The 57,671-nt window shown below is 31.6% G+C and carries 45 protein-coding genes and 1 riboswitch (1 of these 46 running past the window's edge); of the genes, 30 read left to right on the top strand and 15 right to left on the bottom strand.

What is annotated here, in order from left to right:
* A protein-coding gene (locus ACWJKE_RS08200; protein ID WP_216302902.1) for a DUF1538 domain-containing protein crosses the window boundary here: on the bottom strand, positions 1-505 show its 5' end (the start). Its footprint begins 989 nt before the window's first position; the window shows 505 of its 1,494 coding nt (coding positions 1-505); its start codon is at positions 503-505; the stop codon falls past the left edge of the window.
* A 50-nt stretch (positions 506-555) separates the two neighbouring features.
* The gene (locus ACWJKE_RS08195) at positions 556-882 is read right to left on the bottom strand and encodes a helix-turn-helix domain-containing protein (protein WP_165413131.1); all 327 of its coding nucleotides are present in this window, start codon (positions 880-882) and stop codon (positions 556-558) included.
* A gap of 519 nt (positions 883-1,401) precedes the next feature.
* Between ACWJKE_RS08195 and ACWJKE_RS08190 the strand changes: the two genes are divergently transcribed.
* From ACWJKE_RS08190 to ACWJKE_RS08160, 7 genes are all read left to right on the top strand, one after another.
* Positions 1,402-1,563 carry a hypothetical protein gene (locus tag ACWJKE_RS08190; RefSeq protein WP_165413130.1) on the top strand — a complete coding sequence of 54 codons (162 nt, stop codon included), beginning with the start codon at positions 1,402-1,404 and terminating at the stop codon, positions 1,561-1,563.
* Positions 1,564-1,678: 115 nt separating this feature from the next.
* Positions 1,679-4,276 carry an ATP-dependent chaperone ClpB gene (clpB, locus tag ACWJKE_RS08185; protein ID WP_216302901.1) on the top strand — a complete coding sequence of 866 codons (2,598 nt, stop codon included), beginning with the start codon at positions 1,679-1,681 and terminating at the stop codon, positions 4,274-4,276.
* Positions 4,277-4,547: 271 nt separating this feature from the next.
* A complete protein-coding gene (locus ACWJKE_RS08180; RefSeq protein WP_216302900.1) occupies positions 4,548-5,348 on the top strand; it encodes a hypothetical protein in 801 nt (266 codons plus the stop codon).
* Between the two features lie 169 nt (positions 5,349-5,517).
* Positions 5,518-5,853, top strand: coding sequence for a type VII toxin-antitoxin system MntA family adenylyltransferase antitoxin (mntA, locus tag ACWJKE_RS08175; protein WP_326492881.1), 336 nt, complete (start codon positions 5,518-5,520; stop codon positions 5,851-5,853).
* Positions 5,854-6,071: 218 nt separating this feature from the next.
* The gene (locus tag ACWJKE_RS08170; RefSeq protein ID WP_216302898.1) at positions 6,072-6,677 is read left to right on the top strand and encodes a TetR/AcrR family transcriptional regulator; all 606 of its coding nucleotides are present in this window, start codon (positions 6,072-6,074) and stop codon (positions 6,675-6,677) included.
* A 10-nt stretch (positions 6,678-6,687) separates the two neighbouring features.
* Positions 6,688-7,392 (top strand): ABC transporter ATP-binding protein, encoded by a 705-nt coding sequence (locus ACWJKE_RS08165; protein ID WP_216302897.1) that lies wholly within the window; start codon positions 6,688-6,690, stop codon positions 7,390-7,392.
* Between the two features lie 2 nt (positions 7,393-7,394).
* The gene (locus ACWJKE_RS08160; RefSeq protein ID WP_216302896.1) at positions 7,395-9,896 is read left to right on the top strand and encodes an ABC transporter permease; all 2,502 of its coding nucleotides are present in this window, start codon (positions 7,395-7,397) and stop codon (positions 9,894-9,896) included.
* Positions 9,897-10,179: 283 nt separating this feature from the next.
* Here ACWJKE_RS08160 and ACWJKE_RS08155 read toward each other — a convergent pair whose 3' ends face one another.
* The 3 genes from ACWJKE_RS08155 to ACWJKE_RS08145 form a co-directional block, all read right to left on the bottom strand.
* Complete coding sequence (locus ACWJKE_RS08155) at positions 10,180-10,935, bottom strand: MurR/RpiR family transcriptional regulator (RefSeq protein ID WP_216302895.1); 756 nt, start codon at positions 10,933-10,935, stop codon at positions 10,180-10,182.
* Between the two features lie 330 nt (positions 10,936-11,265).
* Positions 11,266-12,591: a 6-phospho-alpha-glucosidase gene (locus ACWJKE_RS08150; RefSeq protein WP_462959323.1), complete on the bottom strand. Its 1,326-nt coding sequence runs from the start codon at positions 12,589-12,591 to the stop codon at positions 11,266-11,268.
* 111 nt (positions 12,592-12,702) lie between these two features.
* Complete coding sequence (locus ACWJKE_RS08145; protein WP_216302893.1) at positions 12,703-14,280, bottom strand: PTS transporter subunit EIIC; 1,578 nt, start codon at positions 14,278-14,280, stop codon at positions 12,703-12,705.
* Between the two features lie 397 nt (positions 14,281-14,677).
* On the opposite strand from ACWJKE_RS08145, the gene ACWJKE_RS08140 reads away from it, so the two are divergent.
* The 6 genes from ACWJKE_RS08140 (at position 14,678) to ACWJKE_RS08115 (ending at position 24,770) form a co-directional block, all read left to right on the top strand.
* Positions 14,678-15,313, top strand: coding sequence for a phosphoribosyltransferase (locus tag ACWJKE_RS08140; protein ID WP_253198162.1), 636 nt, complete (start codon positions 14,678-14,680; stop codon positions 15,311-15,313).
* A gap of 3 nt (positions 15,314-15,316) precedes the next feature.
* Positions 15,317-16,117 (top strand): Cof-type HAD-IIB family hydrolase, encoded by an 801-nt coding sequence (locus ACWJKE_RS08135; protein WP_216302892.1) that lies wholly within the window; start codon positions 15,317-15,319, stop codon positions 16,115-16,117.
* 177 nt (positions 16,118-16,294) lie between these two features.
* A complete protein-coding gene (gene gndA / locus ACWJKE_RS08130) occupies positions 16,295-17,710 on the top strand; it encodes an NADP-dependent phosphogluconate dehydrogenase (protein WP_216302891.1) in 1,416 nt (471 codons plus the stop codon).
* Between the two features lie 361 nt (positions 17,711-18,071).
* Positions 18,072-20,495, top strand: a complete 2,424-nt coding sequence (locus tag ACWJKE_RS08125) for a glycosyl hydrolase family 18 protein (RefSeq protein ID WP_253198161.1) — start codon at positions 18,072-18,074, stop codon at positions 20,493-20,495.
* A 203-nt stretch (positions 20,496-20,698) separates the two neighbouring features.
* Positions 20,699-22,690 carry a glycosyl hydrolase family 18 protein gene (locus ACWJKE_RS08120; protein ID WP_216302890.1) on the top strand — a complete coding sequence of 664 codons (1,992 nt, stop codon included), beginning with the start codon at positions 20,699-20,701 and terminating at the stop codon, positions 22,688-22,690.
* A gap of 169 nt (positions 22,691-22,859) precedes the next feature.
* On the top strand, positions 22,860-24,770 hold the full coding sequence (locus ACWJKE_RS08115; RefSeq protein ID WP_216302889.1) for a family 20 glycosylhydrolase: 1,911 nt from the start codon (positions 22,860-22,862) through the stop codon (positions 24,768-24,770).
* Positions 24,771-24,873: 103 nt separating this feature from the next.
* Here the strand turns inward: ACWJKE_RS08115 and ACWJKE_RS08110 are convergent, their stop codons facing one another.
* The 7 genes from ACWJKE_RS08110 to ACWJKE_RS08080 form a co-directional block, all read right to left on the bottom strand.
* Positions 24,874-25,644, bottom strand: coding sequence for an ABC transporter permease (locus ACWJKE_RS08110; protein WP_216302888.1), 771 nt, complete (start codon positions 25,642-25,644; stop codon positions 24,874-24,876).
* A gap of 2 nt (positions 25,645-25,646) precedes the next feature.
* Complete coding sequence (locus ACWJKE_RS08105; RefSeq protein ID WP_216302887.1) at positions 25,647-26,276, bottom strand: ABC transporter ATP-binding protein; 630 nt, start codon at positions 26,274-26,276, stop codon at positions 25,647-25,649.
* Positions 26,277-26,363: 87 nt separating this feature from the next.
* The gene (locus ACWJKE_RS08100; RefSeq protein WP_216302886.1) at positions 26,364-27,266 is read right to left on the bottom strand and encodes an ATP-binding cassette domain-containing protein; all 903 of its coding nucleotides are present in this window, start codon (positions 27,264-27,266) and stop codon (positions 26,364-26,366) included.
* A gap of 6 nt (positions 27,267-27,272) precedes the next feature.
* Entirely contained in the window at positions 27,273-28,283 is a 1,011-nt protein-coding gene (locus ACWJKE_RS08095) for an ABC transporter ATP-binding protein (RefSeq protein WP_216302885.1), read from the bottom strand.
* Between the two features lie 75 nt (positions 28,284-28,358).
* Positions 28,359-29,918, bottom strand: coding sequence for an ABC transporter substrate-binding protein (locus tag ACWJKE_RS08090; RefSeq protein WP_216302884.1), 1,560 nt, complete (start codon positions 29,916-29,918; stop codon positions 28,359-28,361).
* 75 nt (positions 29,919-29,993) lie between these two features.
* Positions 29,994-30,899 (bottom strand): ABC transporter permease, encoded by a 906-nt coding sequence (locus ACWJKE_RS08085; RefSeq protein WP_216302883.1) that lies wholly within the window; start codon positions 30,897-30,899, stop codon positions 29,994-29,996.
* A complete protein-coding gene (locus ACWJKE_RS08080; RefSeq protein ID WP_462959322.1) occupies positions 30,869-31,876 on the bottom strand; it encodes an ABC transporter permease in 1,008 nt (335 codons plus the stop codon). The genes ACWJKE_RS08085 and ACWJKE_RS08080 overlap by 31 nt, the downstream gene beginning before the upstream one ends.
* Positions 31,877-32,251: 375 nt before the next feature.
* Between ACWJKE_RS08080 and ACWJKE_RS08075 the strand changes: the two genes are divergently transcribed.
* The 11 genes from ACWJKE_RS08075 (at position 32,252) to ACWJKE_RS08025 (ending at position 46,114) form a co-directional block, all read left to right on the top strand.
* Entirely contained in the window at positions 32,252-33,271 is a 1,020-nt protein-coding gene (locus tag ACWJKE_RS08075; RefSeq protein WP_216302881.1) for an ABC transporter substrate-binding protein, read from the top strand.
* 95 nt (positions 33,272-33,366) lie between these two features.
* Positions 33,367-34,476 (top strand): ABC transporter ATP-binding protein, encoded by a 1,110-nt coding sequence (locus ACWJKE_RS08070; protein WP_216302880.1) that lies wholly within the window; start codon positions 33,367-33,369, stop codon positions 34,474-34,476.
* Positions 34,466-36,130: an ABC transporter permease gene (locus ACWJKE_RS08065; protein WP_216302879.1), complete on the top strand. Its 1,665-nt coding sequence runs from the start codon at positions 34,466-34,468 to the stop codon at positions 36,128-36,130. The genes ACWJKE_RS08070 and ACWJKE_RS08065 overlap by 11 nt, the downstream gene beginning before the upstream one ends.
* A 23-nt stretch (positions 36,131-36,153) precedes the next feature.
* Positions 36,154-37,839: a sensor histidine kinase gene (locus tag ACWJKE_RS08060; RefSeq protein ID WP_462956420.1), complete on the top strand. Its 1,686-nt coding sequence runs from the start codon at positions 36,154-36,156 to the stop codon at positions 37,837-37,839.
* A 3-nt stretch (positions 37,840-37,842) separates the two neighbouring features.
* A complete protein-coding gene (locus ACWJKE_RS08055; protein ID WP_216302877.1) occupies positions 37,843-38,661 on the top strand; it encodes a response regulator transcription factor in 819 nt (272 codons plus the stop codon).
* The gene (locus ACWJKE_RS08050; RefSeq protein WP_216302876.1) at positions 38,648-39,466 is read left to right on the top strand and encodes a Cof-type HAD-IIB family hydrolase; all 819 of its coding nucleotides are present in this window, start codon (positions 38,648-38,650) and stop codon (positions 39,464-39,466) included. Before ACWJKE_RS08055 ends, ACWJKE_RS08050 begins: the two co-directional genes overlap by 14 nt.
* A gap of 168 nt (positions 39,467-39,634) precedes the next feature.
* Complete coding sequence (locus ACWJKE_RS08045; protein WP_462959321.1) at positions 39,635-40,741, top strand: alanine racemase; 1,107 nt, start codon at positions 39,635-39,637, stop codon at positions 40,739-40,741.
* An 84-nt stretch (positions 40,742-40,825) separates the two neighbouring features.
* A riboswitch (NiCo riboswitch) is annotated at positions 40,826-40,921 on the top strand.
* An 80-nt stretch (positions 40,922-41,001) separates the two neighbouring features.
* A complete protein-coding gene (locus tag ACWJKE_RS08040; protein WP_165414484.1) occupies positions 41,002-42,165 on the top strand; it encodes an AI-2E family transporter in 1,164 nt (387 codons plus the stop codon).
* A gap of 146 nt (positions 42,166-42,311) precedes the next feature.
* A complete protein-coding gene (locus tag ACWJKE_RS08035) occupies positions 42,312-43,067 on the top strand; it encodes an NYN domain-containing protein (RefSeq protein ID WP_165414485.1) in 756 nt (251 codons plus the stop codon).
* Between the two features lie 376 nt (positions 43,068-43,443).
* A complete protein-coding gene (locus tag ACWJKE_RS08030; protein ID WP_462959320.1) occupies positions 43,444-44,757 on the top strand; it encodes an aspartate kinase in 1,314 nt (437 codons plus the stop codon).
* 67 nt (positions 44,758-44,824) lie between these two features.
* Positions 44,825-46,114, top strand: a complete 1,290-nt coding sequence (locus tag ACWJKE_RS08025) for a homoserine dehydrogenase (protein ID WP_462959319.1) — start codon at positions 44,825-44,827, stop codon at positions 46,112-46,114.
* 350 nt (positions 46,115-46,464) lie between these two features.
* Here the strand turns inward: ACWJKE_RS08025 and ACWJKE_RS08020 are convergent, their stop codons facing one another.
* Positions 46,465-48,846 carry a homocysteine S-methyltransferase family protein gene (locus ACWJKE_RS08020; protein ID WP_462959358.1) on the bottom strand — a complete coding sequence of 794 codons (2,382 nt, stop codon included), beginning with the start codon at positions 48,844-48,846 and terminating at the stop codon, positions 46,465-46,467.
* Positions 48,827-49,498, bottom strand: a complete 672-nt coding sequence (locus tag ACWJKE_RS08015) for a vitamin B12 dependent-methionine synthase activation domain-containing protein (protein ID WP_462959318.1) — start codon at positions 49,496-49,498, stop codon at positions 48,827-48,829. Before ACWJKE_RS08015 ends, ACWJKE_RS08020 begins: the two co-directional genes overlap by 20 nt.
* 237 nt (positions 49,499-49,735) lie before the next feature.
* On the opposite strand from ACWJKE_RS08015, the gene ACWJKE_RS08010 reads away from it, so the two are divergent.
* The 6 genes from ACWJKE_RS08010 to ACWJKE_RS07985 all read left to right on the top strand — a co-directional run bounded on the left by ACWJKE_RS08010 (position 49,736) and on the right by ACWJKE_RS07985 (position 56,724).
* Positions 49,736-50,953 carry a cofactor-independent phosphoglycerate mutase gene (locus tag ACWJKE_RS08010; protein ID WP_462959317.1) on the top strand — a complete coding sequence of 406 codons (1,218 nt, stop codon included), beginning with the start codon at positions 49,736-49,738 and terminating at the stop codon, positions 50,951-50,953.
* Between the two features lie 14 nt (positions 50,954-50,967).
* Positions 50,968-52,458 carry a threonine synthase gene (thrC, locus tag ACWJKE_RS08005; protein WP_462959316.1) on the top strand — a complete coding sequence of 497 codons (1,491 nt, stop codon included), beginning with the start codon at positions 50,968-50,970 and terminating at the stop codon, positions 52,456-52,458.
* A gap of 231 nt (positions 52,459-52,689) precedes the next feature.
* Positions 52,690-54,159 carry an NAD(P)/FAD-dependent oxidoreductase gene (locus ACWJKE_RS08000; RefSeq protein WP_216302870.1) on the top strand — a complete coding sequence of 490 codons (1,470 nt, stop codon included), beginning with the start codon at positions 52,690-52,692 and terminating at the stop codon, positions 54,157-54,159.
* Complete coding sequence (locus ACWJKE_RS07995) at positions 54,150-55,391, top strand: NAD(P)/FAD-dependent oxidoreductase (RefSeq protein WP_462959315.1); 1,242 nt, start codon at positions 54,150-54,152, stop codon at positions 55,389-55,391. Before ACWJKE_RS08000 ends, ACWJKE_RS07995 begins: the two co-directional genes overlap by 10 nt.
* Positions 55,388-55,750 carry a DUF1667 domain-containing protein gene (locus ACWJKE_RS07990; RefSeq protein ID WP_216302869.1) on the top strand — a complete coding sequence of 121 codons (363 nt, stop codon included), beginning with the start codon at positions 55,388-55,390 and terminating at the stop codon, positions 55,748-55,750. The genes ACWJKE_RS07995 and ACWJKE_RS07990 overlap by 4 nt, the downstream gene beginning before the upstream one ends.
* 38 nt (positions 55,751-55,788) lie before the next feature.
* Positions 55,789-56,724: an AEC family transporter gene (locus ACWJKE_RS07985; RefSeq protein WP_165413204.1), complete on the top strand. Its 936-nt coding sequence runs from the start codon at positions 55,789-55,791 to the stop codon at positions 56,722-56,724.
* Between the two features lie 149 nt (positions 56,725-56,873).
* Here the strand turns inward: ACWJKE_RS07985 and ACWJKE_RS07980 are convergent, their stop codons facing one another.
* Positions 56,874-57,518, bottom strand: coding sequence for a helix-turn-helix transcriptional regulator (locus ACWJKE_RS07980; RefSeq protein ID WP_462959314.1), 645 nt, complete (start codon positions 57,516-57,518; stop codon positions 56,874-56,876).
* Positions 57,519-57,671 lie beyond the last annotated feature (153 nt).

Here is a 57,671-nt window from a genome sequence, read left to right as displayed (position 1 = left end):
CTAAAAATTCAGAAGATGTAAATAAAGATAGAACAAAAATAATCAAATATATTGCAGTTAACATTTTCTTTAATGATTTATTATAAATTATTCTTAATAAACCTATAGATAGCATAATTGCAATACCAATAGATACAACAACTAAAATCGAAAGTTTAGTTATTGATCCCGATGTTACAGTACTAACTTGAGAAGCAAGAATTTGCAAATCTGGTTCAGCAATTGTAATAAAAAAACCGAGTATTAATCCCGAAAAAACTAAGACCAATACTTTACTGTTTTTAGCAAGAGAACTTCCCATTAAAGTACCAATAGGGGTAACTCCAGTGTCCACACCAAGTAAAAATATAGACAGTCCAAATATTATGAAAATTGCGCCTATTAAAAATCTAAGTATTAGATGTGTTTCAAGAGGGATGATTGTAAAATTCAATAGTAATACTATTAAAGTAATTGGGAGTACAGAAAATAAAACTTCTTTAAATTTTTTAATAATGATATTCAAATATAAGACACCTCCATTTAAAGTCTAAAAATTAGGATATATATTGTTATTTATTTGCGTTTAATATGTAAAAATTCAATGAAATTGTTCACTTGCTCGAGTTCTTGGTCGGTTAGATCATCAGTGCCAGTAAGGTGTACAGTGGTAATAGGAGAATGGGTGCTATCCATATATCCTGCCGCTTTCATAATATCATCGTAGGGCATCTCAAGAGCTCTTGCTATGCATTTTAATACCAGTGGTGATGGATTCTTTCTTTCTCCATTTTCAAGTCGATGTATCTCCGTATGACTTATGTCTGCAAGTGAAGCTAGCTTACGACTAGATAAATTTCTTGAAGTTCTATGTTCAAAAATAAATTTCCCAATATCGCTCACGATAATACCTCCATTAAAATAATATATTGTAAGTATAACATAATTGTAACCTAAAAGCAACAATATCATGCATTTCGGTTCTCATAGGTTCCGTAATTATTGAAGAATAGAGGGAATAAATGTTGAAATGGAAGGAAATAAATCATGAAGGATGTGGTTAATTATATATCCTTACTAACAAAGCACTGATTTACAATAAATTGGTGCTTTGTTAGTGGTTTTCCAAAAAAAACAGCGATTTGTATACGGATTGCTGTTTTTTTTATATAAAATATGGTATAATATAAAGTGATTGGAAATTAAGCGCGGATGAAAAAACATACGAAAAACTTGTATTTTGTATGTTTCCTGGATGATTAAGAAGGAAGGAAAAGAAAGATGATAATGCTTCAGAAAATATATAATCTTTGTGAATGTTTTGAAAAGCAAGATAGAAAAGCATGTATTGTTAAATTAATAGATAAGGGCTACAGCGAAGGGTCTGCAACAATATATTATAACATTTGGAGGAGGCATTACATGGATTCGAGTAGTAAAGATTTAATGCTTTCAGGTATTTATATAGAAACTCATAGAGTAAGAAAACTTTTAGAAGAGTGTACTTTTATGGAACGTCAAAGGTATCTTGAAGCTTTAAGTAAAGAGCAACTTGTTAGAATAGCACAGGCAGTACTCAAATAAAATTACAAAACAAATTTGTTAAATAAAAGTAATTTATTTAAAGAGTTATGGGTGTTTTTTAGTTATAATTAAATAGTGGGTAATAATTTAAAAAACTAAAGGGAGGGTTATTTACATGGATGTAGAAAAATTAACGGTAAAGGTTCAACAATCCTTAAATGAGGCTCAATTATTAGCTGTAAAAAATAATCATCAACAGGTAGATACTGTGCATTTATTTGCAGCACTTATAGCTCAAGAGGACGGTCTTATTCCTAATATATTTAGTAAAATGGGAGTGAATACAGCAAAGCTTAATGAGGAGATTAACAAAGAAATAAATAGTATGCCAAAAGTTACAGGAAGTGGTGCAGATAGTGGATCAGTTTATGCTACTAGAAGGTTTGAAGAAGTTTTTGCACGGGCCGAAGATGAAGCTAAAAAGTTTAAAGATTCTTTTATAAGTGTAGAACATGTAATGCTTGGACTTATAGATGTGAATTCTAAAGACATTCGAGATATTTTAAAGAAATTTAATATAACTAAAGAAGCTTTTTTAAATGTGTTATCGACCGTTAGGGGAAATCAGAGAGTGGAAAATGCTGATCCAGAGGGCACTTATGAGGCATTAGTGAAATATGGAACAAACCTTGTGGAACAAGCTAAAAAACATAAACTAGATCCAGTGATAGGAAGAGATGAGGAAATAAGGCGGGTTATAAGAATACTTTCTAGAAGAACTAAAAATAATCCAGTGCTTATAGGAGAACCAGGAGTAGGTAAAACTGCTATAGTAGAAGGGCTAGCCCAAAGAATTGTAAAGGGAGACGTACCAGAAGGGCTTAAAAATAAAATAATATTTTCTTTAGATATGGGAGCACTTATTGCGGGGGCCAAATTTAAAGGTGAGTTTGAAGAAAGACTTAAAGCAGTACTTAAAGAAGTAGAAAATAGTGAAGGTAGAATAATTTTATTTATAGATGAAATTCATAATATAGTGGGAGCAGGGAAATCAGAGGGTTCTATGGATGCTGGAAACATGATAAAGCCACTGCTAGCCAGAGGAAGCCTTCATTGCATTGGGGCGACCACTTTTGATGAGTATAGGAAATATTTGGAGAAGGATAAAGCCTTAGAGCGAAGGTTCCAACCAGTAACTGTCGAAGAACCTACAGTTGAAGATTCTGTGTCAATACTTAGAGGTCTTAAAGAAAAATTTGAAATATATCATGGTATAAGGATTCATGATTCAGCCATTATTGCTGCAGCAAAGCTTTCGAATAGATATATAACGGCGCGATTTCTTCCAGATAAGGCAATAGATCTTATAGATGAAGCTTGTGCTATGATAAGGACTGATATAGATAGTATGCCTACAGATATGGACATGGCTAAACGTAAGATATTTCAGTTAGAAATTGAAAAGAAGGCTTTATCTAAAGAAAAGGATGAGGCTTCAAAGAAAAGGCTCATAATACTCGAAAAAGAGCTAAGTAATTTAAAAGATAAAGATAATGAGATGACAGCAAAATATGAGAAAGAAAAGTCTAAGATAGTTGAAATTAGAAATTTGAAAGCAGAGCTCGATGCTTCAAGGGGGGACATAGAAAAATCAGAAAGAGAATATGATTTAAATAAAGTGGCAGAGCTTAAATATGGAGTAATTCCTAAGCTAGAAGCTCAGATAAAAGAAAAAGAAAAAGAAATTCATAAAAATAATGAAACAGCCATGCTTAAAGAAGAAGTAACCGAAAATGAAATTTCACAGATAGTATCAAAGTGGACTGGTATACCTGTAACAAATCTCCAAGAAAGCGAGAGGAAGAAGCTCCTAAGACTTGAAGATGAATTATCTGAGCGGGTAATTGGTCAAAAAGAAGCAGTAACTGCAGTGTCAAATGCAGTAATAAGGGCGAGGGCCGGTATGAAGGATCCAAGAAGACCTATTGGTTCATTTATATTCCTTGGGCCTACTGGTGTCGGAAAAACTGAACTTGCTAAAACTTTAGCTGAAATTTTATTTGAGAGTGGTGAAAACATAATAAGGATAGATATGTCGGAATATATGGAGAAATATTCTGTGTCAAGACTTATAGGGGCACCACCAGGATATGTAGGTTATGAAGAGGGCGGTCAGCTTACAGAAGCTGTTAGGCGGAAACCTTATAGCGTAATATTATTTGATGAAATAGAAAAAGCTCACGAGGATGTGTTTAACATATTTCTTCAAATACTAGACGAGGGACGCCTAACTGATAATCAGGGCAAGATTGTGAATTTCAAAAACTGCATAATAATTATGACTTCAAATATCGGAAGCAACTACCTCTTGGAAAACAAAGAAAGTGGAGGCATAGAACAGCATATCCGTGATAGAGTTATGGGCGAGCTAAAATCCAAATTTAAACCGGAATTTTTAAATAGATTAGATGATATTATATTATTTAAACCATTAGAAACAAAAGAAATAGAAGGAATAGTTGATATATTCCTAGCAGATATTCAAAATAGGCTTAAAGATAAAAACATATCAATGAAAGTAACTACGGATGCTAAAGAACTTATGGCAGAAGAAGGCTACGATCCGATCTACGGTGCACGTCCGTTAAAGAGATATATTGAAAATGTTTTAGAAACATCTATTGCAAAGAAAATTATTAGGGGAGATATAAATGATGGTTCTATCATCGGTGTAGATGCAAAGGATAATCAAATTATAATAGAAAAAATTTAACTTAATAGAGCTATTAAAAGTCACTTTTCATTGAGGTGGATTTTGACAGATAACGGTAAAAGCAAGATAATCTAAAAGATAATAATAAAAGCACTTACTTAGGTAGGTGCTTTTATTATTATTTTTATATAAAATCACTAAATATTAGGTGTCATGGCTAACAAGTGGCGGTGATAACATCTAGCATTGAAAGTTTAGTTAGTGATATAATATAACTAAAGAAGCTGATTTGTATGGTGTAGATTGAGCCAAGATTTGTGAGGGTGATTAAATGAATTTCTTAGTAAACTTAATAATAAAGACATCGGTAGATACATTATATTTGACAGGGATGATAATTCTTGTAGGATTCATCCTTGGCTTTTTAAGGGAGCATTCAATAGAAAATTTGCAAAGGAGTTTTGGGTGGAAGGCAGTTGCTATTATCGCTATTGTAGGTGTTCCCATACATGAAATTTCTCATGCTATTTTTTGTTTTCTCTTTGGGCACAAAATTACAAAAGTGGTACTAATACAAAAGAGAGACGAAAATGGTGTACTTGGGTATGTAAAGCATGCCTATAATCCTAATAGTGTATATCAACAGATAGGTAATTTTTTCATAGGCACTGCACCTATATTTGGAGGAATCGCGTCTATAATAGCTTTAATGTACGTCATAATTCCTAAGACATATAATGAATTTATAACTATATCTATTAATAATTTAAATGTAACTAAATTAAACGGTATAGCTCTGAATGGAATAATGACTTCTTATGTTAATTTAATAAAAATAATCTTTTCAATTAAGAATTTTACTAATCCCTATTTTATATTGTTTTTATTTTTAGCTATATGTATTTCATCTCATATATCGTTAAGCTCTGCGGATATTAAAGGGGCCTCTAAGGGATTATTTATAATATTCCTAATAATATTAGGTCTCAATACCCTTGGCATTTCGAGATTTGTTATGGCTGAAGATATATTGAAATATAACATTGTATTAATAGGATTTCTCATAGTATCATTGATTTTTTCAAGTATAACTTACATTGTAAGTTTACTAATATCATTAATAAAAATATAACGCAATGAAAGCACTGTTTGTTATTTAGCTAGAGCCTAGTATATTAATTAAAAATTTGATACAATAAATATAATTGTTATAAAGGATGTGAAGGTTTTGGAACTAGAGGATAAAGATAAGGATATTATAAAAGAAGTTTTAATAAAAAAAATAAAACCATTTCTTATATATATTTGGATCATATGCAAAAGGAACTTCACGCGCAAATAGTGATATAGACATAGCATTTTTAGGTGATGAAGCTTTTAGTGAATATGAAATATTTATGATTTCACAAGAGATTGCAAGTTTACTTAATAGAGAAATAGATCTTGTAGATTTAAGAAAATCATCTACAGTATTTAAATCACAAGTAGTAGGAACAGGTAAAACGATTTATTGTAATAATGATACGAGAAGAATGTATTTTGAAATGTATACATTTAAGGAATACGCTTTATTAAATGAAGAAAGAGCAGCTATATTGGAAAACATAAAGAAGAGAGGCAATGTGTATGGGGAATGATAGTGTAGGATGTATTTAAATGAAAATATAACCATAAAAATTCAAGAGAAAAAGGTAACAACAATGATTAAATTCATTGTTGTTACCTTTTTTCTTCTTAGTTATTTGTTTATAATTTTTGATTCACTGTATAAGAAAGATGCGACACCTTTGAATAACACAACAGTTGAGTTTTTTTAAAAATAGAGTATACTATAAAAGAGAACGGAGGTTTTCTAATGCAATATTTGAAGGAAGAGGTAAGAAATAATATAGTAGAAGAATCTCTAAAGGAATTTAAACAAAGGGGATACAAAGGCACATCAATAAGGGGGATAGCTAAGAACTCTGAAACATCAGTGGGGAATTTTTATAAATATTTTCATAGTAAAGATGATTTGTATGAAAAATTAATTGGACCTGTATATGATAGACTAATGGATTACATTAATCAGTTTAATGAAGTAGAAATAAACGAAGAAGCAGATGATATTTTTTATAAATTAATGGAAAAGATAATGGAGATATTTAAAGAAAATAGCATAGAAATTACAATATTACTTAATAAAAGCGAAGGATCCAAATATGGAAATTGTAAAAAGACCTTCGTTGAGTTCGTAACTAGAATAGTTTCAGAGAAAATGAAATATGAGCTGTCACTCCAGGGGAAAAGACTTAAAAATAATTTTATTATTTATCTTATATCATATAACCTTGTGGAGAGTATTTCTATCATTTTAAGAGAGAAAGACGACGGAGCTCAGGTGAGAAAACTTATTATTGATATAATAGATATATTTTATAAAAATATTATGAGCAAGTTAGATTGTGAAAATATAAGTTAGGAGATAAAAAATGAAGAATTTTATAGAACTAAAAAATGTGAAAAAAACTTATACCATGGGAGAAGTTATCATCAAAGCAGTAGATGATGTTTCATTTTCTATAGAAAAGGGTGAATTTGTTGTGGTTATTGGTGCTAGTGGTGCAGGTAAAACAACAATACTTAACCTTTTGGGAGGTATGGACCAGGTTACTACTGGAAATATTATTGTGGATGGCAATGATATAAGTGAATACAATAAAAAAATGCTCACAAAATATAGGCGTGACGAAATAGGATTTGTATTTCAGTTCTATAATTTAGTACAAAATTTAAATGCAATTGAGAATGTAGAGCTTGCAGTTGAAATTTGTAAAAACCCAATGAATCCTGAAGAAGTACTTAAAAATGTAGGCCTTGAAAATAGAATGCGGAATTTCCCGTCGCAGCTTTCGGGAGGAGAACAGCAAAGAGTTTCCATAGCGAGGGCCCTTGCAAAAAATCCTAAGTTACTTCTTTGTGATGAGCCTACAGGAGCACTGGATTATAATACTGGTAAGTCGATACTTAAGTTACTATCTGATACTTCAAAAAAGCATGGCATGACTGTCATAGTCATTACACATAATTCCGCTATAACCCCTATTGCTGACAAGATAATAACAGTTAAAAGTGGTAAAGTTGAAAGCGTAATGAAAAATGATAATCCAATGTCTATCGAAAGCTTGGAGTGGTAGAAGTGAAGAAAACATTTTTTAAAAATTTATTTAGAGACATAAAAAAGACACTTTCAAGGTTTTTATCTATAGTAATAATCATTGCAATGGGAGTAGCTTTTTATGCTGGAGTTCGAGCTACTAGTCCAGATATGAAAAAATCAGCGGATTTTTATTTTAATCAAACTGAGTTTATGGATTTTAAACTTATATCTACACTTGGACTTACAAAGGATGACTTAGCTGAGGTCCAAAAACTAAAAGGTGTAAAAAAGGCTGAGGGTTCATTTTCAATAGACGCAGTAGTTGAAAAAGATAAACATTCCCTGGTGATTAATGTTAATTCAATTCCTCCTGAAAGTGGCATAAATAAGGTAAAAATCATCACAGGAAGAATAGCAAAAGCTAACAATGAAGTTGTAGTGGAAGAAGGATTTTTAAAAGAAAATAAACTTAAAATAGGGGATGTTATAGAACTTAAATCAGGAAAAGATGCTTTAATAGATAATGACCTAAAAAATAGCAGATTTAAAATAGTAGGAACAGCGCTGTCACCTTTATACTTATCAGCTCAAAGACAGCTAAGTTCAGTTGGTAATGGAACTGTTCGGGGATTTATTTATATACTACCTGATGTATTTAAAAGCGATGTTTATACAGAAATATATGTAAAAGATGATAGTGAAGAATCAAAAGATAGTCTTATATTAAGTGAAGATTATAAAAAAACTTCTAACAATATGAAGCAAGATCTTAAGGACATTGGAGTTATAAGAAGTAAAGTAAGGTATTCGCAAATATTAAAAGCTACGCAAGGTAAAATAAACATAGCAGAAAATAATGATATTAAAAAACCAGAATGGTATGTTCTTGGAAGAGATGCTAATCTGGGATATGAAACATATAGACAAGATAGTGAAAGAATAGATAACATAGGCAAGGCCTTCCCACTTATATTTTTCTTAGTGGCAGCTTTAGTTAGCCTTACAACTATGACGAGAATGGTTCAAGAAAATAGAATTGAAATAGGAACTTTAAAAGCTTTAGGATATTCAAGAATGGCCATAACTACTCACTATTTAATATATGCACTTTTAGCTAGTATAACAGGTAGCATAGTAGGTGTGTCTTTCGGATTTAGACTTTTTCCTCCACTTATAATGAATGCTTATAGCTCGCTTTATTCTATTCCAAGTTCTTTAACTCCTTTTAACCCTAGTTTAGCGCTTCAATCTTCATTAATCGCTATACTATTTACAACTCTTGCAGCGGGAGCGGCGACACTTGAGGAATTAAGAGAAGCACCAGCATCTTTGATGAGACCAAAACCGCCAAAGGCTGGAAAGACTATATTACTCGAAAAAATAACTTTTATATGGAAAAAGTTGAGTTTTACAAGTAAAGTTACTGCAAGAAATATATTTAGATATAAACAAAGGTTTTTCATGACCGTAATAGGCATCGCGGTGTGTACAGGACTTATGATAACAGGATTTGGACTTAAATCAGGAATAATGGGTGCTGTGGAAAGTCAGTTTACAAATATATATAGATATGATATGCAGTCAACACTTAGGAAAGACATAGACGATAATCAAAAAGATATCACACAAAATAAAATAATGAAAGATGATAACGTAAAATCAGTTTTATTTTCATATACAAAAAATGGAACGGTGGATCTTTATAAATCTGGTAGAGAAGATGCATATTTAGTGGTTACAGAAGATAAGAAGGAACTTAATAAGTATATTAATCTTACAATGAAAGGTACAGATCTAAGCCTTAAAGAAGATGGTGTAATTATTACTGAAAAATTATCGAAACTTATGAATAAAAAAATTGGAGACATATTTGAGATAACCATAAATGATAAAGTGGTAAAAGCTAGAATCTCAGGCATAACAGAGCATTATCTACAACATTATATTTACATAAGCTCTGATTATTATAAAAAAATAACTGGGGAAAATCTTAAATTTAACGGGTTTTATGGACTTTTAAAATCAACATCAGATAGTGCAGAAGATAACACCACAAAGGTACTAACACGGACTCAAAATATAGGATCTATAAATTACAAAAACAAAGCACATTTTGATTTTAATAAAACCACGAAGAGTATAAATTCAGTGGTGCTCGTTCTAATAGTATCCGCAGGAGTCCTTGCTTTTGTTGTAATATATAATCTTACAAATATAAATATAAATGAAAGAAAAAGAGAATTGTCTACAATAAAACTTTTAGGATTTTATGATAGTGAACTTGCACTATATATATACCGTGAAAATATTATATTAACGGTAATAGGAAGCCTAACTGGAATAGCTGTGGGAATACTCCTATGTGGGTTTGTAATTAACACTTCAGAGACTAATGTAATGATGTTTATGAGGAAAATTGACCCTATTTATTTTCTATATTCAGTGTTACTTACAATTTCATTTTCTATAATTGTAAATTTAGTTATGTACAGAGAATTTGGTAATATAGATATGATAGAATCACTTAAAAGTGCAGAATAACACTACTAATTCAAGTAAATGCGTTGTACTTTAGAAATATTGATATTATGAATGACATAGAAAATAATAGCTTTCTTTGTCATGGGAGGATCTGCAAATTATATTATAAAAGCTGTGAAATTAATTTCACAGCTTTTATAGATTTAGACTTCTACTGTATACATTATAGGTTGTGTAATAATAATAGAAAGATAAATACTTCCTAATATACTTCCTTGCCTAAGCGTTAACGAATCTGTACTTATAGTACTTGAAAATGAAACTAAAAGTCTTGGTATTAAGCTCAATTTTCTTGGCTTTTTTCTAAATATATACCTATTAAAAATTCAAATAAAATTAAAATATTAGAATAGAAGGAAGTTGCTAATTTATTACGATCATCCATAGTATTCATATCATATAATTTAAAGTTTATATCTGATATTTTAGCTAATGTATTATCTACATCTCCTGTAAAGGAAACTATTTTTATCCCGTTTTTTTTAGCTGATTCAGAAACTTTTACTAAAAAGTCTGTTTCCCCTGACTTTGAGACACTTATAAATAGCTTTGCTTTAATGGCATTTACATCATAGCTTTCATAAGATTCAGAAAAAATACAATTAAAACCAAGAACTAATAATTTTCTAGTAATATATTTTGCAATAGATTCTGAAAATCCTTGTCCACAGGTATATATGATTTGACCTTTATTTTCCATTAATAAATCTATAAAGTCACTTATTTTTTTAGATTCTATCAATGATAACAATTCTTCTAAGTCCACGCCATAGTATTTATTATTTTTTTGCCCTGAAAAATGCGATTTTTTATCTTTCAATGTAAAATTCAAATTATAATACATATCTAAAAATCCGGAATAACCTATTTTTTTTGCTAGATTCATAATAGTAGTAGTAGATGTATAATTTTCCTTTGCTATACCTCTTACCCCTATTTCTTTAACATTCTCTATATTATTTATAATATAAATTAATATGTTTTCATCTGTACCACTTAACTGATATTTATCCACCATTTTGCTAATATCTAAGTTCATGCGTTTTTCACCTACTATAAATATTATATAATTTGTTTAATAAATGTTGTATTATTTTCACTACTATATTATACCTTATATTCTGGACAATAAATTAAGAAATTTCTACATTTAATTTTATAGATTTTTTTACTTGCATATTTAATAATTAAACAAAGTTAAATATCCCCACAACATGCCAACGGGAGACTTTCTGTAGTAAATGTAGTTGAATTCTAATTATCTCACAAAATAATTAAAAATAAAAAAGAGACTGCCCAAAATAGATCTAAAATCTATTTTTAAGACAGTCCCAACTTTTAAAACACTAAATTATATTCACTTCAACAACTATTTTAATTCAGGCCAATATTCTTTGTTTACTTTAATTAAATCATCTAAAATATTCTTAGCAACACTTGCACTAGGTACAGTTTTAGAAAGTGTAATAGCTTGCCACAATTTTAGATAGGATTTCTCTATCCAAGCTTCAACTACTAATTTTTCTACAGAAACTTGTTGCTGCATTAATCCCTTCTGGAATTGGGGGATTTTTCCTACTACTAATGGTTCTGGTCCATTGCTTCCAACCATACAAGGTATTTCAACCATAGCTGTTGGATCAAAGTTTTCAATGGCACCATTATTCTCTACAATTAATAGCATTCTTTCCTGTGAATTATATGCTATAGCTGTTGCTAGATCAACTATATATGATGCATGATCATCGACATGCAATTCACATCCTTGTGTAGATTGTTGTTCAATAATTTTTCTACACTCACCAAACACAAACTTTTCTCTTCCATCCATTACTTCATTAGATCTTGTATATTCTTTATTTGAATGTTTAACAACATAATCCTGAAATAAATAATATTTTAAATAAGTATTAGGCAACGTATTTGGGTCTAATGCATATACATCTTTTGCTTTTGCAAAGGTATCGTACCAACTTGTCTCAGTTTCTTGAGTACCTCCTTCACCAATTATATAACCATATTTAGCAACATGTTCTTTTATTTTTGGCATTAAGTCATTTCCAGCAGTATCGCGTATGTCTGTCCACCAACCAAAATGATTAAGACCATAATAGCGAACTTTCATATCTTTTCTAGATTTTAGTCCTAAAATTTCAGCCATGCGTACTTCTGTACCTATTGGCATATCACATATGTTTAATATCTTCGAATTAGGCCTTAATTTTCTGGTTGCTTCTGCAACTATTGCTGCGGGGTTGGAGTAGTTTAACATCCATGCATCTGGTGAATATTTCTCCATATAGTCAAGTATTTCAATAACTCCACCAATGGATCTCATTCCATAAGAAATACCTCCTGGACCACAAGTTTCTTGTCCAAGTACATCATACTTCAATGGGATTTTCTCATCTAATTCACGCATTGCATATTTACCTACTCTTATATGGGCCATAACAAAGTCTGTATCTGTAAATGCTTCTTTTGGATCTGTTGTTACAGTAAATTCAATTTCTGGTGCTTTCTCCTTCAAAACAACAGCACATGCTCCAGCCACTATTGCCTGTCTTTCCTTATCGTTGTCATATAATGTTAGTTTTCTTATAGGAAACTTATCTAAGTTGTCTAAAAGCATTAATATTATTCCAGGTGTAAATGTACTTCCACCACCAGCTATTGTTACTGAAAATTTACTCATTTTTATTCCTTCTTTCTAATTTTATATATAATCTATAAATAGGTGAATTATATTCCGTTTATTTACCTATCCACAGTATTTAACTCCATGATTATTTACAGAAAAATTTTTTTAAACACTAAGATATTTATCAATGTCACTTCTTACTCCACTTACTTTAGGTCCATATATAACTTGAATGTTACTACCATGTTTTATTACACCTAAAGCTCCTGTGGATTTCAAAACTACTTCATCAACTTTATCGGCCTCTGTTATTTTTATCCTTAAACGAGAAAAGCAATTATCCACAGTTTCTATATTTTTCTTTCCTCCAAGAGCTCCCACTATTACTGATGATAAATCAGCACCTTGGGTTTTAACTTCTGCTTCATGCAATGAACTAGTACTAACCTTATCTTTATAATCTTTTTTAGTATATAATTTCACTTCACTATCTTCTCTACCTGGAGTTTTTAGATTAAACTTGATAATTAAAAAATTAAATAAAAAGTAAAATGCGATTAGTTCAACTAAACCTACACCTATAGCTATAGGCCATCTAGTCCTACTAATTCCGGCTGGTAAATTATATGTTAAGAAATCTATAATACCACCTGCTGAATAAGTTCTAACTCCGAGTGCTACTACAATAGTTTGAAATATCCCATCAAATACAGAGTAAGCTACCCATAAAGCTGGTGCTATAAATAAAAATGTAAACTCTAAAGGTTCTGTAATACCAACCAAAACTGATGTTGCTACTGCTGGTATTAAAATAGCCTTTAATTTAACCTTATTCTCTGGTTTAGCTGTTTTGTAAAATGCTAAAGCTGCTCCTACTAAACCAAACATTTTAACCATACCATACTGTAAATATTTTGCAGAAGGATCAAAAACTTTTATTGATGGATCTGTTAACTGTGCTAAAAAAATATTATAAGCTCCAAAAACTGTTTTCCCACCGATTTCTAATGTTCCACCAATATTAGAGTAAGAAAATGGAGTCCATATCAAGTGATGTAATCCGGTTGGAATTAACACTCTATTTAAAAATCCATATAAGAATACACCAACATAACCTGATACATTTATAAAACCTGTTAGACCACTGATACCGATTGCAATAACGGGCCAAACATAGCTAAATGCTATCCCAAGGATTAGTAAAATAGGTACTAAAACTAAAAGAACTAATTTTGTGTTTCCATAAAACGCAAATGCACCTGGAAATTCTTTATTACTAAATTTATTATGAGTAAGTGCTACTACTACACCAAGAATTATTCCTAAGAAAACACCCATATCTATTACTTGAAATCCCAAAATTATAGTTTGACCTGTCCCATATAAATCTGAAGCGGTTTTGTAATTTACTAATTTTCCTGTTAAAGTAAGCCACTCATTATTAGCTCCTAAAAATATTAAAAATGAAAGTAATGCCACAAGAGCCGCTTCTGCTTTTTTGTCTTTTGCCATACCCATAGAAATACCAACGCAGAAGAGGATGCATAAATTATTCATAATAGGCCAAAGACCACTTGCAATATATTTTCCAACATTTATTAGAGAACTACCATTTCCAACAATTGTCGGGTTACTTAATATAGAGGACAATGCAATAATTATACCAACAATAGGTAAAAACAATACTGGAACTACTATAGCTCTTGCAAAAACTTGCATTCCACTTACTATTTTTTCTTTCATTTGAAAATTCTCCTTTTCAATTTTATTGAAAGCTTTTGAATGTAATCATTTACTTCTTGTATATGTCGTCTAACTTTTGTAACGATTTGTTATTACTTACATTTTAACAAATTTTTGTATGAATTTAAACAGGCAAGCCCCATTAAAAAACAGGTTAAGTCAATTGATAACCTGTTTTTTATACAAATATAAAAATATGCCCGGGAAATAATTTGTGATTTTCCATGGGCCTTTTTTCTTTGCGTTAAATTATATTTTGAGTTATCTTCAATTTAAAAAAGCTTGATCTGCAGCAGGGATAATTTATCTCAATGTTTGGAAGTATATATAGGAAAACCTAAAAAAAACGGTAGAGACTTATAAATAAAAATTAAGTTAAAAGGTGTGGTGCATTAGAATGATGTTTTTAGACAGAAAAGATGCAGGGGAAAAGCTAACTGATAGTCTTGAAAAATTTAAAGATGAAGATGTAATTGTACTTGCGGTGCCAAGAGGTGGACTCGAAATAGCTTATGATACAGTAAAAAGATTTGGGTTTAAATGGGATTTGATTATTCCAAGAAAAATAGGGGCACCACATAACAAGGAGTTTGCAATAGGTGCAGTGTCTGTGGATGGTAGTTATTTTATAAATAATCATTACGTGAAAATGATTGGTATATCACAAGAGTATATCGAGAAGGAAGTTTTAGAGCAAACAAAAGAAATTAAAAGAAGAATGAAAGAGTACCGTGCAAAGGATACATTTCCTGAGGTTAAAGATAAAACAGTTATAATTATTGATGATGGGATTGCTACGGGATTTACTATCCTGGCTGTAATAAAATCTGTTAAAAAGCAAGGAGCTAAAAAAATCATTCTAGCTATTCCTGTAGGTCCTATGGAAGTTATTGAAGAATTCAAAGAACTTGTAGATGAGGTAATATGCCTATATATACCAGATGAATTTTATGCAGTAGGTTCATATTATAAGGATTTTAAGCAAGTTATAGATGAAGAAGTATTTAAAATCATGAATGAATTGAGGGGATAAATTATGGAGTATAAGCTTGTTGCGGTAGATATGGATGGAACCCTCCTTACTCCACAATTAGAGATATCAAAGAAGACTGTAGAAACTATAAATAGGGTTATAGAAAAAGGTGTTGTATTCACTCTTTCAACAGGACGAATGTATCTTGCAGCTATGCCATTTGCAAATATGCTTAATCTAGATGTTCCTATAATAACTTGTAATGGAGCCCTTATTAAATGTTCTAAAACAGGAAAAGTATACGACGCAAAGATAATTGATAAAGAATATTCATCAAAGATTATAAGTTACTGTGAGGAAGCTGGTTTATCAGTAAGTATTTATAGAGAAGACGATATATATGTTAAGAAAAATAGTGAAAATCTAGATATACACATACAACTAGATCATGCAAAACCACAAATTGTAAACGATTTTGATTCACTTTTAGAGGGTTCAATTATTAAAATAATGTTTAATAGTAGTAATAAATATAATCTAGAACAGCATACACGAAAACTATTTGAATTATATAAGGAAAAATTAAATTTCTACTTTTCATTACCCCATTTTGTTGAGATTGTTAACAAAGAAGCAAATAAGAGTAATGCTCTACAGAATTTAGCACTTAAATTTAATATAAAAAGGGAAGAAACAATTGCTATAGGAGACAACTTTAATGATATGGATATGATAGAATATGCAGGACTTGGAGTTGCAATGGGAAATGCTCCAGATTATTTAAAAGATGCGGCTGATTTTGTAACCCATTCTAATGATGAAGATGGAGTGAGGCATGTTTTAGAAAACTTTATACTAAAATAAATAGATAGCTGTAATTATACCGTGACGTTTAAGGGTAGTCATGACTAGTATAAATAAACGCATTATGCTTCAAAATGTACAATAGCGTTTTTGCTTATGCAATTGAATAATATATAGTATAATATAAACTATATATTATTCAACGAGAGAAACTTTTTTTAAGGGGGAATTTATCTTATGAATAAACAACAATTTGGAGTTATAGGCGTTGGTGTTATGGGTAAAAATTTAGCAATAAACGTTGAAAGCAGGGGAATATCTGTTTCAGTTTATGATCGAAGTAAAATTGCCACAGATAAGTTATTAATAGAGGTGAAAGAAAAAAATATTGTGGGAACATACTCTATAGAAGAGTTTGTGAACTCTATTGAAATTCCGAGAAAAATATTAATTATGATTAAAGCAGGAAAGCCTGTGGATGAAGCAATAGAAGAATTAATACCATATATATCAAAGGGTGACATAATAATTGATGGCGGCAATTCATATTTTATGGATACAATACGTAGAAGTAAGAAACTTGAAGATTTGGGTTTTAAATTTATAGGGGCAGGAGTTTCAGGAGGAGAAAAAGGGGCTTTAAAAGGCCCAGCGATTATGCCAGGAGGCCAGATTGATGCTTATAAAATAGTAGAACCAATTTTAACAGCTATATCTGCAAAAGTAGATGGAGAATCGTGTTGTACTTACATTGGAGCAAATGGGGCAGGACATTATGTAAAGATGGTTCATAATGGTATTGAGTATGCAGACATGCAGCTTATTTGTGAAGCTTATGCACTTTTAAAAGGAGTTCTTGGACTTTCTAATGATAAAATTCATGATGTGTTTGCGCAGTGGAATAAAGGTGAGCTGAATGGTTATTTAATGGAAATAACTAGTGAAATATTTGCACAAAAAGATAATGAGTCCGGAAAGCACATGGTTGATATTATTTTAGATAAAGCAGGCCAAAAGGGAACCGGGAAATGGACGAGTCAAAGCGCTCTAGATTTAGCGCTGCCAATACCTACAATAACAGAGGCTGTTTTTGCACGTTGCATTTCGAAAGTAAAAGATGAACGAGTGTTGGCAAGTGATATACTAAAAGGGCCAGATGAATTATTTGAAGGGGATATAAATGAGTTTATAGAATCAGTAAGAAGAACTCTTTATACAAGTAAAATATGTTCATATGCACAGGGATTCGCGCTTATGAAAGCTGCAGCAGTAGAATATAACTGGGACCTTAAATATGGCGAAATTGCTAAAATATTTAGAGGTGGGTGTATTATTCGCGCTCAGTTCCTTAACAAGATTAACGTTGCCTATGAAAATGATGCTAATATTAAAAATCTAATGTTAGATTCTTATTTCAAAAATATCCTTAGTAGTTATCAAAAGGATTGGCGATTTGTAGTATCCACAGCTGTAAATTTAGGTGTGCCAGTTCCAGGGTTTTCTAGTGCAATAATGTATTATGATAGTTATAGAAGCGCAAATCTCCCAGCAAATTTACTTCAGGCACAGAGAGATTATTTTGGTGCCCATACATTTGAAAGAGTTGATAAAGAAGGGACATTCCATCATGAATGGGTAAGTGAAACTAAATAATAAATATCAAAACCTGTAGTTTATATTTTAGACTGGAGGTTTGTTTTGTTAAAACGATATAATGCCTAGCACTTTATATGTACCGTAAAAATATTATATTAACGGTAATAGGAGGTTTAATTGAAGGACTGCCTTAAAAACAATAGAAAAGGCAGTCCATTTTTCTGTTGTTTTTATGAATATGTTCAAAAACATTCCGCATGCCAGTATATTACATTTTACAAGAAATTTCAACTAAATTCTCAAAGAACTACTTATAAATTGGTAGATATAAGACTTTGGGATAGGAATTTAAAGTAATTATATTGACAAAGCTATCCAAATATGTAAAAATGAATATGGAAGTTTACAAAATAAGCATATGGAGGATAAAAATGTCGAAAAAAGTTTTAAAAACTTTTTAGCAAAATTAGTTATTTTAACTTTTGAGATCATTTTATTTCCAACAATAATAACATTTGCTGCAAATTCTGAAATACCGGGAATTTCAACCTTATCCGCAAATCAAGGGGGCGCAGATGTTGATGGCAAGTATGATATTTTCATAAATTTGTGGTATGGCAATCTTATTATACGAGGGGGATTATTAATGAAAGGAACTAAAATTATTTCATGTATAACTATGGCAGCACTGATGGTCATAGCTGTAGGGATAACAACAAATGTGAAAGCTGAAACGATTAAAGAAATTAAGCCGGTAACAGAAATGGCTCACAAGAATGTAGTTACATATTTCCCTAATTGGGCAATGTACAACTCTGCTCATCAATCAATGGAACCGAAGGATATACCATGGACAAAAGTTAATGTAATTAATCATTCATTTTTCTCAATAAATAAAGATTTTAAAATCACTTCAATAGATACTTATGCGGACTATGAGAAGACAATGGAGCATTCAGGAGGGTGGGATTCTCCACTAAAAGGATGTTTAGGAGAGTATAAGTATTATAAAGGCATATATCCAGATAAGAAGATACTTATTTCTGTTGGTGGTTGGACACGAGGAGAAAATTTTCATGCAATGGCTATGACGGCAGAAACTAGAAAAGTATTTACAGATAGTGTTGTTGAATTTTTAAAGCAGTATCCATTTATAGATGGTATCGATATAGATTGGGAATATCCAGGTGTAGATAGAAAGGCAGAACCAAATGATCAATACGATAAAGGATGTCCAGGTGGGCCAGAGGATAAAGTCAACTATACATTACTATTGAAAGATATAAGGGATGCATACAATGCAAATGGATTATCAGGTAAAATGTTAACTGTAGCAGCTGGAGCAGGCTATGATAAGATGGCATTAGTAGAACCATCTAAATATGAACAATATCTTGATTACATGAATGTTATGACTTATGACATTCATGGTGCATGGGAACTAACTACGAATCATCAGGCAGCATTATATGTTAACCCTGAGGATCCATCAGGTACAACCCAAACAGATTTGAAGAATAAATATAATTCAGATTATGCAATGAAGGCTTATAGAGATATTTATAAAATTTCTCCATCAAAGCTTAATATGGGATCACCATTATATTCAAGAGGTTGGAAAGGTGTTAAACCAGGACCAAACGGAGATGGGTTATATCAAAGTGCAACTGGAGCTTCTGCGGGATCTTTAGATAATGCATCCTCACCAGGTGGACAAGAACCATGGTTTATATTAAAGCAACTAGAAACTACCCCAGGTTGGAATAAATACTATGATACTAAAGCAAATGCAGTATATTTATATAATGCATCAAAGGGTGAATTTTTAACTTATGAAGATGAAAAGACATTAAGTGATAGATGTGATTATGTAAATGCCAATGGCTATGGTGGAGTATTTATTTGGGATGCTTCTGATGATGATTTATCAAAAGGATCTCCAATGACAACCATAGCATGGAATAAAATGAGTACCCCCGTAGTAAATAAACTACAAGCAGCAACTTTAACAGCAGGAGCGGTAAGCAATGGAGCATATAAACTAACAGCAATAGTCCCAGCTAATAATACAGCAACTTCATATACTATAATGGAAGGTGCGAAGACTATAACAAATGGTACATTAGTAGCAGGACAAACTACAACACAAACAATAGTATATGATAGCACAGGTAAGGAACCAGGAACGTATGATTACATAGTAGAACTTTCTGATGGAACAAAAAGCATTACATCAAATCAAGTAACTGTAATAGTGCTACCACCAGTAGTAAATAAACTACAAGCAGCAACTTTAACAGCAGGAGCGGTAAGCAATGGAGCATATAAACTAACAGCAACAGTCCCAATTAATAATACAGCAACTTCATATGCTGTAATGGAAGGTACGAAGCAATTAACAACGGGTAAATTAGTAGTAGGACAAACTACAACACAAGCAATAGTATATGATAGTACAGATAAGGCACCAGGTACTTATGATTATACAGTAGTAGTAACCGATGGAACATCATCACTTATATCAAATAAAGTATCAGTAACCGTTCCAAAAGTAGTGGGCAAATTGCCAGCTAAACCAAGCTTAACTCAAGATAACTGGGATAGTAGTTCAGATTATAAAATAATTATGAACATGTGGTGGGGAGAAAATGGTACTTCTTGGAGGCTATATGAGAATGGAGTACTAATTTCAACTAAACCATTAGTAGCAAGTGTCTTAAATGCCCAAACAGATTCCGTATCATTTAAAGGGAAAGCAAGAGGAACTTATGTGTATAAGGCAGAACTTGTTAATGATGCAGGTATTACAGTATCTGATGAATTCAACTATACTGTAAGATAGTAAATAGTCAATCTAGGTTATTCCTTAAAATTAGCAGTTATATCATAAAGTACAGTAGCGGATTTATGACAACAAAAACAGCATAATTATTAAAGGGACTGCCTTAAAAACAATAGAAAAGGCAGTCCCTTTTCTATTAACAAGTGGGTCGAATTGAATCCAACTAAGACAACTAGTTACAAAATATGTTAGGAGGATTATTAATGAAAGGAACTAAAATTATTTCATGTATAACTATGGCAGCTCTAATGGTGATCATAGCTGTAGGGATAACATCAAATGTAGAGGCTAAAACGATTAAAGAAATTAAGTCAGTAATAGTGCCTGTAGTAAAACCAATCTCTGGTTCAAAACTACTTGTAGGGTATTGGCATAACTTTGATAATGGAACAGGGATAGTTAAACTTAGAGATGTTTCAACTAAATGGGATGTTTTAAATATATCTTTTGGTGAAACAAATGTAGATCGGGCTGTAGTTGAGTTTTCGCCTTGCTATGGCACAGAGGCAGAATTTAAGTCTGACATCGCATATTTGCAAAGCAAGGGAAAGAAGGTTGTGCTTTCAATAGGTGGACAAAATGGTGTAGTGCTAGTACCAGATGCTACTGCAAAACAAAAATTTATTAATTCTGTGGAGGCCGTAATAGATAAATATGGTTTTGATGGAGTTGATGTTGATCTAGAGTCAGGCATTTCGATGAATGCTGGAGATACTGACTTTAAAAATCCAAGCACACCACAAATTGTAAATCTTATTACGGGATTAAGAACTATTTCAGATTATTATGGTCCTAATTTTATATTAAGTATGGCGCCTGAAACTGCATACGTTCAAGGTGGTTATAGTTCTTATGGAAACATATGGGGTGCTTACTTGCCAATTATTTATGGTGTAAAAGATAAATTAACTTATATTCATGTGCAACATTACAATGCTGGTAGTGGAGCTGGAATGGATGGTTTAAATTATAATCAAGGTACAGCTGACTATGAAGTAGCTATGGCAGATATGTTACTTCACGGATTTCCAATAGGCGGGAATTCTAGTAATGTATTTCCAGCATTAAGAGAAGAACAAGTGATGATAGGATTGCCAGCATGCTCATTAGCAGCTCCGAGCGGTGGATACATAAATCCTACAGAAATGAAAAAGGCATTAGATTATATAATGAAAGGAATTCCTTTTGGGGGTAAATATAAAATTTCAAACGCAAAGGGCTATCCAGGATTTCGAGGTTTAATGTCTTGGTCAGTCAATTGGGATGCTAAAAGTAATTATGAGTTTTCAACTAATTATCGTGCATATTTTGACGAAATAGTTAACCCAGTTTATTCATTAAAGGAAGCAATTATTTCATCAAGTGCAGTAGCTAATGGTAGCTTTACATTGATGGCTGAAGTACCAGGATATAATACTGCTAGTTCTTATAAATTTATAGATAATATAGGAGTAATTACAAGTGGTAAAATAACGCCTCAAACTTCAGAAGTAACATTAACTCAGCAAGTTGCTAATAAAAAACCCGGAACGTATGATTACACAATAGAACTTTCTGATGGAACAAAAACAATTACATCAAATCAAGTAACTGTAATAGTGCTGCCGGAAGTAGTAAATAAACTACAAGCAGCAACTTTAACAGCTGGAGCGGTAAGCGATGGAGCATATAAACTAACAGCAATAGTTCCAACTAATAATACCGCAACTTCATATGCTGTAATGGAAGGTACGAAGCAGTTAACAACGGGTAAATTAGTAGCAGGACAAGCTACAATACAAACAATAGTATATGATAGTACAGATAAGGCACCAGGTACTTATGGTTATACAGTAGTAGTAACCGATGGAACATCATCACTTATATCAAATAAAGTATCAGTAACCGTTCCAAAAGTAGTAGGCAAATTGCCAGCTAAACCAAGCTTAACTCAAGATAACTGGGATAGTAGTTCAGATTATAAAATAATTATGAACATGTGGTGGGGAGAAAATGGTACTTCTTGGAGGCTATATGAGAATGGAGTACTAATTTCAACGAAACCATTAGTAGTAAATGGTTCAAATGCCCAAACGGATTCCGTATCATTTAAAGGAAAAGCAGGAGGAACCTATGTGTATAAGGCAGAACTTGTTAATGATGCAGGTGCTACAGTATCTGATGCATTAAACTATACTGTATCAAATGGTAAATAGTCACAAAATCCCTCTATAATCTTTGATTTAGGGGAGAGGTTCACAAATATAATACATGTTCGCAATTATCACATTAAAGTTATATATGTATATAATAGTATATATATATTTTTTTTATATTTTAATAATTTGAATACAAAAGATTATAATATAAGAAGGGGGAATCGGCATGTATTTGATCCCATTGCCACGGAAAGTCATAGAACGCGAAGGATTATTTTTGATAGGCCACAATACTGCCATTGTGTTAGATGTGGCATTGGATGATAACGATTTGGAAACGGCGAAGATGTTACAGCAGGAAATTAAAAAGGTTATCGCAATTACGCTTCCTATTAAAAAAGTGTTACGGAGTGCAGGGGATCTTTATGAAAACTGCATTTGCTTTCAATATGACAATATAGATACAAGAAAAGAAGCTTATATGCTGAGTGTGAGATCAAATAAAATTACAATTACCGCCTGTTCAAGCCGCGGATTCCTGTATGGAGTAGCTACGCTAATTCAGCTATGTAAGATATCACGTGCGGAAATTGGATGCACAGATATTGAAGATGAACCATCTTATTCAAACAGAGGATATATGCTTGATGTTAGCCGCGGAAGGGTGCCTACTATGAACAGTCTGAAAGTGCTGGTTGATCGGTTGTCCTTGTATAAAATCAATCAACTTCAACTGTATATGGAAAACTGTTTACGACTAGATGGATTTGAGGAAATTTGGTCGCAGACTGATCCTTTTACTCCGGAAGAAATTTTGGAACTAGATTCTTACTGCAATAAAAGAGGCATTGAACTGGTACCTTGCATAGCATCATTTGGACATTTGTATGATTTACTCCGTTCAGAGAGCTTTGGTAAATACAGAGAAATGAATACCGGTCAGGGTGAGGCATTTACTTGGTATAACCGTATGAGATACCATATCATTAATGTGTCTGACCCCGATAGTTTTGCTCTTATCACAGGAATTCTTGACCAATACATGCCATTGTTTCGCAGTGATAAAATAAACATTTGTTGCGATGAAACATTTGATTTGGGTAAGGGGAAGAGTGCTCCTATGGCAAAGGGAATGGTTTACGGAGAGATGTATCTTTCTTATGTGAATAGGTTAGTGGAATATCTTCAAAGTAAGGGAAAAAAGGTAATGATTTGGGGTGATATTCTGCAGAATCATCACGAACAGATGGGTAAACTTAATTCGCAAGTTACTTGCCTTAACTGGTATTACAATTATGGTGCTAAGGAAGAAGTTGTTAAAATTTTTGCAGATATCGGTTTGAAGCAATATGTATGTCCTAGTGTATCAGGTTACAGTAGGTTGGTGAATGCATATGACATGAGTTTTACTAATATAAGAGAGATGGCAAAGTTAGGTAATCAGTATCATGCGGTGGGATTTTTGAATACAGACTGGGGAGATTGTGGACATATTAATATGCCGGCGCTTGCCATTCCCTGCATGATTTATGGCGCAGCACAGGGTTGGAACGTTGAGGACGACAGGGATTTTAGCACCATAGACAAGGCTATTTCACTGGTTGAATATGAAGATCGCGGGAAAAATCTGGTAGGGCTGTTACGTGAACTTTCTCGTCAAGATATAATTACTTTTAACGATATGGCATTTTTCAGGGATTATAAGGTGTACAACCAGACCTACAATGATCGTGGAACCTCGCTATATGAAAAAGCTAAAAATGAAATGATGTTGGTTTCAGAGAATCAGCTTAAGGGTGCAGTTACCAAATGCAGCGAAATCATAAATTTCCTTAAACAAAATGATAGTGGTTCATATGCAGAACGCCAAGAAGAAATGCTAGAGTATTACCTTGCTGCTCGTGGTGTAGCACTTATGCAGGAGTTGACGCTGATAATTAAAAAGCGTGAGTATGCTCAGGATGTACAGCCACTGGATACTCCTTATGAATTGGCTAGTAAGCTAGAATATTGGCTGATGGATTACTGTACGGAGTGGAGGACTGTCAGCCGCGAGAGTGAATTGTATCGAATAAAAGAATTTGTTTGGCAAATCTGCTCCATCCTGCGAAAATACGATACAAAGTTACACAGTTGATGATAGATTCAAACAGAGCGATGATTCTTCAAAAATCATATAATAAAAGCTGTGAAATTAATTTCACAGCTTTTATTATATAATCATCTTCTGAAATGTCATTCTATAAGAACTGTTTCCTATTATTGTATAAAGACTTATAACCTAAGTTTAGGGATAAAAAAACTGTTATACAAACAGAAGTACAAACTGCAATCATAATGGCTATTTGGTACATAATCGCTGTGGTAGGTAGTGTACCTGACAACATCTGTCCTGTCATCATTCCCGGTAAAAAAATTATTCCCATTCCTAGCATGGAATTCATTGTAGGAATTAAGGCGGTTTCTAAAGCATTATTAGCAAAAGGCTTTAAAATATCTCTAGGCTCCACTCCTAAATTGAGTAAAGTATTAATTTTATTTTTTTCTTTGCTTATATCATCCATAAAGGTTTTTATTGCAATGTTTACTCCCGTCATAGAGTTACCAATAATCATACCAGCTAAAGGTATAGTGTATTGAGGGTTGAATATGGATTTACCAACAACTATAGTTACAAAAAAGACTAGAATAAAAAGTCCCGAAAATGTTAAAGAAGCTCCTATTGCAATTTTGAAATTTTGATTTAAGTCTTTTTTACTTTTAATTACTCTATCAATAGAAAATACTATCATAATTACTAAAAAAATTATAGTAAATATAGGCTTTGGATTACTAAAGACATATTGAAGTATATAACCCACAATTACAAGTTGAACTGTCATTCTTAAACTTGCAACTATAAGAAGTTTTGTTTGATTAACCTTTGATTTTTTCATAATTATGAGCACTATAATTAGAAGTAAATAAATAAGTGAAAATTGGAAAATACTTAGCTGTACTGCTCCTTTCATATTTATGCCTCCTTAACTATTTCAACTTTATTTTCACAAAACTCATCAACAATAGTTTTATTGTGGCTTACAATTACAATTTCAATGTTTTTTGCTTTGCAGAAATTTATTATATTTATCATCATTTCATGACTGTTTTTTTCATCTAATGCTGAAGTTGGCTCGTCGAGTAATATAATCTCAGGACATAATGATAAAAAAATTGATATATAAACTCTTTGACGTTCTCCACCAGAAAGGGTAGATGTATTTTGGTCAAGTGGAACATTTACGCAGCAAAGATCGGTAATGTAGATAATATATTCTAAGCTAGGCATAGTTTTTTGTCTTAGTGAATAAAAGGTTTTAAAATTGTCTATTATGCTTTCATCAAATAGGAAAACATCCTGAGAAACTAGGCTTACTTCACGTCTTAGAGCAATAGGGTCATATGCACCAATTGGTGTACCTTTATATAATAATTCACCAGATATTGGAGTTATAGATTGGTTTAACAGTTTTAAAAAAGTGCTTTTGCCACATCCACTTTCCCCAACGATAAAATTAATCATTCCCTTTTGAACTTTTACGTCATTATAAGTTAAATTGGATTTGTAAATAAGATTGCTTGCTTGAAATAATAATTCATTCATTTAAAATGACCTCCAAAAAAATAATATCTAAAATAGATATACAAATTCGATAACAAGTTTATCAATTAAGAATATCACTGGATAAAATTAAATGCAACAATATACAAAGTGACCTTCTGATACTTCTACCAACTGACCTTTTTCTTCTAAATGAACATCTACAATCGGATTATACTTGATACGGGCTCTATTTTCTGCACAAGCTGGATCAGGGACAAGCATTGATGAAAACAGTGCCTTAGTATAAGGATGAATTGGATTGCGATATAATTCGCAAGTTTCAGCGAGTTCAACAATTTTTCCATGATACATAACCCCTACTCGGTTGCAGACATACCTTACCATTGATAAATCATGTGAAATAAATAAACACGTCATACCATTTTCTCTTTGAAGCTTTTTAAATAAATTGATAATTTGAGCTTGAATTGAAACATCTAAAGATGCAATTGGTTCATCAGCAATGATGAATTCCGGATCAAGACTAAGCGCTCGTGCAATTCCTACACGTTGTCTCTGTCCACCTGAGCATTCAAATGGATAATAGTCTTTATAGATTTTATCAAGGCCTACCAAGTTCATAAGCTTATAAACTTTATCCATGCGTTCTTCTTTCTCCTTATACACTTTTTGGATTATAAGAGGTTCCTCAATAATTTCTTTTATAGTCATCCGTGAATTTAGAGATGATGTTGAATCTTGAAATATAATTTGCATATTTCTATTTATAAGTCTCTTTTGAGCTCTGTAAATTTTAGGATCTGATATAAGATTTCCCCTATAATAGATTTCTCCCTCTGTTGGATTATGGATATTAATAATGCTTCTGCCAGTAGTTGATTTACCGGAACCGGATTCACCCACCAAGCCAAATATTTCTCCTTTATAAATTCCAAAAGATATATCATCAACTGCTTTAATTAAAGTATTTCTATCTAATTTGAAATATTGCTTTAAATTTCTCACTTCCAATATTTTTTCGGTTTTCATTTCATATCACTCCACATTTCTCAAATTTAATGGCGGATTTATTTTTGGCGCATCTTTGTGTAAAAGCCAAGTTGCAGCACTATGTGTATCACTGATTTTAAACATTGGTGATTCAGCTAGATAATCCATCTTCAAAGCATATTTGTTTCTCACCGCAAAAGCATCACCCTTTGGCAGGTTCAGTAAATTAGGTGGCATTCCTGGTATGAAATTCAAAAATTCCTCATCAGAATTAATTTTAGGTAAAGAGGACATTAATCCCCAAGTATAGGGATGCCTTGGATCATAAAAAATATCTTTAGCTGTGCCAATCTCAACAAATTTACCTGCATACATAATTGCAATTCTTTGGGCAATATTTGCAACAACACCTAAATCATGCGTGATAAATATGATTGATATACCAGTTTTTACTTGTAACTCTTGAATAAGATCTAATATTTGTGCTTGGATAGTTACATCTAAAGCAGTGGTTGGTTCATCAGCAATTAATACTTCAGGGCTACAGGCCAGTGCTATTGCAATAACACTTCGTTGTATCATTCCCCCAGAGAAATGATACGGATACTGATTAAATCTTTTTTCTGCATGATCTATCCCAACAAGTTCCATCAATTCTATGCTTTTCCTTTTCGCTTCCCTTTTGCTAATTTTTTGATGAATGAGTACCGCTTCCATGATCTGTTTGCCAATAGACATAGTGGGATTTAAAGAAGTCGTAGAATCTTGAAATACCATAGATATGTCCTTGCCTCTCACCTTATTCATAGATTTTTCGGATAAATTTGTTATGTTCTCTCCATTAAGAATAACTTCTCCACTTTTTATACAGCCATTTTCGGGAAGTATGCGTAAAATGCTTTTACATAATACTGATTTTCCAGATCCTGATTCTCCAAGTATCGCTAAAACTTCTCCTTTTTTTAGAGAAAAAGAAACATCTCTAACCACCTTCACTTCACCCGCTTTAGTTGAAAAGCTTACGACTAAATTATTTACTTCTAACAAATTGTCCATATTCGCTCCTATTCATTAAAAACCACAAAACAACATTATGGCGCCTTTGTAGTTTCTCTTTATTTTTTAAATTTTCTACTGAATTGTCCAGTCTGTAATATTCCGGAATATTCCGACGCCATGGTGGCCTAATACTGTTTCTGGGGTAATCCCTTTTATATTAGGTTTTGCAACATATAAGGCATCGATGTATGTGATAAATGTATATGGCATATCTTTAGCTAATTCAATTTGGAATTCTTTGTAATATTTTAATCTTTCAGCTTCGACATCAGTTTCTCTTGCTTCCTGTAATAACTCATCAACTTTGGCATTTGAATAGCTGTTGAAATTACTACCTTTACCTGTTACAAACACTTTATAAGTGTGATCGTCCGGATCAAATGGACTTCCCCAGCCAATCAGGAATGCGTCTTGATTCTCCCAATCGATTTTTGGCTGCAGCGCAACCTTCATATCAACCCCAATTGCTTTAAACTGTTGAGCACAAACGTTCGCCATATCAACTCTAACCTGGTCTCCTTCATTGCAGTTGACAGTAAATGATATTTTCTTATTGTTCTTTTCATATATTTTGTCCTCGCCAAGCTTCCAGCCCGCTTTTTCAAGCTCTTGCTTCGCTTTCTTAGGATTATAATTAAATTTTTCCATATCAGGGTTGTTATATTCTCCGGCCTGAAGTGGTGAATATGCTACTTTACCCTGTCCTAATAGAACACTGTCCAAAATAGCTAATCGATCAATAGCGTAACTTAAGGCATTGGGCAGTTCTGGATTTAACTTAAATAAGGGACTATTAAAATTATACATAATTCCTCTGTAGTCTGATGTTTTCATATCATAAACAACAAGTTCCTTATTATTTTGAAATTGACCCGCATCATGCGGTGTAACCTGCGCTAAATCCAATTCTCCGGATTTTAATTGCAGGGCTCTTGCCTTTGTATCCTCTATAATTTTAAAGACTACTTTATCAATTTGTGGTTCTTTTACATAGAAATCTTTATTTTTTACAAGAGTAATACTTTGTCCTTTATCCCAGCTCTCCATTTTAAATGGACCAGTTCCGATTGGAAATTGATTGAATTTATCTGTTGCAATGTCTTTTCCTTCTAAGAGGTGCTTAGGTAAAATACCAATTGTCAAATAACCCAGCATCGCAATATTTGGTGCCTTTAAAGTTATTTTTACCGTAGTCTTGTCTACCACTTTAATATTGGTAATATCTTCATAGTTGGAGGCTATTTCTGAAGCGTTTTTAGGATCCATAATTGTATCTAAAGTAAACTTCACATCCTCTGCCGAAAAAGGATCATTGTCATGCCATTTAACATCATTTCTTAATGTAAAAGTGTATGTTTTTGTAGCTTTATCATATTCCCAACTTTTTGCAAGTCCTGGAACAATCTTATTGTTTTTGTCATGAGTCGTAAGTCCACTAAAAATCAGGGAATTAATTTCTCCATGTTCATATAATGCGGGATTAATACTTGAATAATCACCACTTCCATAAACTAAAACCTTTTCATTCGATGCTGTTTTCTTATCAGCACCACTATCACCGCCACAGCCTACCAATAAAACCATGCTCATAATCAGCGCCACTCCTAAAATCATCTGTTTTTTTAATTGCATAATTTTTCTCCTTAATATTTATTGTTTTATATAAAGCATCAATATTTATATTAGAAATATTGATGCTTTATATCTTTATAAATTACTAAATTCTTTATTGTTTTCCTTCCTTACATAGTTGCCTATATTCGTTATGCAAACCAATGTAACCACTAAAAATATACCCGGAATCAAGATAATCCACCAATAATTTGATAACAATGCCTTTTCCGAAAGGGAGAGCATACTACCCCATGAAATAATTTCAAGTGGAAGTCCAATCCCTAAAAAACTCAAAGTTGATTCTATTGCAATGGCACTTCCAATATTAATAACCACCATAAACATTATTGATGAAATGAAATTTGGTAGCAGATGCTTTTTTAAAATATAAAAAAATTTACCTCCAGCACATTTCGCTGCTAAAATATAACCACTATTTCTAATTTGCCTTACTTCACTTCGTACAATCTTAGAAATGTTCATCCAACTAGTAAGCCCAATTACAATGGAGAGGGATACTGGATTTGCTTGTCCTATCATTGCTTGAATGAAAATCATGGCCAAAATCGATGGTATACTAAGTGCGATTTCAGTAAAACGCATCATAATATCATCTACTAATTCAGATGCAACACCACTGAGGCTTCCAACTACAATTGCGATTGTAGTTGATATGATCGTAGCTAATACCCCGATAAACAAAGAGATTCTACCACCATACCAAATCATAGTAAAAATATTTCTTCCTAAAGAATCTGTGCCGAAATAAAAGTTGCTGTTAGGAGCTACATTAATATTACCTAGGTCCATATAAGAAGGATCAACTTTCGTTATTATCCCGTAAAAAATACATCCAAGGATGATTGTAAGTAACATTCCTATTGAGATATAAGGTCTTTCGTTTATGTGTTTTTTAAAGCTTTTTCTTTTAGCTACTTTTATCGTTTCTGGAACATAATTTTCTCCAACTATTTTAAAGTCCCTATATTGTCTTTCCAACAATTCTCACCCCGATCATGTTTCATTCTTGGATCTATTTTATCATTAATTACTTGTGCTAACATATTTACGAAAACCACCAATATCCCTGTTATTAAGCAAAGTACCATCAGCATATTATAATCATGATATTTAGCGCTCTCAAAGGATAAAGAGCCAAGTCCAGGATAAGAAAAAACTTTTTCTACCACATAAGTTCCTCCTAAAATATGAGAAACGGATATTGACATAATACTAATATAAGATGGCATAATATTTTTTAAACAATGTTTATATACAATTTTCTTTTTACTTAAACCCTTAACTTTGCATAATAACACATAATCTTGTCTGGTTTCTTCTACTAATTTATTTCTAATCATGTATGTGTAATACCAAAGGTGACTCAATATCAGAACAATTAAAGGAAGTAGAAGATGCTCTACTCGACTTCCAATGTTGCTGGATTGCCCCAGCCCATAGGCACCACTTGAAGGTAATATCTCTAAATTAATACTAAAAATTAAAATCAGTATAAGAGATACCCAAAACGATGGAATACAAGTGGTTATAACACCTATTTTGCAAATAACTTTATCTATGAGCTTGTCCTCATGTAAGGTGCAAAAAATTCCTAAAAGTAGAGCAAATAAAAAGGTTAATATATAAGCAAGCCCCCCTAGTATAATTGTATTTATATAAACATCTTTAATTACTGTCGTAACGCTTTGTTTATATTTGTAAGATATACCATATCCACCATGAGCCGCATTTGCTAACCAGCTAATATATTGCCTATATATAGGGTCGTTTAATCCGAGCTTTTTCATTGCATCCAGTTTTTGTGTAGTATTCATCCTCTCAACGCCTTCGCCATAATAAGACATTAAAGGATCTCCAGGTGATAACCTTGCCATATAAAAGACAATGATAGACAGCAGAAATATAACAAAGATGAACTGTACTATTTTTTTTTCTATGTAAATCACATTATTCATAACATTCGATCCTTTCCTAAATAACATAAATAACATAAGAACCACGAAAATTCAGCTCCTTCTTCAAAAAAGAAAAGAGTCGAAACCTTCGTGGTTTAACTTTAATAGTTATTAAATTTTAAAAATAAATTTTTACTATAAAAAATTATTCTTCTAAATAAAGACGCAAGATTCGTCTTGCATATTTAGTCTATATTATATTTCTAATTTAGTCAAATAAAATCATTTTATATATTATATTGAAATGAATATATAAAATTACGTGTTCATTTTTAAGTATATTATTCCTGTTTTTAGGTATTGTTGACAAGTAGATGTTATGATAACATTTAATCAATAACAAAACGTTTACATGAAGAAATGGGGGATTAATTAATGAAAAAAGCAGTATCAATTTTATTGGCATCTTTTATGATGTTATCTTTAAGCGCATGTGGATCAAAAAATGAGACAACAGCCCCAAAAGCATCGGATAAATTAACTGTTTATTCACCACATCCAATAGAATTTATCGACCCAGTAGTTAATGAATTTGAAAACCGGACAGGAATTAAGGTTGAGGTTGTAGCAGCAGGAACAGGAGAACTCTTAAAGAGAGTGGAAGCAGAAGGAGAAAACCCATTAGGCGATATTCTATGGGGAGGCTCATTGTCTACTCTAGAACCAAAGAAGGATTTATTTGAAAAATATCAATCTATAAATGAAAAAGATGTTTATGATGATTATAAAAATAAAGATGGTCAAATAACAAGATTTACTGCTATACCAAGTGTAATTATGATCAATAAAAACCTTATAGGAAAGATAAAGGTAGAAGGTTTCCAAGATCTATTAAATCCTGAGTTAAAAGGAAAAATAGCTAATGCAGATCCATCGAAATCTTCTTCAGCTTTTGAACAGGTAATAAATCATTTATATGCTATGGGAAATGGAGATCCAGAAAAGGGTTGGGATTATGAAAAAGCATTAACAAAAAATTTAGATGGTAAACTATTAAGTGGTTCTTCAGCCGTTTATAAAGGTGTAGGTGATGGAGAATATACTGTAGGATTAACATTTGAAGAAGCTGCTGCAAAGTATGTAAAAGATGGAGCGCCAGTTGAAATAGTTTACCCTAAAGAGGGTACTATTGCTAAAGCAGATGGTGTCGTTATTATAAAAGGTGCTAAAAACATGGGAAATGCTAAGAAATTCATTGATTATGTAACTAGTAAGGAAGGACAGACTTTAGTAGCTAATAAATTAAATAGACGTTCAGTTAGAAAAGATGCTCCAGCGGCTGAAGGGCTTAAACCATTAGATAAAATTAAGGTAATAAAGGATGATGAAGCATGGCTTAAAGAAAATAAACAGATGATTTTAGATAAATATAAAGATATATTTACAAGCAACTAAAAAAGATGGGCCCCTAGGACTTTTAAATATTATATTATTAAAAAGCCCTAGGGTTTTTTTTATAAAAAAATTTGTATTAGAAAGGAAATTAAAATATGAGTACATCCATTGAATTCACAAATATAGTAAAAAGATATGATGATAATACAGTAATTCCAAAGCTTTCACTTAAAATTAAGGAGGGTGAATTTTTCACATTGCTAGGACCTTCAGGTTGTGGTAAAACAACTCTTTTAAGAATGGTAGCAGGATTTAATACAATTGAAGAAGGAGAGATTAAGTTTAACTCAAAGGTAATTAATGATATTCCCGCACATAAAAGAAATATAGGTATGGTGTTTCAGAATTATGCTATATTCCCTCATATGACAGTATCAGAAAATGTTGAATATGGGTTAAAGCTAAGAAAATTTAGCAAAGAAGAATCAAATAAAAAACTTGAGGAAATTTTAAAAGTTGTAAAGATATATGAGTATAAGGATAGATCACCAGACAAACTTTCAGGAGGACAGCAGCAACGCGTTGCACTAGCGAGGGCTATTGTAATTCATCCAACAGTATTGCTTATGGATGAGCCTCTTTCAAATTTAGATGCAAAACTTAGAATAGAAATGAGAAGTGCTATAAGAGAAATACAAAAGAAAGTAGGAATAACCACAGTATATGTAACTCATGATCAAGAAGAAGCACTTGCTATATCAGATAGAATTGCAATTATGAACAAAGGTGTTATTCAGCAAATAGATACACCACAAAGAATTTATTTAAGACCTTCAAATGTCTTTGTTGCTACATTTATTGGTCACTCTAATATATTTAATGGAAAAATATTAGTAGAAGAGGAAAAGCAATACGTTGTATTTGAGAATGGATATAAAGTGTCTATGAATAATTTGAATAGCGGAGCGGAAAACGGAAAAGAAATTAAAATATCCGTAAGGCCAGAGGAATTTATAATAAGCAATAACAATTATGGGATTAGAGGTGTAGTTCACTTTAATACATTCCTCGGGAAATATATAAATTATGAAGTAAAACTTGATAATGGGGAAATAATTGAACTAACACAAGATACTAGTACTAATGATACTTTCCATGAAATTGGACAAGAGCTATATCTACAAGTATACAATAAAAAAATTAATGTTTTTAACAAGGATGGGGATATAAGTCTTATTACTGGAGTGGGAAAATATGAAGAATAAAAAAGTTAAAAAGATAAAATTTGATTTTTGGACAATAATAATTCTTATTTCATTTTTAATATTCTCAGTATTTCTAATTTATCCACTAGGTTCATTGTTTTTAACTAGTTTTCAAGATGTGGAGACCGGAAAATACACTTTAGACAATTTCGCTAAGTTTTTCACTAAAAAGTATTATTATGGAACACTTATAAATAGTTTTACTGTAAGTATTATAGTAACCTTACTAGCTATTTTAATTGGTGCTCCCTTAGCTTATATCATGACTACAGTAAAAATTAAATTTAAATCAATCGTAGAGGTACTTATTATAATATCTGTATTATCTCCACCTTTTATAGGAGCATATTCATGGATATTACTACTTGGAAGAAACGGAGTTATTACAAATTTCTTCTTGAAGACCTTAGGAATACATCTTCCTAGTATTTATGGGTTTAAAGGGATTTTACTAGTGTTTACCTTGAAATTATTTCCGTTTATATATTTGTATGTTTCAGGAGCACTAAAGAAAATAGACGTTTCACTAAGTGAAGCGGCAGAAAGTTTAGGCTGTAGTGGAGTTAAAAAAGTATTTACTATTATATTACCACTGATGCTTCCTACAATAATGGCAGCGTCATTATTGGTATTCATGAATTGTCTTGCTGATTTTGGAACTCCAATGCTTATAGGTGAAGGGTTTAGAGTTATGCCAGTTTTAATTTACTCAGAGTTTGTATCTGAGGTAGGCGGTCAAGCAAATTTTGCCGCTGCACTAAGTACAATAATGGTAATTATAACAGCGGTTATTTTTTTAGGACAAAAATATGTAGTTAATAGAAAGTCATATGTTATGAACTCATTAAAGCCTATATCTGCTAAAAAGGTTAAGGGATGCAAGAACCTTTTAGCACATTTATATGTTTATATTGTTGTAGCACTAGCTGCAATTCCTCAGGTAACAGTAATATATACCTCGTTCTTAAAAACAAGTGGCTCAATGTTTGTTAAAGGGTTTTCACTAAATAGCTATAAAACAGTGCTTTCAAAACTGGGTAATTCAATTCTTAATACCTATGTATATGGTATAATAGCTATAATAATAATAATATTATTGGGAATGCTTATATCTTACGTATCTGTACGAAGAAAAAGTGCCTTAACCTCCTTCCTAGATACATTAACTATGTTCCCATATATTATTCCAGGATCTGTTTTAGGTATTACATTATTATTAGCATTCAACAAGAAACCAATGGTGCTAAGTGGTACTTTCATTATAATGATAATTGCATTTGTTATAAGAAAACTACCTTATACCATTAGATCCAGTGCAGCAATACTATTGCAACTTAGTCCAAGTCTTGAAGAAGCATCAATTAGTTTAGGTTATTCTGAAATGAAAACATTCTTTAAGGTTACTGCAATTATGATGATACCAGGGGTATTTGCAGGAGCAATATTAAGCTGGATAACAGTAATAAATGAATTAAGTTCTTCAATTATTCTATATACAGGAACTACAAGAACATTATCAGTTGCAATATACACAGACGTTATAAGGGCAAGTTATGGTACAGCAGCTGCTTTATCATCTATATTAACGGCTACAACTATCATATCACTAATAGTTTTCTTTAAATTCACAGGTAAGAAAGAAATAAGTTTATAAAAACCTAATAGGAGGATTTGCGTATGAAAAATATAAAAAGAAAATTTTTCAAGGAAGAAATAAGAAAAACTTTTATATTATATGCACTGACTCCTATTATAATTTTGTCCTTTATTTTTTATAATTTATTATTTTTGTATAGCAGTAAATCCGTCGAGAGAAGTAATAAAAAATATAACAATAGTATATCAAATATTATAAGTAATGAGTTTGTAAGTTACAAGGTGGAAGTAGAGCATTTAGTAAAATGGGATGAAATAAAAAAGGCTTTTTATAATCAACATGACGAAGCAATGGTATATGAAAGGCTTTATAATACCGTTAATAATCATAATATAAGAAGTGTTTTTTATGTTTTCAATGAAAAAGGAGAGTCTATAATAACAAATGCTAAAGGGGACCCTCAATACGCTAAAAGTGATGATTTATTTATGGGTGGAGTTTTTAAGAAAATGAAAGACAATCCTAATAAATCTGTTATGATGCTTAATAGGGCTCAACTCGATGTGAATACAAGAACTGTATACTCTATAGGAGAAGCTATTACTGACGACAATAACCACGTTGCAGGGTTTATTGTTTTCGATATTTTAGAAAATGAGATGAACAAAATAGTTTACAGTAGTAGCAATCATCATGCTGTAATAACTGATAGATATAACAATAATATAGTTTCAACTAATAATGCACTTCTAGATGGTATAGGTAAATTGAAGCCATTTTTGGATAAAGAGAATAACTATGTATTTAATAATTCTATAATAGAAGGTAATGTTTATATTCATACAATTACATATGTGGGCTTTATAAAAAACATCTATTTAATAGGTGAAATATTTTTAATCTTAGTGTTTTTAATTTTAGTGTTTTCTATGTTATTCATTGCTAAGAAAATATCTATAAGTAAGACAAAGTCAATTGATAAATTATTGTCTGCTATTAACAGTGTTCAAGAGGGCAATTTGAACACTGTTGTCAGTATAAACTCTAATGATGAGTTTGAAGTTATAGGTCAGTATTGCAATAAAATGATAATAAGAATAAACGAGCTTGTAGAAAGAAACAAAGAAGAGGCAAGAAGAAATGCATTATCAGAGCTTAAGCAGCTAGAAGCACAATTTAACCCTCACTTCTTATTTAATACACTTGAAATGCTTAAATACATGATAAAAACAGATGAGAAGAGTGCCTCAAAGATCATTGTTTCAATGGCGAACTTGTTAAGATACAGCATAAATAAAAATTTTAATAAGGTAAAGCTTAATGATGACGTTAAATACATAGAGGATTATCTAATAATACAAAAATTTAGATTTGATGACAATTTTGATTACATTTTTAATTTAAATAAAGAAGTAGGAGAATGCTTGATACCAAAACTTATAATACAACCTATTATTGAAAATAGTATAAAATATGGATTTGAAACAAAACAATATTTAAAAATAAATATAGACTGTAGGGTTGAAAATGATAATTTAGTAATATCAATTGTGGATAACGGAGAAGGAATGAGTTATGAAAAATTATCTGGGATATTAAAACTCATTAACAAAAGTAAAAACGATACAAACCATATAGGACTTTATAATGTTCAAAAGAGAATCAATCTTATGTATGGTATGGAATACGGTATAAATATATATAGTAAACTATATGAAGGTACTAAAATAGTTATTAACCTTCCAGTACATAAAAGTGAGGAGTAGATTATGATTAAAGTGCTTATTGTAGAAGATGAAAATTTTATAAGAAAAGGATTAATCAACACTATCGACTGGCTGAGTATGGATTGTATTATTTCAGGGGAAGCTGCGAACGGCGAAGAAGGACTAAAAACGATTATAGAAATCAAGCCCGATTTAGTCATTACAGATATTAAAATGCCAATAATGAACGGCGTGGATATGTTGGAGAAAGCTAGTGAAATTTATGATTTTGAAAAGATTATCTTAACTAGCTACGGAGAATTTCCATATGCAAAAAGAGCTATAGATCTGAAAGTCTTTGATTATGTACTAAAACCAATTGATGAAGATAAATTTAAAGAGATAATCGGAAAGGTTAAGAATAAAATTGATGAGAAAAAAATATATAATGAATTTAAAAATAGTATTAAGGGTTACAAAAATATTGATGTTCTAAATTTGGAGTACTATTTAAAATCTGATAAAAAAAAATCTCAATATACTGAATCAGTAATTAACTATGTAAAAGACAATTACGCAAAAAAGATTAGTATTGAGGATATTGCAGAAAAGTTAGCAGTAAGCTCAAGCTACCTCAGTAGAAATTTAAAGGAACAGACAAATCAAACATTTCATGACTTTTTAAATAGATATAGAGTACAAAAGTCAATTGAATTACTTATGAGGGGGGAGTATAGGGTTTATGAGATATCTTCTATGGTAGGTTTTACTGATTATAAACACTATTCTACTGTATTTAAAAAATATATAAAAGCTTCACCATTAGAGTTTGCTAAAGCTAATTTATACATCAAGGGGGATAATGAAAATGATGAAGAGTAAAAATATTTCATTAGTAATTACAGATATGGATAAAACATTATTAGATAATGATAGCAAAATATCAGGAAAGAACCTGTCCTTTATTAAAAAACTTAAAAGAAATAATATTAAGTTTGCTGTTGCTACTGGAAGGTCAAGAAGCTCTCTGTGTAAATTTCTAGGAAAATATCAATTGATAGATGAAGTGGATTATATTATAAGCATGAATGGAGTAAGTATTTTCGATACTAAATCTAGGGAAACCTACGATTTCGGGTATGTAGATGAGGAAATTATTAATGAAGTTTATAATGCTTATAAAGATTATGATGTCTCATTTGCAGTCCATGAGGGTAATTGTTTGATTTGTAATAAAAAAACTACTTATACAGATATCGAATGTGAAGTAAATGGATATGGTGTAAGTGAGATAAGCGATTTTAGTAGAGCAATAAATAAAAAATATGCAAAGCTAATGATAATTGGAGAAAAATGCATAGTAGATGATATACATAGTAAGTTAGCAGAAATCGATTCTAAAAAATTTAATTTTTTTAAAAGCCATGATTATTTTTTGGAAATTGTTAAAACAGGCGTTTCGAAGGGCAATGCTCTAGTAAAACTTTGTAAATTAAAGGACATAGATATATCCAATGTAATGGCAATAGGGGATAACCTTAATGATTTAGATATGATTAAAAACTCTGGATTTGGTGTAGCAGTAGAAAATGCTCATGAGGAGTTGAAAAAGTATGCTAGTTTTATAACAAAATCAAACGATGAGAATGGATTTGCATATGCTTGTGATGAGTTAATCCATCTTTAAAATAATTGCCCAGTTGAGATGATGTATATTCATTTTGACTGGCTTATTTAAATTATTTCTATTATGGTTTATACTAGTTGCAAGTTAAGATAATTAAGTTCATATAAAAAACTTATTTAAAACCTAGTAAATATATTCTAAACATAAAATATTTTAGGAGGAATTGGCATGAAACAAAAAAATTATCCAAATATTAAATATCCAATATTAGAAATTAACTTAAAAAATGTACGCGAAAATATTGAATACATGGTAGATTTATGTAGATCTCAGGGGATAAGCATTGCTGGAGTAGTCAAGGGGTTTAATGCAATACCAGAGGTCGTAGAACAGTTTGCACATGCAGGGTGTACATATATAGCAAGTTCAAGAATGGACCAAATAATTAAACTAAAGGAATATGGAATAGAGAAACCTTTTATGATGATTAGAATTCCAATGTTTAGTGAAATAAAAGACTTGGTACAATATGCTGATATTAGTCTAAATTCTGAAATGGAAACATTGAATATGATTGAAAATGAATGTGAATTACAAGGTAAAAAACATAAGGTGATTTTAATGCTTGACCTTGGAGATTTAAGGGAAGGCGTCTTCTATGAAAACGAATTCATAAATTTAGCGGAATATGTGGAAAATCATCTTGAAAATATAGAGTTATATGGAGTAGGAACAAATTTAGGTTGTTATGGAGCAATAATGCCTACAGAAGAGAATTTAGGAAGGCTTTGTAATATTGCTGAAATAATTGAGGGTAAAATAAACAGGAGACTAGAAATGATTTCAGGGGGAGCTACAAGTTCACTGCCTTTAGTAATAGATGGGAAAATGCCTAAAAGAGTAAATAATTTAAGAATAGGCGAGGGAGTACTATTAGCACAAGATTTAGATGAGTACTGGGGATATGATATGAGACATATGCATAAGGATACTTTTGTGCTAAAAGCGCAGGTTGTGGAAATAAAAGATAAGCCTACACATCCTGTTGGGAAAGTGTTTATTGATGCTTTTGGCAATAAACCAACCTATGAGGATAAAGGAATAAGAAAAAAGGCGTTACTTGCAGTGGGAAAACAGGATTTTGGGTTACACGACAAGCTAATACCGCAAAAACAAGGTGTTAAAATTATAGGAAGTAGTTCAGATCACTTAATTGTAGATATTGAAGAGTGTGATAGTGAAATTAAATTAGGGGACATACTTGATTTTCAAATGTACTACCCGCCAATGATGTGTTTAAGTGGATATTCAGGTATATCAAAGGTTTTAATATAAGCCATGTACAAAAAATAAAAATATTGACATATAATAGCCTTGTATGATAAATTTAAGGGAATCTCTTTGTATTGTATATAAATAACAGTACAAACTGATCAGGTGATGAACTTGTAAAAAAGTTCGTGAAGTTGGGCCTAAATGGCAATAGGATTAAAATTATACACCTGTGGGACAGTTTATAGTTCTACGGGCTTTTTTATTTGTATCAATAAATATGACAAATGCAAAGATAATTAATTACTAAGGAGGATATAATCATGAAAAACAGATTAGACAGAAAGTATCTTAAGTATGTACTATATGTTGCACTCACGGCAACCTTGATTTTTATAAGCTATAATGTAGTATTTAATTTCAAAGAGGTTTTTAGTAATATTACTAGTACAATCAATTCTTTATTTTCAATGATTTCTCCACTCATTATTGGTTGTATAATTGCTTATCTATTATATCCATTATCAAAGATTATAAATGCTTTTCTTGTTAAGCACTTAAAACTTAAATATAAGCCCCATTTAATCAGCATTATACTAACATACTTAGTAGTGATTTTATTATTTATTATACTTATTTATAGCATCTATGCGATGATTGGTGGACAAATTAGTCACAATGAAACCTTATCAGTTATGTTCGAAACTATTAGTGATTATATAAAACGCTATAATGAGCTCTATGATTATATTAACAGAAAAATCACGCAAAGTGGTCTCTCTCTCGATATAAAGGGGTATTTATCGCAAGCTATACAGCAGATATACTCATATTTATCACTTTCTATAAATAGTACAATCAAAATATTTGCAGGTATAAGCAACAGTATTATAAATAGTTTTATTGGTTTGTTTATTTCCTTCTACTTATTAAAGGATTATGAATTTTTTAAAAAGATATATTTAAATTATGTGAGTCTTATAATGAAGGAAAGTAAATTTAAGAGCCTTAATAAAACCCTTCTTGAAATTAATTATATTGTATCTAGGTTCATAAGAGGACAGCTCCTTGATGGTTTAATAGTTGGATTAATTAGCAGTATTGGCTTGTCTTTTGTAGGCATTGATTTTGCTATTCTTATTGGATTTACTGCAGGTATTGCAAATATTATACCCTATGTTGGTCCACTAATTGGTTGTATTCCAGCAATTATTGTGGGTATTCTTAGCCCGAACCCTATGCAGGCTTTATGGGCAGTACTTCTACTTCTTGCGGTTCAACAACTTGACGGTGCCGTTATATCACCAAAAATTGTAGGAGATAGCATGGGTCTACATCCGATTTTCATAATCATGGCAATAACTATAGGGGGAAGTTTAGCAGGTATAATTGGAATGCTTTTATCTGTACCTATTGCTGGCATAATTAAACTATTTTTAATAAAAATTATAAGAAAGCGAACAGATGAAACGAGTAGCGAAGTTTAAAACCAGGATAATAGTTAATTATTGAAATATAGAAGGAATATTTGGAATTTTGTAGAATGTTATAATTAGTATGTTATTTTAAAGTAATGAGTTAATAGATTTATTATAAAATAATTTAAAGACATTAAGGTGTAAAGGAGATAAAGATGGAAAAGGATATGAAAATTGCAGTTTTGATTGATGCTGACAATGTGTCTGATAAATATATAAGGTATATAATTGACGAAATTTCAAATCATGGAACACCTACATATAAAAGAATTTATGGGGATTGGACCAAGCCTCAACTAGCTTCATGGAAGAATGTATTGCTTAATTATTCTATTAGTCCAATACAACAATATAGTTATACTACAGGCAAAAATTCTACGGATGCAGCCCTAATAATAGATGCTATGGATATACTCTATTCAAGCAATGTTGATGGATTTTGCATTGTATCGAGTGATAGTGATTTTACTAAACTAGCAGCTCGACTTCGCGAAGCCGGTATGTATGTAATTGGTATGGGAGAAAAGAAAACTCCAAAACCTTTTATTTCAGCTTGTGAGAAATTTAAATATCTTGAAGTATTAGCTTCAATGGCGCCAAGACATACTGAAATAGCGACTGTTAAAGGAGCACAAATACAAGAAGAATCAAAAGGTGGTATGATAAGTCCCGGTAAATTAGTAGAGGCTATAAAAACTATTATAACTGAGATTTCAGATGAAGATGGTTGGGCATTTTTAGGAGAGCTAGGTAGCACCCTTAATAAGAGGTATCCTGATTTTGACACTAGAAACTATGGTTATGCAAAGCTTACACCTTTTGTAGCCTCTTTAAAATATTTTGAGATTAGATCAACAAAAACTAGCAATCCAAGTATAAGTCTTAAATATATTAGAAATAAAGAGTGCTAACCCAAGGAGGAATGGGTTTGAAGAATTTCATATCCAGTAATTGTATGTAATGTTATAATCAAAATAATAATAAAAGCTGTGAAGTTTAACTTCACAGCTTTTATTATTTAAAAAAAAATAGATTATGTGGCATAAAAATGTCGAAAATCAGGTGACATTTTGTAAAAAACGAGTATAATTAATTCAATACTAAATTACCATTAATTCATAGTACAGGAAACAGGGCGATATTTTCTGAAAGGAATATAAGTGAATATTTCAGCTCTGCAGGATATGGGTTAATAAATTTTTTTATAAAAGGTAATTTATATGGGTGCCTTCTGTAAGTTGGAATTCATAAGTTTTTTTAAGTTAAGACATTTAGGGGGTAAAAATTATGGAGGTTATAGTTGCAAAATTTGGTGGGAGTTCAGTATGCGATAGTAAACAATTTCAAAAAGTAAAAGATATTGTCTTGTCGGATGTTAGGCGGCGTTATGTTGTGCCATCGGCTCCCGGGAAAAGAAATAAAGGTGATTATAAGATTACAGATCTTTTATATTTGTGCCATGAGCATGTAAAAAAATCACTACCATTTGATGAATTATTTAAATTAATTGAAGAAAGATATACTGTTTTATGTAGTGAATTAAAGATTTCTATTGATATGTCAAAACATTTAAGAGAATTTAAAGAAAAAATAATTAATGGAGCTTCAGAAGAATTTGTAGCAAGTAGGGGAGAATATTTTAATGCTTTAATATTAGCCGAATATTTGGGGTACGAATTTATTGATGCTGCTGAGATTATTTTTTTAAAGAAAAGTGGACGATTGGATGAAAAGGCAACCTACGACGCCGTAAAGACTAGGTTATCAAAAGTAGAAAAAGCGGTAATTCCAGGATTTTATGGTTCTTCCAAAGATGGTGAAATAAGAACCTTTTCAAGAGGTGGTTCAGACATTACCGGGGCAATAATTGCTAGAGGTGTAGGTGCGAAGCTATATGAAAACTGGACAGATGTGTCAGGTCTCTTAATGGCGGATCCTAGTATTGTTAATAATCCCAAACTTATTGAAGAGGTAACATATAAAGAACTTAGGGAACTTTCATATATGGGTGCAAATGTTTTTCATGAAGAGGCAGTTTTTCCAGTTAAAAATCATGGAATCGCAATAAACATAAAAAATACTAATAAGCCAACAGATAATGGAACCTTTATTTTAAGTAATAAATCAGAAATTAAAGTTGGAAACATTACAGGGATAGCAGGAAAAAAAGATTTTACAGTAATAGCAATGGAAAAGACACTTATGAACAAAGATATAGGATATCGTCGCAGGATTCTTTCAATTCTAGAAAGTAATAATGTATCTTTTGAGCATATCCCATCAGGGATAGATTCAATTTCATTGGTAATTGACGATTCTGAATTAGAGAATAAAATTGATGAAATATTAGAAGAAATTGAAAATCAATGTAGTCCAGATTCATTAATAATTCACCCAAATATGGCTTTAATGTCAGTGGTTGGAGAGGGTATTATAAGAACGAAGGGGATATCTGCTAAAGTGCTTAGCGCATTATCAAAATATGATATAAATATTAGAATGATTAATCAAGGGTCAAGTGAGTTAAGTATAATTATTGGTATAGAAAATGAGGATCTTGAAAATGCAATTAGGGCAGTTTATAAAGCATTTGAAAATTAATAATTACCTGTGGAGAAGAAATAATATTTAAGAGCCGCAAGAGGCAATTTAAAAGGGGGAAATTAATATGGAAAAGGTAAAAATAGCGATTTTAGGTTTTGGAAATGTTGGGACAGGTGTATGGAAAATACTTCACGAGAATAGAAAAGAAATAATGAAACGTTCAAATTATGAAATAGAAGTTGCTAAAATACTCGTAAAAGATATAAATAAAAAAAGAGATGTAGATGTACCTAAGGAAATATTAACAGATAATATTGATGATATTATAAATGATGAAAGTATAAAAATTGTGGTTGAGCTTATTGGTGGAAGAAAAGAAGCTAAGGAGTATATGATACGCGCAATGAAAGCTAAAAAACATATTGTAACTGCTAACAAATTAGTTATCGCGAACTGGAGCGAAGAGTTATTTAAAACAGCAGAGGAAGAAAACGTATTATTTTATTATGAAGCAAGTGTGGCTGGTGGAATTCCAATAATACGTGAAATAAATGAGAGTCTTACAGCCAATAGGATTGAACAGATAATTGGAATTATAAATGGAACAACTAATTACATATTAAGCAAAATGACAATGGATGGAATTAGCTTTGATGAGGCACTAAAAGAGGCTCAAGAAAAGGGTTATGCTGAAGCAGATCCAACCTCTGATGTTGATAGCTTTGATGCTGTATATAAGCTTGCGATAATGTCTTCTCTAGCATTTGGAACTAAGGTAGATCACGATTGTATTTACAGAGAAGGAATAAGAAGTATTAGTGACATAGATATAGAATATGCTAAAAAATTTGGTTATACAATAAAGCTTTTAGCAATAGCTAAAGAAGAAAATAACAAATTAGAGTTAAGAGTACATCCAACAATGATACCTTCGAGCCACCCAATGGCAAATGTAGCCGATGCATTTAATGCGATTATGATAAAAGGAAATGCAGTTGGAGAATTAATGCTATATGGAAAAGGCGCTGGAGATTTACCAACTGGGAGTGCAGTTGTAGGTGATATAATATCCATATTAAGAAACAATGTAAAGCCTTCTGATGCAAGGGCCCTAAGTGACGAAGGTGATTTTAAAAGAGTGAAAAAATCAGAAGAAAATGAATCAGAATTCTATATCAGACTTAACGTTAAAGATAAGGCAGGAGTTTTAGGAGATACAGCAAAAATTTTTGGAAATAACAATGTTAGCATCGTATCAGTTACTCAAGATGTAATGCTTGAAAATTATGTAATATTGGCATTTATTACACATAAGAGTGAAGAAAAGAATATACGAAATTCATTAGAAAAAATAAAAGAACTAGAAAATGTAAACAAAATAGAAAGTATAATAAGAATAGAATCATTTAATTAATAGAATAAAAACAATCAACAATTTAATGGATTTTTTCGTCCTTCGATTTCCTTCCAGGGTCGAGCAAGGGTCCCGACATTGAATATAGATATGCATAATGGTATGAACTATCGACCAGAGTGACTCGAAATAAGAAGCGCAGAAACATTGAAATTCCATTTAGAAATTCTTGTTTTGCCAATATTAAATACTCGTGAGCCTGACAGGAAGTCAGGCTAGTGAACCGGCCGTAAGCCGAATGTGAGCGTCAGAGAATTTAATATTTGCAAAAGATTAGAATTTCTTAATGGAATTTCACGTTTCAAGCTCTTATTTCGAGTCACGCGGTCGAAAGTTCATAGGATGCACTCTTATTCACACTTGAATAATTTTCTCGCAAATTTTACAGTTTGAGTTGCATCTTTTGCATAATAATCTGCTCCTATCATTTTTGCATACTCTTCATTTAAGACAGCGCCTCCAACAAGAACAGTGCAATCCAAGTTATTGTCTCTAAGTGCTTTTATTGTTTCACCCATGCTCCTAACTGTCGTGGTCATAAGTGCACTTAAACCAACTAATTTAATGTTTCCGCTGCGAACTGCATTAACAACTATATCCTCGTGTACATCTTTACCAAGGTCAATTACCTCAAATCCATAGTTTTCGAGTAGGATTTTCACTATGTTTTTTCCTATATCGTGTATATCTCCTTTAACAGTTGCAAGCACAATTGTACCTTTGCTAAGTTTTTTATCCGTGCTTGCCATCATTCTTTCTTTGATTACCTCAAAAGATTTCTTTACTGCTTCTGCAGATTGTAATAATTGAGGAAGAAATATTTCTCCGCTTTCATATTTTTGGCCCACAATATCAAGTGATGGAATTAGATATTTGTTTACAACTTCAAGTTCTGACATAGTTTTCAAAAGTTCTTTTGTTATTTTCGAAGATTCTTCTTTCAAACCATCAATAATAGTTTGATTTAAATCTTTAGCATTTACAACTTCTTTACCAACTGGTTTTCCTTCAAAGGATGAATAAGCATCTATATATTTTTTTGAAGCTTTATCTTTATTCCATAAAACATTAAATGCATTAATAGTCGCCATCATATCGGGGGATAGAGGATTGAGTATTGGTGCATCAAGGCCAGCGGTTAATGCTGCAGCAAGGAACGTTCTATTTAATAGTTCTCTTTGTGGTAAACCAAATGATACATTGCTTACTCCAAGAGTAGTTTTAACTCCTAGATTAGATTTAACAAGTTCAACTGCTCGAATTGTCTCTTTAATTTCACTTTGCTGCGCTGATGCAGTTAAAACAAGACAATCTATTATAATATCTGATTTATCTATTCCGTACTCTTCAGCCTTTTGTACAATTTTCTGGGCTATTTTAAGCCTGCCTTCAGCCGTTTTTGGAATGCCATCCTTGTCAATAGTTAAACCTATTACACATGCACCATATTTTTTAACAATTGGAAATATGGAAGCCATTACTTCGTCTTTACCATTAACAGAGTTTATTAGTGGTTTTCCGTTATATATTCTCACTGCTGACTCAATTACGTCACATCTAACACTATCAATTTGAAGGGGAAGATTTATTACACTTTGTAATTCTTTTATTGTTCGTATCATAACCTCATGCTCGTCGATTTCAGGAAGTCCCACATTTACATCTAGTATATCTGCTCCTGCATCTCTTTGATTAATAGCTTCATAGAGTATATAGTCCATATTATTATTTTTTAAAGCCTCTTTAAGTTTCTTTTTGCCTGTAGGATTTATTCGCTCACCGATAATTTTTATTTGTCCTCCAAGGACTACTGTTAAAGAGGGGGAACTTACTGCCGTTATTCTTTTAACATCACGGCGTACAGGCTTTAATTTTTTAAGTTCAGCCTTTATAGCTGTTATATGCTCGCAAGCGGTACCACAGCATCCACCGAAAATCGTAACACCCATTTCTGCCATAATTTTTGCATACTGCGCAAATTCATGGGCCTGAACATCGAAAACTGCGTCTCCATTTACAAGTTTAGGAAGACCTGCATTAGGTTGGACTATAACAGGAATACTTGAGTACTTAAGTATTTTTGTTATTATTGGAAGCATTTCATTTGGTCCTAAAGAACAATTTACCCCAATTGCATCTACTCCAAGACCTTGAAGTACGTTCACCATAGTTATTGGGTCTGTTCCCGTTAATGTGCGCTCGTCACCTTGATATGACATAGTACATACTATTGGAAGAGAACTATTTTCTTTTGCCGCAAGAATGGCAGCCTTTGCTTCATAAATATCTGACATTGTCTCAATAAGAATTATATCAGCGCCTTCCCTAGAGCCAATTTTAATCTGCTCTGCAAAAGCCTCATATGCATTATTAAATGATAATGTTCCAAGTGGCTCCATTAATTGACCAATAGGGCCAATATCAAGTGCAACAAGATTATCACCAGCCGCTTTTCTTGCAATTCTCACAGCACTTCCAACAATACCTTCAACGGTATATTGCGTGTCTTTAAGCTTATAACTATTGGCACCAAATGTATTTGTGGTAATAACGTCACTTCCTGCATCTAAGTATTCTCCATGTATTTTTTCAATGATTTCTGGGTGCAATATATTATAGCTTTCTGGTAATTCACCCATCTTAATTCCGTATTTTTGCAGCATTGTTCCCATAGCTCCATCAAATAATAAAAAATTATTAAAGTTTATTTTTCTACACACAATATCTACCATCCTTTCTGAATTCACAATTTTTATTTTTACAAATTTTACATTTTTGTAATTTGTCAATTGATTTTAAACTTGCAACTTCACTAAGACCTATAAGTGCTGTTACCGATTTTCTTGGTATCATGATACTATTTTCAGTAATAGATAGTCCTATTTTTTTATAAGCATCTAAAACATTTAATATTTCTGACCCATTATCAATAGAGAAGTCTCCATATCCAGGGCTGTATCTAGTTGTAATATGCAAATTATCTATTAAGGCATTTTTCATAATCTCATCTTGCAACTCATTACATAAGGTTTCTATTGCGGTGGTTGCACAGGCGTCCATAATTAAACCCTTTGTAATATTAAATCTTGAATAGTAAGATATTCTACTATCCACATTTATCCCTAATGTTGCGGCCATAACCACACATTTTCTTGAATTTACTAGGAGATTTATTATATCTGCATCTTTTAAAACTAACGTACTACCCAAGAGGAAAATCTGATCATTTTTTCTTTCAATATCAAAAATTTCATATACAAAATTTTCTTTACATATGTCAATAATCTCACAGCAACATTCATCAACTAAATCAATTATACTCTTATTAATAATTTGATTTTTATAGCCCAAATATCTTAATACTTCTTGTTTATCAATTACCATAGTACGCTCCAATCAGTTTTACTTTTAGAATAAAGTATAAATACAATAATTGCAAATATAATATATTTTATGAATATTTATGAAATGTATGTTTGCATTGACATTTGATTTTATATGAGTTACAATAAAAAACAATAATTTGATAAAGCTCTTTTTTACGTATAGTAGTATAAAGAATAATAGTCAGATGCTTATGGTTAATACATATAATAAATAATAATAAAAAGGAGTATTAATATGAAATATATTGTAGTACTAGGAGATGGAATGGCAGATTATCCTGTGAAGGAACTTAACGACAAAACACCTCTTCAATACGCTAATACGCCTACTATAGATTATATGGCAAAGCACGGCACTCAAGGATTAGCGAAAACTGTGCCAGAGGGTATGCCGGCAGGCAGCGATACAGCAAACATGGCTGTTTTGGGATATGATCCATTTGTGTACTATAGTGGACGTTCACCATTTGAAGCAGCAAGCATGGGAGTCCAAATGTTAGATACAGATGTAACATTTAGATGTAATTTGGTAACGGTATCTGACGACCAGCCCTATGAGGAAAAAATTATGATTGACCATAGTTCTGATGAAATTACAACGCAAGAGGCAGGAATATTAATAAAAGAATTAAGTGAGTATTTAAACGCTGAGGCAATAAAGTTTTATCCAGGTATTGGCTATAGGCATCTTATGATATGGGATAACGGACCATACTCTTGGAAACTTACACCACCACATGACATTCTAGATAAAAAGGTAAAGGATTATATGCCTAAAGGACTTGGTAGTGAAATATTTGAAGAAATGATGAAAAAAAGTTTCGAATTTTTATCAGGGCATGATATAAATAAAAAGAGAGTAGCAAGGGGACTAAAGCCAGCTAATTCAATATGGATCTGGGGTGAAGGAAAGAAACCGCTCTTGTCTAGCTTTTATAAAAAATATAATTTAAAAGGCTCAGTAATTTCTGCTGTTGATTTAATAAAAGGAATAGGAATGTGTGCAGGGATGGACATTATTGATGTAGAAGGGGCTACTGGAAATATTAATACTAATTTTAAAGGTAAAGCAGAGGCCGCTCTAGGCGAAATGGCAAAGGGGAATGATTTTGTTTATATTCATGTTGAAGCTCCAGATGAATGTGGACATAGATGTGAAATAGAAAATAAATATAAAGCCATAGAGTACATAGACAATCAAATAGTAAAGGTTATAAAAGATGAAATGGATAGAATCGGTGAAGATTATAAAATGATAATACTCCCAGATCATCTTACACCACTTGTACTTAGGACTCATACAGGAGAGCCGGTTCCGTTTTTAATATATGAAAGTAATAAAGAAAAGGACAACCTAAATGGCTCTTATAATGAATTCGCGGCTAAAGAGACAGGACTATATTTTCCGGAAGGATATAAGTTAATGGATTACTTTATAAAAGGTAGTATATAGGAGGAAAAAAATTTATGAAACAAATATATTATAAGAGTACTCGCGGAAATGAAAAAGAAGTAAAATCCGCAGAAGCTATTGCAAGAGGACTAAGTGAGGATGGGGGACTTTTTGTACCAACATCAATACCAAAGTTAACTATAGGACTTGCTGAATTATGTCATATGGATTATAAAGAATTAGCATTTACTATAATGAAAGAATTTTTAACTGATTACGATGAAAAGGATTTATTAGAGTCTATAGATATGGCTTATGATGAAAAGTTTGATGTGTCAGCTATTGCGCCGATTTCAAAGAATGGTGGATTATATTTTTTAGAATTATACCATGGACCAACTTTAGCATTTAAGGATATGGCGTTATCAATATTACCTTATCTTTTAAAAAATGCAGTAAAGAAGTTAAACATTGATAAAGAAATGGTTATTCTTACGGCCACATCTGGTGATACAGGCAAAGCAGCACTAGAAGGTTTTGCAAATGTAGAAGGCACAAAGATAATAGTCTTTTTCCCACAGGAAGGTGTTAGTGAGATTCAAAAAAGGCAGATGTTAACGCAATCTGGGGATAATACTTTTGTAATAGGAATTGATGGAAACTTTGATGATGCACAAAATGGAGTTAAACAGATGCTTACAGATGAGGGCCTTCTCAAGAGATTAGAAGAAAATAATAAAATGTTCTCATCAGCTAATTCAATAAATATTGGAAGACTAATACCACAGGTTGTATATTATTTCTATGCATATGCTCAGCTTTGTAATATGGGAGACATAAAAATAGGGGAAGAGATAAATTTCTGTGTTCCTACTGGTAATTTTGGCGATATATTGGCAGGATACTATGCAAAGAAAATGGGATTACCAATTAAAAAGCTAATTTGTGCTTCAAATGAAAATAAAGTATTATTTGATTTTATAAATACAGGCACATATGATAGGGTAAGGGATTTTGTAATTACTATGTCCCCTTCAATGGATATATTGATTTCAAGTAACCTTGAAAGACTTTTATATGCTATAAGTGGGGAAGATTCAAGTAAGATAAAAGACCTTATGAATAAGCTTAAAAAAGATGGTAAATATGAGATTGATGATGATATGAAAAAAGGGCTAAAGGATTTCTTTGGAGGCTATGCAAGTGAGGAGGATACGGCAAAGGCAATAACTGAGGTTTATAAAACTACTAATTATGTAATTGATACACATACTGCAGTTTCCTATGCGGTTTATCAAAAATATTTAAAAGAATCAAAGGATAGTGCGAAGACAGTTATTGTGTCGACGGCAAGCCCATATAAATTTACGCCAGATGTTATGAAATCAATAGATGCAAAATACACAGGGCTAAATGACTTTGAATTAATAGTGGAACTTAGTAAAATAACAAAGGTCGATATTCCAGTAGGGATAAAAGATTTAGAAACAAGACCAGTACTTCATAAAACTAAATGCGCAAAGAATGAGATGCAAATACAGCTTGAAAAGATTCTTAAAATATAGTAGGATCAACCTATTGTTAATATTACATTCCCTCAGACTATTTAATTAGTTTGAGGGTTTTTCTTTTATTAATAACAGGGTTAGCCATAATTGGTTAAATATTGAAAGGATTTATTGACAATATATTTATAAATAGTTAGAATAGTATTGAGGTAATTTAGTATACTCAATCAACTTAATATGAAAACTTAAATATTTATATTATTGAAAATAGAGTAAGGGGTGATGTAATTGAAAAAGCAGCAATATGATGTAATCGTTATCGGGTCAGGAGTAGTTGGTAGTGCAATTGCAAGGGAACTTTCAAAATATGAAATTAATATAGGTGTATTAGAGAAAGAACTAGATGTAGTATGTGAGACAAGTGGTAGGAACAGTGGAGTGCTTCATGCAGGATTTAACAGCAAACCTGGAACACTTATGGCAAAATTTTGCGTACAAGGATGCTTAGGATTTGATAAAGTTGCAAAAGAATTAGATATACCCTTTAAAAGAACGGGGAAACTTGTAATAGGCTTTAGTGAAGAAGATATGGAAGGATTAAAAGATTTAAAAGCACTAGGAGAAAAAAATGGAGTTCCAGGTCTTGAAATTGTAGGCCGTGAAAAAATTAAAGAATTAGCACCTAATGTAGAAGGGACAGCAGCTTTATATTCTCCAATGACAGGTGTATTGGATCCATTTATATATACAATTGCATTAGCAGAAAATGCTTGCCAGAATGGTGTGGATTTTTATTTAGGTAGAGAAGTAATTAACATTGAAAAAAAAGAAAGTTGTTATAAAATTACTACAAAAAATGGAGAAACTTATTATAGTAGATGGGTAATTAATAGTGCTGGATTAAATTCTGATAAAATAGCAGGTCTGGTTGGTGTTACAGATTATACAATATATCCATGTAGAGGAGAATATTTTATTCTTGATCAAAGCATAGGCAAGTTTCTTGAAATTCCAGCCTATCCAGTTCCTAATAAGAAAGAGGGAGGTCTTGGTGTACATCTTACGCCTTCAATTCATGGCAATATATTTATCGGACCAAGTGCTCAGTATATAGATGAAAATGATAACTATTCATCAACTGAGGATGTTATGGACATGCTTATAAAAGAAGGCACAAAAATATTGCCTCAAATTAAAAGAGAACATTTCATTAGAAATTTCACAGGCATTAGACCAAAACTTGTTAGTAAAGAAAAAGGTGGATATGCAGATTTTGTAATAGAAGAAAGAAAGGAAATCCCTAATGTAATTAACTTAATTGGAATTGAATCGCCAGGACTCACTTCAGCAGTCCCAATTGCAGAATATGTAGTAGAAAAAATTAAGAACAAGGAAGATTTAAAAGAAAATAAAAAATTCAATCCTATAAGAAATGCAGTAGTAAAGTTTATAGAACAATCTGAAGAAAAACAAGATGCACTTATAAAAGAAAATTCAGATTATGGAGAAATTATTTGTAGATGTGAGAACGTTACAAAAGCAGAAATTATACAAGCAATAAGAAATCCATTAGGAGTAGATACATTAACAGGCATTAAATATAGAACAAGATCCATGATGGGAAGATGCCAAGGTGGATATTGTCAAACTAGAATTGCAGAAATAATTATGAAAGAAAAAAATAAAAAAGTAGATGAAATAACTTATTTAAGAGAAAATGGAAAAATGTTTTATGGGGAGGTAAGACAATGGAAGTAATTCAAAAGGAAGCAGTTATAATTGGTGGTGGCCCAGCTGGGCTTGCAGCAGCTCTAAAACTAAAAGAAGAAGGTATAGAAGATGTTTTAATATTAGAAAGAGAAGAAAAGCTTGGTGGAATATTAAAACAATGTATTCATGATGGTTTTGGTTTACAAAGATTTAAGCAGGCGCTTAGCGGTCCTGAATATGCGGCTAGATTTGTAGAACAGATAAAAAAAGCGAATATTGAATTACAAACAGGAGCGACTGTAATAAATATTACAAATAACAAGGAGGTTACAGCAGTTACAAGGGAAGGGCTAAAAAAATATAAAGCTAAAGTAGTGGTGCTCACCATGGGGTGTAGAGAAAGAACAAGAGGAGCTATAAGCATACCTGGGACAAGACCTGCAGGTGTATTTACTGCTGGAGTAGTTCAAAGCTATATGAACCTAAAAAATATTATGGTTGGAAAAAGAATTGTTATACTAGGTTCTGGAGATATCGGACTTATAATGGCAAGGAGACTCACACTAGAAGGAGCAAAAGTATTGGCCGTAATAGAAAAATTACCTTATCCTAGTGGATTGCCAAGAAATATAGAACAATGTTTAAATGACTATAATATTCCCTTATATTTAGGTCATACGGTAACAAACATCAAAGGAAAAGAAAGATTGCAAGCCGTAACAGTGAGTGAATTAGATAAGAATGGACAAATTATTTCAGGCACAGAAATAGAATATCAATGTGATACATTAATACTATCTGTTGGTCTTATTCCTGAAAATGAGTTATCTCTTAAAGCTGGAGTAAAAATTGATGAACGGACTAAGGGACCTATTGTGGACGAAAATTTACAAACTAACGTAGAAGGAATTTATGCAGCTGGCAATGTGCTTCATGTGCATGATTTAGTGGATTTTGTATCTGATGAAGGAGAAAAGCTTGCTAGGGCAGCAGCAAAATATATAAGAAATGAAAAACAAAATGAAAGTCATATTTTAATAACATCAGATAAAACTATTAACAATGTAGTTCCACAAAAAATAAGTGGGAAGCAAGATGTAGAAGTAACTTTAAGGGTTAGTAGGCCCTCAAGAGATGGAGTTATAGAAATTGTGCAGGGCGAAAAAGTGATTAAATCAAGGAACTTTAAAAAATTGAATCCTGCAGAAATGATACGCTTAACATTAAAAAAAGAGGATATTATTAGTGAAGAAAACATTAAGGTGGTGGTATCACAATGAATAGAGAAATGACATGTATAGTTTGTCCTAATGGTTGTGAATTAACTTTAGAACTAGAAGAAAACATTATCAAAAATGTAACTGGAGCTTCCTGTAAAAAAGGAATAGCATATGCAACGCAAGAAATACAAAATCCTAAGAGAACTATTTCATCATTAGTTAAAGTAAATAATGGAGAAATGCCACTGGTTAGTGTAAGGACAACAACATCTATTCCTAAAAACAGGATATTTGATGTTATGAAAGAAATTAAGAATATAGAAGCTGATGCACCTATAGAAATTGAACAAGTGATTATTAACAATGTGTTGGGTCTTGGCGTAGATATTATTGCTACAAAGTCTATATGTAAGAAATAAATCATTATAATTAATACGACAATTAAAGGGGGGTATTTATGGAACTTTTAAATGCTTTTGGTAGTATATTTAGTATTGTTATAATGATAGCTATTGGATGGTGGCTAACGAAAAAAAATTGGATGGATAAGTCCGGTGCAAAGCTATTCGCAAAAATTGTTATCAATGTAGCGTTACCGGCTTTGATGATTAGCAATCTTATGAAGGACTTTGACAGAGCAAAGCTTTTAAGTTTAGGGAAGGGTATTATAGTTCCAATAATTTCAATAGCTCTTACTTATTTAATTGGCAAGACCTTTGTAAAAGTTTTTAATGTTACGAAAAATAGACGTGGTTCCTTTGCATCTATGTTCTTTGTATCTAATAGCATATTTATTGGATTGCCAGTAAATTTAGCTCTATTTGGTTCAAAATGTGTTCCTTATGTTTTGATATACTATATAGTTAATACTACATTCTTTTGGACTATAGGTGTTTTTGAAATAAGTAAAGATGGGAATGGAGGATCTAATAAATTTGCATCACCGGATACTTTAAAAAGAATATTTTCACCTCCTCTAATGGGATTTGTAGTAGCTATAATATTAATACTTTTAGCTATTCCTGTACCTGCATTCCTAATGGATACTTGTAAATATTTCGGAAATTTAACTACCCCTTTATCTATGTTATTTATAGGTAACACAATTTATTATGTAAATTTAAAAGGAATACGTTTTAATAAGGATATGTGGGGCGTTTTATTAGGAAGATTTATAATATCGCCACTACTGGTAGTGTTAATATGTAAATTCATTCCTTTGCCTCAAATCATGAAAAATATATTTATTATTCAAGCAGCTATGCCAGTAATGACTACTACTGCTATAGTGTCTAAATCTTACGATGCAGATTACCAATATGCTGCTATTATGATTGCTCTATCCACGTTGTTAAGTCTATTTATAATTCCTATATATAAAATACTCCTTTGATAAGATATATGAAACAAAATAAAGAATATATAAAAAGCCTTCTTTTCATTTAAATAAGTGAAAAGAAGGCTTTTTAATAAAACTTTACTTTGTTTCAAAGGCATCTAAAAAAACGCTTGGGAGTTGTCTAGTAACACCATAGGCATGCTCTAGATGGTCCTTTTTCTATATTCATTAGGTGAAACACTTACATATTTCTTGAAGGTGGTACAAAAATGACTTTGACTATTAAACCCGGATTTAGTAGAAATCACATCTAAAGGATAAGAGGAATTATCTAGGATATCTTTTGCCACATTTATTCTATATATGTTTATATATTCACAAAATTTAAAACCGGTATTCACTTTAAAAAGATAACATAGATAGTTACTACTTATATGAATGTGAGTTGCAACTTTTTCTAGGGTTATTTTTTTCTCAATATTTGAGTGGATATAAGCCAAAGCATTGTTTACAATTTCATTTTCTGATGCTTTTTTACCATTATTAATGACTTCCGTGTAGCTTTTAATAATTTTTTCTCCTAAAGAAATTAAGTCTTCCTTCAAATGACAAGTATCCATTAGCTTAAGATTTTTATAGCATAAGTCCTCCAAGCGGATTGAATTGTTAATACAGAAATAGGTGTATATAAAGATATTAATTGAATATATTAGTTTTTTTAATTCATCTGGGCTACTCGACGAAGATAAAAGTATATTTATCTTTTTTATATATATGGCATTGGCAGTTTCTAAGTTGTTATTTCCAATACTTAAGACCAGTTCAGTGTGATTTAGTAAATTTTTCATCGCATCTCCTTAATATTTTTAAAAAAGACAATAATAATTTTAAAAAACCTCTAACTTAAATATATTATAATATAATCAAGAATGATAATCAATATCAATGCAATAAGATAATATAAATTAAGTCTAAAAATGCATTGAAATTATTACCACATG

This window comes from Clostridium sp. CM036, from assembly GCF_055081135.1.
The sequence above is the reverse complement of the archived record's forward strand: the minus strand, read 5'-3'. Positions and strand labels throughout refer to the sequence as shown.

Bases quoted from the DNA above. Each gene is read 5' to 3' on its own strand.
- ACWJKE_RS08190 (WP_165413130.1), top strand. From the start codon at position 1,402: ATGGATTCGAGTAGTAAAGATTTAATGCTTTCAGGTATTTATATAGAA.
- clpB (WP_216302901.1), top strand. From the start codon at position 1,679: ATGGATGTAGAAAAATTAACGGTAAAGGTTCAACAATCCTTAAATGAG.
- ACWJKE_RS08180 (WP_216302900.1), top strand. From the start codon at position 4,548: ATGAATTTCTTAGTAAACTTAATAATAAAGACATCGGTAGATACATTA.
- ACWJKE_RS08170 (WP_216302898.1), top strand. From the start codon at position 6,072: ATGCAATATTTGAAGGAAGAGGTAAGAAATAATATAGTAGAAGAATCT.
- ACWJKE_RS08165 (WP_216302897.1), top strand. From the start codon at position 6,688: ATGAAGAATTTTATAGAACTAAAAAATGTGAAAAAAACTTATACCATG.
- ACWJKE_RS08155 (WP_216302895.1), bottom strand. From the start codon at position 10,935: ATGAACTTAGATATTAGCAAAATGGTGGATAAATATCAGTTAAGTGGT.
- ACWJKE_RS08150 (WP_462959323.1), bottom strand. From the start codon at position 12,591: ATGAGTAAATTTTCAGTAACAATAGCTGGTGGTGGAAGTACATTTACA.
- ACWJKE_RS08145 (WP_216302893.1), bottom strand. From the start codon at position 14,280: ATGAAAGAAAAAATAGTAAGTGGAATGCAAGTTTTTGCAAGAGCTATA.
- ACWJKE_RS08140 (WP_253198162.1), top strand. From the start codon at position 14,678: ATGATGTTTTTAGACAGAAAAGATGCAGGGGAAAAGCTAACTGATAGT.
- ACWJKE_RS08135 (WP_216302892.1), top strand. From the start codon at position 15,317: ATGGAGTATAAGCTTGTTGCGGTAGATATGGATGGAACCCTCCTTACT.
- gndA (WP_216302891.1), top strand. From the start codon at position 16,295: ATGAATAAACAACAATTTGGAGTTATAGGCGTTGGTGTTATGGGTAAA.
- ACWJKE_RS08125 (WP_253198161.1), top strand. From the start codon at position 18,072: ATGGAGGATAAAAATGTCGAAAAAAGTTTTAAAAACTTTTTAGCAAAA.
- ACWJKE_RS08120 (WP_216302890.1), top strand. From the start codon at position 20,699: ATGAAAGGAACTAAAATTATTTCATGTATAACTATGGCAGCTCTAATG.
- ACWJKE_RS08115 (WP_216302889.1), top strand. From the start codon at position 22,860: ATGTATTTGATCCCATTGCCACGGAAAGTCATAGAACGCGAAGGATTA.
- ACWJKE_RS08110 (WP_216302888.1), bottom strand. From the start codon at position 25,644: ATGAAAGGAGCAGTACAGCTAAGTATTTTCCAATTTTCACTTATTTAT.
- ACWJKE_RS08105 (WP_216302887.1), bottom strand. From the start codon at position 26,276: ATGAATGAATTATTATTTCAAGCAAGCAATCTTATTTACAAATCCAAT.
- ACWJKE_RS08100 (WP_216302886.1), bottom strand. From the start codon at position 27,266: ATGAAAACCGAAAAAATATTGGAAGTGAGAAATTTAAAGCAATATTTC.
- ACWJKE_RS08095 (WP_216302885.1), bottom strand. From the start codon at position 28,283: ATGGACAATTTGTTAGAAGTAAATAATTTAGTCGTAAGCTTTTCAACT.
- ACWJKE_RS08090 (WP_216302884.1), bottom strand. From the start codon at position 29,918: ATGCAATTAAAAAAACAGATGATTTTAGGAGTGGCGCTGATTATGAGC.
- ACWJKE_RS08080 (WP_462959322.1), bottom strand. From the start codon at position 31,876: ATGAATAATGTGATTTACATAGAAAAAAAAATAGTACAGTTCATCTTT.
- ACWJKE_RS08075 (WP_216302881.1), top strand. From the start codon at position 32,252: ATGAAAAAAGCAGTATCAATTTTATTGGCATCTTTTATGATGTTATCT.
- ACWJKE_RS08070 (WP_216302880.1), top strand. From the start codon at position 33,367: ATGAGTACATCCATTGAATTCACAAATATAGTAAAAAGATATGATGAT.
- ACWJKE_RS08065 (WP_216302879.1), top strand. From the start codon at position 34,466: ATGAAGAATAAAAAAGTTAAAAAGATAAAATTTGATTTTTGGACAATA.
- ACWJKE_RS08060 (WP_462956420.1), top strand. From the start codon at position 36,154: ATGAAAAATATAAAAAGAAAATTTTTCAAGGAAGAAATAAGAAAAACT.
- ACWJKE_RS08055 (WP_216302877.1), top strand. From the start codon at position 37,843: ATGATTAAAGTGCTTATTGTAGAAGATGAAAATTTTATAAGAAAAGGA.
- ACWJKE_RS08050 (WP_216302876.1), top strand. From the start codon at position 38,648: ATGATGAAGAGTAAAAATATTTCATTAGTAATTACAGATATGGATAAA.
- ACWJKE_RS08045 (WP_462959321.1), top strand. From the start codon at position 39,635: ATGAAACAAAAAAATTATCCAAATATTAAATATCCAATATTAGAAATT.
- ACWJKE_RS08040 (WP_165414484.1), top strand. From the start codon at position 41,002: ATGAAAAACAGATTAGACAGAAAGTATCTTAAGTATGTACTATATGTT.
- ACWJKE_RS08035 (WP_165414485.1), top strand. From the start codon at position 42,312: ATGGAAAAGGATATGAAAATTGCAGTTTTGATTGATGCTGACAATGTG.
- ACWJKE_RS08030 (WP_462959320.1), top strand. From the start codon at position 43,444: ATGGAGGTTATAGTTGCAAAATTTGGTGGGAGTTCAGTATGCGATAGT.
- ACWJKE_RS08025 (WP_462959319.1), top strand. From the start codon at position 44,825: ATGGAAAAGGTAAAAATAGCGATTTTAGGTTTTGGAAATGTTGGGACA.
- ACWJKE_RS08020 (WP_462959358.1), bottom strand. From the start codon at position 48,846: ATGGTAGATATTGTGTGTAGAAAAATAAACTTTAATAATTTTTTATTA.
- ACWJKE_RS08015 (WP_462959318.1), bottom strand. From the start codon at position 49,498: ATGGTAATTGATAAACAAGAAGTATTAAGATATTTGGGCTATAAAAAT.
- ACWJKE_RS08010 (WP_462959317.1), top strand. From the start codon at position 49,736: ATGAAATATATTGTAGTACTAGGAGATGGAATGGCAGATTATCCTGTG.
- thrC (WP_462959316.1), top strand. From the start codon at position 50,968: ATGAAACAAATATATTATAAGAGTACTCGCGGAAATGAAAAAGAAGTA.
- ACWJKE_RS07995 (WP_462959315.1), top strand. From the start codon at position 54,150: ATGGAAGTAATTCAAAAGGAAGCAGTTATAATTGGTGGTGGCCCAGCT.
- ACWJKE_RS07990 (WP_216302869.1), top strand. From the start codon at position 55,388: ATGAATAGAGAAATGACATGTATAGTTTGTCCTAATGGTTGTGAATTA.
- ACWJKE_RS07985 (WP_165413204.1), top strand. From the start codon at position 55,789: ATGGAACTTTTAAATGCTTTTGGTAGTATATTTAGTATTGTTATAATG.
- ACWJKE_RS07980 (WP_462959314.1), bottom strand. From the start codon at position 57,518: ATGAAAAATTTACTAAATCACACTGAACTGGTCTTAAGTATTGGAAAT.